This is a genomic window from Streptomyces sp. NPDC047130 (assembly GCF_040643475.1).
Classification (GTDB): Bacteria; Actinomycetota; Actinomycetes; order Streptomycetales; family Streptomycetaceae; genus Streptomyces.
The window spans coordinates 1-55,906 of record NZ_JBEYUK010000018.1 but is presented as its reverse complement, the minus strand read 5'-3'; the positions used below and the strand labels follow the sequence as shown (position 1 = coordinate 55,906).

The window sequence follows — 55,906 nt, the reverse complement described above, 5'->3', positions numbered from 1 at the left end:
GCACGGTGCAGCGCTACTCCAACATCCACTACGTCGTCCTCGGCCTGCTCGTGGAGGCGGTCACCGGCGACGCCTTCGCCCACCAGGCCGAGGTGCGGGTCTTCCGTCCGCTGGGGATGCGGGACAGCTCCTTCCCGGTGAACGGCGACCCGCGCATCCACGGCCCGCACAACCGGGGTTACGAGCGGATCGACGGCCGCCTCACGGACGTCACCGAGTGGAACATGACGGACCGTTTCGCGGCCGGTGACCTGATCTCGTCGACGGCCGACCTGGAGACGCTGATGGTCTCGCTGTTCCGGGGCGAGCTGGTGCCCCGGCCCTACCTGGACCAGATGTTCGAGATCCCCGACGTCAGGAACGAGGAGGGGGAGGAGGCGACGATCGGGCTCGGCCTGGAGCGCTTCGCCGTCGGCGGGCGGGAGATCTGGGGCAAGACCGGCTCCCGCCCCGGCTACCACACCGTGGTGGCGGCCACCCGCGACCTCTCCCGCACCGTCGTCTACTCGGTGAACTCCACCGACGCGCGCGGCGACGGCAACGCCATCGCCCAGCGCTTCGCCTTCCCCGCCTTCAACCGCTGACCGCGACGGGACCGGCCGCCGCCACGCCCTTCCCGGCCTCGGCGGTCAGGGCCTCCAGCCGCTTGATCCGGCGGCGCAGGATCAGCAGCGGGATCACTCCGAACACCCCGAAGGACATGTCGATCAGCATCCAGAAGACCGGGATGCCCCGGATCGGCCCGCAGATCAGCGCCAGCGGGACGATGCCGGCGCAGGCGATCATCCCGAACTCGATCACCCAGATGTTGCGGACCGGGTCCCGGTAGGGCCCCCAGAAGGCCACCGCGATCACCAGGTGCGCGAAGGCCAGCCAGTCCGTCCCGTACAGCAGGAACGGATACTCGGCGTCCGCCTCGTCCAGGCCGCGGCGGACCCGGGTGATCCACTCCGTCAGCCCGTCGGGCGCGGGGAGCACGGACAACGCCTGCTCCGCCCAGCGCAGTTCGTGGACCAGGGGGAAGGCGGTGACCCCGCTCAGCACCAGGCACACGACGAAGAACAGCAACCAGCACCGAATGCCCCGCAGCAGGGCAGCTCTGTCGCTCACGGGAGCAGCGTACGCCATTCTTGAACGTGTTCAAATACAACCGCCGCGCGGGCCCGGCCGGTCGGGCCGGGGGAACGCGACGGGGCCCCGGGCGGTCTCCACCGCCCGGGGCCCCGTCGTCACGCGTCGAGTCGTCAGCCCTCGAGCGAGGTCATGACGTGCTTGACGCGGGTGTAGTCCTCGAAGCCGTAGCCGGACAGGTCCTTGCCGTAGCCGGACTTCTTGAAGCCGCCGTGGGGCATCTCGGCGACCAGCGGGATGTGGGTGTTGATCCAGACGCAGCCGAAGTCGAGGGTCTTGGACATCCGCATGGCGCGCGCGTGGTCACGGGTCCACACCGAGGAGGCCAGCGCGAAGTCGACGCCGTTGGCGTACTCGACGGCCTGGGCCTCGTCGGTGAAGGACTGCACGGTGATGACCGGGCCGAAGACCTCGTTCTGGATGATCTCGTCGTCCTGCTTGAGGCCGGAGACCACGGTCGGGGCGTAGAAGTAGCCCTTGTCGCCCACCCGGTGACCGCCGGCCTCGACCTTGGCGTGGGCCGGGAGGCGGTCGATGAACCCGGAGACCTGGGCGAGCTGGTTGGCGTTGTTCAGCGGGCCGTAGAGCACGTCCTCGTCGTCCGGCCGGCCGGTCTTCGTCTCGGCGGCGGTCTTGGCGAGGGCGGCGACGAACTCGTCGTGGACCGATTCGTGGACCAGTACGCGGGTGGCCGCCGTGCAGTCCTGGCCGGCGTTGAAGTAGCCGGCCTCGGCGATGGAGGAGACGGCCTTCTCGATGTCCACGTCCTCGAAGACCACGACCGGCGCCTTGCCGCCGAGCTCGAGGTGGACCCGCTTCAGGTCCTTGGCCGCGGAGCCCGCGACCTGCATGCCGGCGCGGACGGAGCCGGTGATGGAGGCCATCGCGGGGGTGGGGTGCTCGACCATCATCCGACCGGTCTCGCGGTCGCCGCAGACGACGTTGAAGACGCCCTTGGGCAGGACCTCGCCGAGGATCTCGGCGAGCAGCACGGTGGACTCCGGCGTGGTGTCGGACGGCTTGAGGACGACCGTGTTGCCCGCGGCGATGGCCGGGGCGAACTTCCAGACGGCCATCATCATCGGGTAGTTCCACGGGGCGACCTGCGCGCACACGCCGACCGGCTCGCGGCGGACGATGGAGGTCAGGCCCTCCATGTACTCGCCGGCCGAGCGCCCCTCCAGCATCCGGGCCGCGCCCGCGAAGAAGCGGATCTGGTCGACCATCGGCGGGATCTCCTCGGTCCGGGTGAGCCCGACCGGCTTGCCGGTGTTCCGCACCTCGGCCGCGATGAGGTCCTCGGCGCGCGCCTCGACGGCGTCGGCGATCTTCAGGAGGGCCCGCTGGCGCTCGGCGGGCGTGGCGTCGCGCCAGGCGGGGAAGGCCGCCGCGGCGGCCGCCATGGCCGCGTCGACGTCGGTCTGCCCGGACAGCGGGGCGGTGGCGTAGGGGTCGCCCGTCGTCGGGTCGACCACCTCGGTGGTCCGTCCGTCGGCGGCGTCCCGGAACTCACCGTCGATGTAGTTGCGCAGACGACGCAGTTCGGTGCTCACTGCCGGCCTCCTGATCAGTGCGGGGGTTGTCCCGTGCGGAACGTCTCGTAGGTCGAGACATCCACCCTAGTCGGGACCCCCGCGTTTCCGACACCCCCAACCCGGCGATTTCTGCGAAATCCGCAGCGAATGACGCCCTAGACGACGGATTTCATCGCTTCGCTCTTGCCCCGCGACCGATCTGTCGTGCAGAGTGGCAGCGTGGCCAGTCGAAACGCAGACACCGGCGGTGGCACACCGCACCTGGACTCCGTGTCCCTCGCGATCATCGAGCAGCTCCAGGAGGACGGCCGTCGGCCGTACGCCGCCATCGGCAAGGCGGTCGGCCTCTCGGAGGCGGCGGTGCGCCAGCGGGTGCAGAAGCTGCTGGAGCAGGGCGTGATGCAGATCGTCGCGGTGACGGACCCGCTGACCGTGGGGTTCCGCCGGCAGGCCATGGTCGGCGTCCACGTGGAGGGCGACACCGAGGCGGTGGCCGACGCGATCTCCGCCATGGACGAGGCGGAGTACGTCGTGATGACCGCCGGCTCCTTCGACCTGATAGTGGAGATCGTCTGCGAGGACGACGACCACATGCTCGAGGTGATCAACCGGCGGATCCGCGCCGTGCCGGGAGTGCGCTCGACCGAGAGTTTCGTCTACCTCAAGCTCAAGAAACAGACCTACATGTGGGGAACCCGATAGCCGTGAACAGCCAGGATCCCAGCAGCAAGGACCGAAGCAAGGCCGCGTACGACCACCTGTGGATGCACTTCACCCGCATGTCGTCGTACGAGAACGCCCCCGTTCCGACCATCGTGCGCGGCGAGGGCGTCCACATCTTCGACGACACCGGCAAGCGGTACCTGGACGGACTGGCGGGCCTGTTCGTGGTCCAGGCGGGCCACGGCCGCGCCGAGCTGGCCGAGACGGCTGCCCGCCAGGCCCGGGAGCTCGCGTTCTTCCCGGTCTGGTCCTACGCCCACCCCCAGGCGGTCGAGCTGGCCGAGCGGCTGGCGCACCACGCCCCGGGCGACCTCAACAAGGTCTTCTTCACCACCGGCGGCGGCGAGGCGGTGGAGACCGCCTGGAAGCTGGCCAAGCAGTACTTCAAGCTGACCGGCAAGCCCACCAAGCACAAGGTGATCTCCCGCGCCACCGCCTACCACGGCACCCCGCAGGGCGCGCTCTCCATCACCGGACTGCCCGCGCTGAAGGCCCCGTTCGAGCCGCTGGTGCCGGGCGCCCACAAGGTGTCCAACACCAACATCTACCGGGCCCCGCTCCACGGCGACGACCCGGAGGCCTTCGGCCGCTGGGCCGCCGACCAGATCGAGCAGCAGATCCTCTTCGAGGGCCCCGACACGGTCGCCGCGGTCTTCCTGGAGCCGGTGCAGAACGCGGGCGGCTGCTTCCCGCCGCCGCCGGGCTACTTCCAGCGCGTCCGGGAGATCTGCGACCAGTACGACGTGCTGCTCGTCTCCGACGAGGTCATCTGCGCCTTCGGCCGCCTGGGCACCATGTTCGGCTGCGAGAAGTTCGGCTACCAGCCGGACATGATCACCTGCGCCAAGGGCATGACCTCGGGCTACTCCCCGATAGGAGCCTGCATCGTCTCCGACCGCCTCGCCGAGCCGTTCTACCGGGGCGACAACGTCTTCCTGCACGGCTACACCTTCGGCGGCCACCCGGTCTCCGCGGCGGTGGCCAACGCCAACCTGGACATCTTCGAGTCGGAGAAGCTCAACCAGCACGTGCTGGACCAGGAGGGCGCCTTTCTGAGCACCCTGCAGAAGCTGCACGACCTGCCGATCGTCGGCGACGTCCGCGGCAACGGGTTCTTCTACGGCATCGAGCTGGTCAAGGACAAGAACACCAAGGAGACCTTCGACGCGGAGGAGACGGAGCGGGTGCTCTACGGCTTCGTCTCGAAGAAGCTCTTCGAGAACGGCCTGTACTGCCGGGCCGACGACCGCGGCGACCCGGTCGTCCAGCTCGCCCCGCCGCTGATCGCCGACCAGACCACCTTCGACGAGATCGAGCAGATCCTCCGCGCGACCCTCACCGAGGCCTGGACCAAGCTCTGACCCCACCCCGCCCCACCGCTCCGCCCCGCCCCCTCACGGCACCCGCCCGTGAGGGGGCGGACGCGTGCGGGCGGACGGTGACGACGGCGGCGGTGGTCACGACGGCGGCGGTCACGACGGCGACGGTCACGACGGCGACGGTCAGGGCGGCGACGATCAGGACGGCGACGGTCACAACGGCGACGGTCAGGCGTATGAGCTGACCGTGTGACAAAACCTCTGCCGACCGGGGCCGGACGGGTGAGACACGGGCCCTCGGAGCCCCGGCCTCGCGCGGCCGGGGCCGGGTTCTCCCTAGCGTGCGCAGTGACCGATCGGGTCGGCCTTCGTTCCCCCGGACGGGGGACACGCAGGATGAAAACGCGATCTGAACCGAGGTGACGCCCGTGGAGGCCCCGCCGGACAACGACGTGCTCTGGGCCCGAGCCCTGCACTTCACGCATCGCGACCGTACCCCCGGGCTGAACGGCGTATCGCTGGGCGTCCGGGACGGCGAGATCCTCGCCGTCGGCGGCCCGCGCGGCAGCGGCAAGACGACCCTGCTGCGCTGCCTGTCGGGCATGCTGGCACCGACCCGGGGAGAGGTCTGGTTCAACAGCACCCCCGTGCACACGATGGGCCCGCTGGCCCGCGAACGCCTGCGCCGCGAGCGCTTCACCTGGGTCGACCCCGAACCGGGTCTGGTCCCGGAGCTGAACGTCTGGGAGAACGCCGCCCTGCCCCTGATGCTGCGCGGCACCGGCCGCCGCAAGGCCAGGGAGCGGGCCCTGGACTGGCTGGAACGCCTCGACGTCGGCGCGCTGGCCCGCAGGAACCCGTTGGAGCTCAACCAGGCCCAGCGCCAGCGGGTGGCCATCGCCCGCGCCCTCGCCCCCTCCCCCACCGTGCTCTTCGCCGACGAGCCGACCGCCCCGCTGCACCGCGCCGACCGGGTGCACGTCCTGCGAACCCTGATGACCGCGGCCCGCTCCCACGACATCACCGTGGTGCTGGCCACCGGCGACCTCGAGGCCGCCGCCCTGGCCGACCGCGTCGTCCACCTCCTCGACGGACGGCGTGTCAGCAACGCGCAGCTGCCCCCGGCTGCCGGCACGGAGGGGCGCGCCTCGTGCTCGCTCTCCGTCTAGGCCGCCGCTCCGGGGCCGCCGTCCAGCTCCGCCGCCTGATGGTCGCGGCGGCCTCCGGCGGCACCGGATTCCTGCTGCTGTCCTCGCTCGGCCAGGCCCTGGCCCACCCGGAGGCCCCGGGCGCCGCCTCCGTGCGGCTCGCCTGGTGCGCCGCGCCGGTGGCCGCCACCGTCCACCTGGCGGTGGCGGTGGCCCGCACCGACCCCGGCACCCGGCCGCGGCCGGGACTGTCGGCGATCGGGCTCGGCCCGGGCCGCATGATGGTCCTCTCGGTCACCACCACCGCGCTGAGCTGCGCCCTCGGCTCGATGCTGGCGCTGCTGTTCTTCCTGCACCTGCGCGGCGACCTCACCGGGATGCCGTTCGACGGGGACGCGGGCGCCCTCCTCGCGGCCGGCCGGCCGCTCCCGTTGCCGGCCACCCTGACGCTGCTCGCCCTGGTCCCGCTGCTCGCCTCCGCGGCGACCGCGCTGTCGCTGCGGCCCCGTGAGGAGGGCGGCCTGCGCGGCGCGGCCCGCCGCCGGATCGCCGGGGCGCGCCGCCCCGCCCCCGCCCCCGCGGCGGACGACGACGTCCCCGCGGCGGCCATGGAGGCCCCTGCGTCGGCTCCGGCCGCCCCTCCGGCCGCCCCTGCCGTCACCGCCGCCGCCGACGCCGAGGCCGCCCCGCCGCGGCTCACGGCAAGCCCCGACGGGCTGCCCTGGGGAGTGGCCGTGCTGGTCGCCGGGATCGGCGTGGCGGGCTACGCCAACCGCGCAGGTGTCGCCCTCACCCCCGACCTGTCGCTGGTGCCCGCCGGCCTGCTGGCCGGATGGGCGCTGGCCGCGCTGGGGCTGGCGCTGATCGGGCCGGGCCTCACCCACCTGTGCGGCAGGCTGCTCCAGGCCGCCCGCCCCGGCGCGGTCCGCCTGCTGGCCGGCCGGGTGCTGATGGCCGAGGCGTCCCGCGTCGGGCGTCCGCTGGGCGTGGTCGCGGCGGTCGCGGCGCTGGCCTACGCGCTGGTGCTCCGCTACGACCTGGGGGGACCGGTCCTCGGCCCGCTGGGAGGGCTGGGCGCGGTCCTGGTGGCCGGCTGCACGGCGGCCACCCTGGTGACGGCCGCGATCGAGGTGCGGCAGCTGCGCGCCGACACCATGCTCGCCCTGCTCCGGGTGGGCGCCCCGGCCACCACGCTCCGGGCCTGCGCGGCCCTGCGCGCGGGCGTCCTGCTCGCCGTCTTCGGTCCGCTCACCGTCCTGGTGGCGGAACTGGCCTCGCTGACCCCCGGCGGCTGACCCCGAGCGGCCGCCCGGCCGGAAACGCGCACAAGAGGGCGCCGGACTCGCGATGAGTCCGGCGCCCTCGCGCGGTCTTCCCTACGTCCGCAGCGGATACCTCCGCACCACTTACCGAGGAAGGCCCCCATGTACCAGCAGATGATCTTCGTGAACCTGCCCGTCCGTGACATCGACGCGTCGAAGAAGTTCTTCACGGAGCTCGGCTACACCATCAACCCGCAGTTCTCCGACTCGACGACCGGCTCGGTGGTGATCTCCGAACAGATCGTCGTGATGCTGCTCGCGCACGAGAAGTACGCGGAGTTCACCAAGAAGGAGATCGCCGACTCCACCCGGACCAGCGAGGTGCTGATCGCGCTGAGCGCCGAGAGCCGTCAGAAGGTCGACGAGCTGGTCGACCGGGCGCTCTCCCTCGGTGCGACGGAGCCGCGCGAGAAGCAGGACCTCGGCTTCATGTACGGCCGGGCCTTCGAGGACCTCGACGGCCACACCTTCGAGGTCGTGTGGATGGACCCGGCGGCCGTCGAGGGCTGACCGGGCCGGGGCGGTCAGCTCCACCGCGTGCGTTCCAGCCGGAGGTCCAGCAGCGCGCGGTCGCCCAGCACCTCCAGCGAGCCGGAGTCCGGGGCCGCCCGCCGGTGGAGGGCGAGCATCACCTCGGCCAGCGGCCCGCGCAGGGCCACGTCGGCCCCGGCGTGCGCCCTGCTCCACACGACGCCCTCGTCGGCGAGCTCGATCAGCCATGCGGCGTCGAGCCCGGTGGGGGCGTCGGTGGCGTGCAGGTGGAGGGTGCGGCCGCCGGCCCGCAGCGCGGCGATGTCCTGGACCTCGGGGTTCCGCTGGGCGAAGCGGACGATCCCGAGCCACTCCTCGATCGTGTCGGCGGCCACCTCGGGCACCACCTCGTAGGGCCGCCCGGTGGCCAGGGCCGCGTCGGCACGGTGGACGGCGAGCTCGTTGCACACCCGGCGGGCCCAGAAGCCGGCGGTGCGGTCCGTGAACCAGGACCACACCGGCGTGTCCGGCTCCGCCCCGCGCAGCGCGTCGGTCAGCAGCCGGCCGGACCCGTCGAGCCACGCGCCCAGCTCACCGGCGTCGCCCTGCTCCCGGGGGCCGCGCAGGAGGGGGATCCGTTCGTCCGGGACGTCCGCGTCGGCCCGGTGGGCGACCAGGAAGGCGGACCAGCGCAGCGCCCCGCCCACGTGCCGCACCAGCTCCTCCAGCGTCCAGTCCGGGCAGGTCGGAACCGGCGCGGCCAGGTCCGCGCCGGAGGTCACCAGCGACCTCAACTGCTCGACCTGCTGGTCCACATGGGCGATGCGGCGGGCGTACGCGGTGGCGGTCATGCCCAGCACCCTAGGGTGCCGCGGGCCGGTCCAGCACCACGATTTCGTCCGGGTCGAAGGAGACGCCGACCCGGTCCCCGGGCGCGGGCGCGTCCCGCAGCGGGCACACGGCCTCCAGTTCGGGCGCGCCGTCGCCGGGGCGCAGCCGCAGGGAGACCTGGGCGCCCTGGAAGGTGCGGGCGGTGACCGTGCAGGCGGGCCCGCCCCCGGTCACCGGCGCCGCCCGGACGCCCGACGGCCGGATCAGCACCGTGCGTTCGCCCTGGCCGGAGCCCTCCGGAACCGGCACCTTGCCCCACGGGGTGTCCGCGACCGTGCCGGTGACCCTCGCCCCGGCGACGTTCTCGAAGCCGAGGAACCTCGCCACGAACGCGTCCACGGGCCGCTGCCAGACCTCCAGCGGCGTGCCGGACTGCGCGACCCGCCCGTCCCGCATCACCACCACCCGGTCGGCCAGCGCGAACGCCTCCCCCTGGTCGTGCGTGACGGCCAGCACCGTGGTCCCCAGCCGGCCGAAGAGCTCGCGGAGTTCGACGACCAGCCGCTCGCGCAGGGTGCGGTCGAGCTGGCCCAGCGGCTCGTCGAGCATCAGGAGCCGGGGACGGGGGGCCAGCGCGCGGGCCAGCGCGACCCGCTGCTGCTCGCCGCCGGACAGCGTGGCGACGGCCCGCCGCCCGGCGCCGGGCATGCCGACCAGCTCCAGCAACTCCCCCACCCGCTCGGCCTGTTCCGCGCGTCCCGCGCCGTGCATCCGCAGCCCGAAGGCGACGTTGCCGGCCACGTCGCGCTGCGGGAAGAGCTGGTGGTCCTGGAACATCAGGCCCACGCCGCGCCGGTGCGCGGGCACCCGTGCCTGGTCCCGGCCCTCCAGCAGCACCCGTCCGGCGTCCACCGGCTGCAGGCCGGCGACGGCCCGCAGCAGGGTGGACTTCCCGCTGCCGCTGGGGCCCAGCACGCAGACGATCTCGTGCTCGGCGACCGCCAGGTCCACCGCGTCCAGGGCGGCCCGGCCGCCGAACCGGACGGTGGCGCCCTCCAGGGTGAGCAGCATCGTCAGAACTCTCCCGTCCGGTCGCCGCGCAGCCGCTCCAGGGCGAGCAGGGCCGCCGCGCACACCACCATCAAGATCACCGAAAGGGCCATGGCCTGGCCGTAGTTGAGGTCGCCGGGCCGGCCGACCAGCTTGGCGACGGCCACCGGCAGGGTCGGGTTGTCGGGCCGCGCGATGAACACCGTCGCCCCGAACTCGCCGAGGGACACCGCGAAGGCGAACCCGGCGGCGATCAGCAGCGCCCGCCGCACCAGGGGAAGGTCCACCTCGCGCCACACCCGCCACGGCGAGGCACCCAGCACGGCGGCGGCCTCCCGCAGCCGGTGGTCGACCGCGCGCAGCACGGGCAGCATGGTCCGCACCACGAACGGCACGCCGACCAGTGCCTGCGCCAGCGGGACCAGGATCCAGGTGGCGCGCAGGTCCAGCGGCGGTTCGTCGAGGGCGATCAGGAAGCCGAAGCCGACGGTGACCGCGGAGACGCCCAGCGGCAGCATGAGCAGCGCGTCGAAGCCGCGCATCCACCGTCCCGCGTCCCGCCGGGCGAGGGCGGCGGCCGCGAGGGAGCCGATCAGCACCGCGATCGCGGTGGCCGCCACCGCGTACTCCAGCGAGTTCGCCACGGCCTCGATCGGCGGGACCAGGAACGCACCGCCGTCGGACTCGGTCAGCGCCCGGTAGTAGCCGGACCCGGCCGCCAGGGACCGCTGCACCAGCACCGCCGGCGGCAGCACGATCAGCACCGCGGTCACCAGCAGCACCCCGGCGAGCAGCAGCCGCTGCCCGGCCCCGCGGGGCGGGCGGGCGGTGGTGGCGGGGTCGACGAGCCGCAGCGCGGCCTCCCGCCGGCGCACCGTCCAGGCGTGCACGGCGAGCACGCCGCCCACCGCGGCGAACTGGACCAGGCTGAGCACCGCGGCCGTGGACAGGTCCAGCAGGTCGGCGGTCCTGCGGTAGATCTCCGTCTCCAGCGTGGAGACGCCGGGCCCGCCGAGGACCTGCACGATGCCGAAGGAGGTGAAGGTGAAGAGGAAGATCATCACTGCGGCGGCGGCCACCGCGGGCCCGAGGGCCGGCAGGGTCACCGTGCGCCAGGCCGTGAACCGGGAGGCCCCGAGCATCCGGGCGGCCTCCTCCTGCCCCGGGTCCAGCTGGGCCCACAGCCCGCCGACGGTGCGGACCACCACCGCGAAGTTCACGAAGACGTGGGCGAGCAGGATCGCCCACACCGTGCCGTCCAGCCGGAGGCCCCACCAGGTGTCGGTGAGCCCGCCGCGCCCGATCACGGCGAGGAAGGCGGTGCCGGCCACCACCGTCGGCAGCACGAACGGCACGGTGACGACCGCCCGCAGCAGCTCCCGTCCGGGGAAGCGCAGCCGGGCGAACACGTAGGCGGCGGGCAGCGCGATCACCAGGGTGAGCGCCGTGGAGGCCAGCGCCTGCCAGAGCGTGAACCAGAGGACCTCGCGGACCTCCGGCCGCCCCAGCACCCCCGCGGCCTCCCCGATCCGCCACGCCCCGTCCTCGCCACGCAGTCCGCGCAGGACGATGGCGACGACGGGGTGGGCGAAGAAGACCGCGAAGAACGCGACGGGCACGGCCATCAGGCCGAGCCGCGCCGCGCCGCTCCGCAGCCGGGTGCCGGTGCCGGTGCTGGTGCCGGTGCTGGTCACCGCACGACGAGGGAGGTCCACCGGTCGATCCACTCGTCACGGTTGGCGGCGATCTTCTCGGGCGCCAGGGTCCTCGGGTCCTCGGCGACGGCGCCGTGCTCGGTGAACGCCTCCGGCAGCGCGGCGTCGGACCGGACCGGGTTGACGAACATGTTGAGCGGCAGGTCCTCCTGGAAGGTCTTGGAGACCAGGAAGTCCAGCAGCGCCTTGCCGCCCTCGGGGTTCGCGGCGTTCTTCAGCAGGCCCGCGTACTCGATCTGGCGGAAGCAGGTCCCGGTGGCCACGCCGGTCGGCGCCTCCTCGGGCTGCGGGTCGGCGTAGATCACCTCCACCGGCGGGGAGGACGCGTAGGAGACGACCAGCGGCCGGTCGCCGCCCGCCTGCTTGCCGCCGGCGGAGCCGGAGAACTCCTCGTTGTACGCCTGCTCCCAGCCGCTGACCACCTTCACGCCGTTGGCCCGGAGCTTCTTCCAGTAGTCCTGCCAGCCGTCGTCCCCGTACTCGGCGGCGGTGCCCAGTAGGAAGCCCAGGCCTGGGGAGGACGTGCCGGCGTTCTCGGTGACCAGCAGGTTCCTGTACGCGGGCTCGACCAGGTCGTCGAAGCTGTTCGGCGGCTCGAGGCCCTCCTTCTCGAAGTACGCCTTGTCGTAGTTCACGCAGACGTCGCCGGTGGTGACCGGCGTGGCCGCGTCGCCCTCGACCCGGAACCCCTCGCCGATCCGCGCCGCCTCCTCGGCCTCGTACGGGTCGAAGAGCTGGTTGTCGAGGGCGCGGGAGAGCAGCGTGTTGTCCACGCCGAAGAGGACGTCGCCCTGCGGGTGGTCCTTGGTGAGCACGGCCTTGTTGAGGGCCTGCCCGGCGTCGCCGTCCTCCAGGACCTTGAGCTTGTACCCGGAGGTCTTCTCGAACTCGGCGATCACCTCCTTGGAGGCGGCCCACGAGTCGTGGCTGATCAGGGTCACGGTCTTCCCGCCGGACTCCTGCACGTCGTCCCCGGAGCCGCCGGAGCCGCCGCACGCGGCGAGGGCGAGGACGAGAACGGCCGCCGTCGCGGCGGCGGACTTCCTGCGCATGTACACGGTTTTCCTCCTGGGTGACCAGGAAGAGACGCGGCCCTGCCCGGGAACGGCGGACCGTTCCCGGGCAGGGCGCAACAGCTCGAGGTGCCCGAACTCCCTACCCAGAATGACCTGGGCGAGGTTCAGAGGGTCTGCGGTCGGTACCGCACTCTCAGCGCTGTGGCGCTCCCCTGTCGGATAATCGCTATTCGGATGTGTGGTGTGGCCAGATTACCGCTCGGTGGCGGCGAGCTGACCACAGGCCCCGTCGATCTCCTGACCGCGCGTGTCACGCACCGTGACCGGCACGCCGTGCGCGGCGATCGCCTCGACGAACGCCTTCTCGTCCTCGGGCCGCGAGGCGGTCCATTTGGAGCCCGGCGTCGGGTTCAGCGGGATCAGGTTGACGTGCGCGGGCCGGCCCTTGAGCAGGCGGCCCAGCCGGTCGCCGCGCCAGGCCTGGTCGTTGATGTCGCGGATCAGCGCGTACTCGATGGACAGCCGGCGCCCGGACCTCGCGGCGTACTCCCAGCCTGCGTCCAGCACCTCCCGCACCTTCCAGCGCGTGTTCACCGGGACCAGCGTGTCGCGCAGCTCGTCGTCGGGGGCGTGCAGCGAGATCGCCAGGCGGCACTTGAAGCCCTCGTCGGCGAACCGGTTGATGGCGGGCACCAGGCCGACCGTGGACACGGTGATGCCGCGCTGCGACAGGCCGAGGCCGTCGGGCTCCGGGTCGGTGAGCCGGCGGATGGCGCCGACCACCCGGTTGTAGTTGGCGAGCGGCTCGCCCATGCCCATGAACACGATGTTGCTGAGCCGCGCCGGGCCGCCGGGGATCTCCCCGTCGCGCAGCGCGCGCATGCCGTCGACGATCTGGTGCACGATCTCCGCCGTCGACAGGTTCCGGTCCAGTCCGGCCTGGCCGGTGGCGCAGAACGGGCAGTTCATGCCGCACCCGGCCTGCGAGCTGATGCACATCGTCACCCGGTCCGGGTAGCGCATCAGCACCGACTCGACGAGCGTGCCGTCGAACATCTTCCAGAGCGTCTTGCGGGTGGCGCCCTCGTCCGTGGACAGGTGCCGCAGCGGGGTCATCAGCTCCGGGAGCAGCGCCTCCCGCAGCTTGTCCCGCGAGGCGGCGGGGATGTCCGTCCACTGCTCCGGGTCGTGCGCGTACCGCGCGAAGTAGTGCGTCGAGAGCTGCTTGGCGCGGAACGGCTTCTCGCCGACCGCGGCCACCGCTTCCTTGCGCTCGGCGGGCGTGAGGTCGGCGAGGTGCCGCGGCGGCTTCTTGGCTCCGCGCGGGGCGACGAAAGTGAGTTCTCCGGGCTTAGGCATGGCTGTACCAGTGTCGCAGATCCGCGGCGGTGCCCCCGGAGCCGTACGACGGCCCCGGGGCCCGGTCAGTGGCCCGGGGCCGCCATCGCGTCGCGGAGGGCGGCGACCTCCGCCTCGATGTCCGCGAAGTGCCGGGTGGCCCCGCGCTCCGGCGTCGGGTGGTATCCGCCCTGCTCGAGCGCGGTCAGGCGCTCGGTGAGGCGGGTCAGCTCCGCCTCGTGACGGAACCCGCTCGCGCCCCCGCGCCGCAGGGCTTCGAGGTCCCGGCGGGCCGCATCCAGCGCCGCGTGAATTCGCCCACGCACCGGGCGCAGCTTCTCCGGCAGGTCCTCCAGCTTCCCCCGCAGCCCCTGGAGGGAGGCCAGCAGCGCCTCCGCCTCCCCGAGGAGTTCGCGCAGCGCGGCCATCCCCTCGTCGAACTCGCCCTGCAGGGCCGCCATCTCCCGCCCGTCCACCCGCCGGTCGGCGGACGCGGCGCGGGCCATGTCCTGGAACGTCCGGTGCCGGCGCCTGCCCTCGTCCTCGGCGCGGTCGAAGGTGCGCTTCGCCTCGTCGAGGAGGGTCTCGACGGTGCCGCGGGGGATCCCGTCACCGCGGCCGAGCAGCCCTTCGACCCGTTCGACCTCGTCGTCCAGCCTGTCCAGCAGGCCGTCGACGTTCCGCCGCTCCTCGCCCAGCTCGTCGACCATCGCCTGAACGGTCCGGAGACCCTCCTTGCGCCGCCCCCACATACGCGTCCACCCCTCCCGAAAGCGTGCACGATCATCGCGATCATACGTTCGAGAGGGGTGGGGCGCGGGTCTTCCGCCGGGGGGTCAGCTGCCGACGAAGATCTCCAGCAGCAGCCACACCACCGGGGCGGTGGGGAGCAGGGAGTCCAGGCGGTCCATGATGCCGCCGTGGCCCGGCAGCAGCGCGCCCATGTCCTTGATGCCGAGGTCCCGCTTGATCATCGACTCGCCGAGGTCGCCCAGCGTCGCGCTGACCGCGACGGCCAGACCCAGCAGCAGGCCCTGCCACCAGGCGCCGCCGTCCAGCAGCAGCGTCATGCACAGCACGCCGGCGGCCATGGAGAAGCCCATGGCGCCCAGCAGGCCCTCGCGGGTCTTGCCGGGGCTGATCCGCGGCGCCAGCTTGTGGGTGCCGAACCGCCAGCCCACGGCGTAGGCGCCGGTGTCGCTGACGATCGTCAGCAGGATGAACGTCAGCACCCGCTGCGGGCCGTCGTCCGCGGTCAGCATCAGGGAGACGAACGTCGCCAGGAACGGCACGTAGAACGTGGCGAACAGGCCGGCCGTGACGTCCCGCAGGTAGTTCTGCGGCGGCGAGGCCATCCGCCACACCAGCACCGCGAGTGCGGTGAAGGCCGTGGCCAGCCAGGCGCCCTGGGTCCCGGCCGCGTAACCGGCGACCACCATCGCCCCGCCGCCGACGACCAGCGGCACCAGCGGCGCCTTGATCCCCTTGCGTTCCGACAGGCGCGAGGTCAGCTCCCACAGGCCGACGCCCACGGCCGCCACCACGACGCCGACGAACACGGCCTTCACCACGAAGAGCGCGACCAGGACCACCACGCCCAGCCCGACGCCGACCCCTATCGCCGCGCCGAGGTCGCGTCCCGCGCTCTTCTTCTTCCGCTGCCGCGGTTCCTCGGGCCCGTGCGGGGCGGCCGGGGGCGGCTGGGAGGCGTCGGACATGGGCTCCTGCGGCTTCTCGCTGACGACGGGCATGGGGCGGGTGTGCTGAACGGCGTCGCCCTGGGGCACGAATGCCCCGGGCTGCACGGGCACATGCCCCGCCGGCGCGTGCGGAGCGGACACGACGCCCCCCTGGGCGGACGCGCCGTACGGCTGCCCGTAGGCGCCGTGCGGCCCGGGGACCGCACGGGCGTCCTGCGCCACCGGCGCCGCGTACGCCTCACGCGGCGCGTGTGCCGCATGCGCATCGTACGCCGGACCCGTCGGAACAGCTCCCTGGACGGGGCCGCCGGGCGTTCCATACCTCTGCTCGTGCTCGGACGGCCACCCGTGTCCTGCCTGCGGCGGCGCCCCCCAGGAAGAGTCGTTCATCAGACTTCGAGCAGCTCCGCTTCCTTGTGCTTGAGCAGCTCGTCGACCTGGGCGACGTACTTGGCGGTGGTGTCGTCCAGCTCCTTCTCGGCGCGGCGGCCCTCGTCCTCGCCGACCTCGCCGTCCTTCACCAGCTTGTCGATGGCGTCCTTGGCCTTGCGACGCACCGAACGGATCGAGACCTTGGCGTCCTCACCCTTGGTCTTGGCGACCTTGATGTAGTCGCGACGGCGCTCCTCGGTGAGCTCGGGGAACGTCACGCGGATGATGTTGCCGTCGTTGCTCGGGTTGACGCCCAGGTCGGAGTCGCGGATCGCCTGCTCGATGTTGCGCAGAGCGCTCTTGTCGAACGGGGTCACCACGGCCATGCGCGGCTCCGGCACGGAGAACGAGGCCAGCTGGTTGATCGGCGTCAGCGCGCCGTAGTAGTCGGCCACGATCTTGTTGAACATCGCCGGGTGCGCACGGCCGGTGCGGATCGCGGCGAAGTCCTCCTTGGCGACCACGACGGCCTTCTCCATCTTCTCCTCGGCCTCGAGGAGGGTCTCTTCGATCACCACTTGCTCCTGCGTGTCTTGAAGTAGGCCCGTCCGCCGATCCTGTCCTGCGCCGGCGGGCGGTTGCGTCGCGTCTTCTTCCTGCACGGTTCCGGACCGGCAGGACATTGTCCATCCCCCGGCCAGGTCGTCGCCCGGCCGGGGCACGGGTCGCCCACCCGGCGCAGGCCGGGTGAGCTGGTTCGCCGGTCAGTCCCGGCGGCCCGGGTCGCCCACGAGCGTGCCGATCTTCTCACCCTTGACGGCCCTGGCGATATTGCCCTCCGCCAGGAGTTCGAAGACGAGGATCGGCAGGTCGTTGTCGCGGCAGAGCGTGATGGCGGTCATGTCGGCGACCTTGAGGTCGCGGGTGATGACCTCGCCGTAGCCCAGCGAGTCGAACTTGACCGCGGTCGGGTTGGTGCGGGGGTCGGAGTCGTAGACCCCGTCGACGCCGTTCTTGCCCATCAGCAGGGCCTCGGCGTCGATCTCCAGGGCGCGCTGGGCGGCGGTGGTGTCGGTGGAGAAGTACGGCATGCCCATACCGGCGCCGAAGATGACCACGCGGCCCTTCTCCAGGTGGCGCACGGCCCGCAGCGGGATGTAGGGCTCGGCGACCTGGCCCATGGTGATGGCGGTCTGCACGCGCGAGTCGATGCCCTCCTTCTCCAGGAAGTCCTGGAGGGCGAGGCAGTTCATCACCGTGCCGAGCATGCCCATGTAGTCGGAGCGGGCGCGGTCCATGCCGCGCTGCTGCAGTTCCGCGCCGCGGAAGAAGTTGCCGCCGCCGATGACGACGGCGATCTCCGCTCCGTCACGGACCACGGCGGCGATCTCGCGCGCGATGGCATGCACCACGTCCGGGTCGACGCCGAGTCCGCCGCCGCCGGCGAACGCCTCGCCGGACAGCTTCAGCAGATACCGGCCGCGTACTTTGCCGTCGTCGCTCTTCTCGGCCTTCGTGGTCATGGGGAGTCTCACTTCGTTTGCAGTGCACACACACGAAGAAGGCCATTGCCGGTGGGGTGTCGTTCGCATCCCATGCGGCAATGGCCTCCCTCGTCAGATCTGTTGTCGCCCGCCGCGCGCGAGTGCGCGGCGGCGTACCCGGACGACTGCTTCCGACCTTAGCGGTCGATCGCGCCGATCACGGTACTGACTCAGATGCCGACCTTGATGCGCGCGAAGCGCTTCAGGGTGACACCGGCCTCGTCCAGAACCTTCTGGACGGACTTCTTGTTGTCCAGCGCGTACGGCTGGCCCAGCAGGGTGGCGTCCTTGAAGAAGCCGTTGACCCGACCCTCGACGATCTTGGCGATCGCGGCCTCGGGCTTGCCCTCGGCGCGGGTGGTCTCCTCGGCGATGCGACGCTCCTTCTCGACGACGTCGGCCGGGACGTCCTCCTTGGAGAGCCACTGCGGCGCGAACGCGGCGATGTGCTGGGCGATGCCCTTCGCGACCTCGGCGTTCTCCTTGTCGAGCTCGACGAGGACACCGATCTGCGGGGGCAGGTCCGGCATGGTGCGGTGCATGTACGCCAGGACGTAGCCGTCCTTGAACTGGGCGAAGCGGTCCAGGACGATCTTCTCGCCCAGGTTCGCGTTGGCCTCGTCCACGAACGCCTGGACGGTCTTGCCGGCCTCGATCTCGGAGGCGAGCAGGGCGTCGATGTCGGCCGGGGAGGTCTTCACGACGTGCTCGGCGATGGCGTTGGCCACGGCCTGGAACTTCTCGCCCTTGGCGACGAAGTCCGTCTCGCACTTCAGCTCGACGATGACGCCGGCGGAGTTGTCGTCGGCGATGATCTCGACGACGGCGCCGTTCTCGGCGGAACGGCCCTCGCGCTTGGCGACGCCCTTCTGACCCTTGATGCGGAGCGCCTCGACAGCCGCGTCGACGTCGCCGTTGGCCTCGTCCAGGGCCTTCTTGCAGTCCATCATGCCGGCGCCGGTGAGCTCGCGGAGCTTCTTGACGTCGGCGGCGGTGTAGTTCGCCATGTCTGTGCTTCTCTTCTCGGAGTGCTCGGAGTGCGAATTGAAGATCTACGGGCCCGTACCGCCGGTCTGCGACGACCGGCACGGCGGGCGGCGCGGTGGGCGCCGCCCGCCGTGTGGTCACACGATCAGCCGTACGGGCATCGCCGCCCCGGACCTCGCGGTCCGGGGACCGGGCGTCAGGCCTGCTCGCCCTCGGCGGGCTTCTCGGCCTCGGCGGCGGGCGCCTCCTCGGCCGCGGGGGCCTCGGCGGCGGGGGCCTCGGCCGGCTTCTCGGCCTCGGCGTCGGTCTTCTTGTCGCCCTCGAGCAGGTCGCGCTCCCACTCGGCGAGCGGCTCGCCGGCGGCCTTCTCGCCCTTGCTCTCGGCGCTGCCGGAGCGGGCCATCAGGCCCTCCGCCACGGCGTCGGCGATCACGCGGGTGAGCAGGGTGACGGAGCGGATCGCGTCGTCGTTGCCCGGGATCTTGTAGTCGACCTCGTCGGGGTCGCAGTTGGTGTCGAGGATGGCGACGACCGGGATGTTGAGCTTCCGGGCCTCGCCGACCGCGATGTGCTCCTTCTTGGTGTCCACGATCCAGACGGCGCTGGGCACCTTCTGCATCTCGCGGATACCGCCGAGGGTCTTCTCCAGCTTGGCCTTCTCGCGGGAGAGGACCAGGAGCTCCTTCTTGGTCAGACCGGACGCGGCGACGTCCTCGAAGTCGATCTGCTCGAGCTCCTTGAGGCGCTGCAGACGCTTGTAGACGGTCGAGAAGTTGGTGAGCATGCCGCCCAGCCAGCGCTGGTTGACGTAGGGCATGCCAACGCGGGTGGCCTGCTCGGCGATGGCCTCCTGCGCCTGCTTCTTCGTGCCGACGAACATGACCGTGCCGCCGTGGGCGACGGTCTCCTTGACGAACTCGTAGGCGCGGTCGATGTACGACAGCGACTGGAGCAGGTCGATGATGTAGATGCCGTTGCGCTCGGTGAAGATGAAGCGCTTCATCTTCGGGTTCCAGCGACGGGTCTGGTGACCGAAGTGGACGCCGCTCTCCAGCAGCTCCCGCATCGTGACGACGGCCATGGCCGTTCTCCTTGAGGTTCTCGGTTGTGCCGCGGGTACCGGACGGTTCCCGCGCCTGACGCCCGCGTACGACGCCCAGCCATGAAGGACCGAGGGGCGCCGACCCGGACCGCCGGCTCGCGCCGGGGTCCTCATCGAGGCGTGCGAAGTCGACCCGGTGACCCGGATCGCCTCAGAAAGTGTACGGGACCGCCGGGGCCCCGAGTGACGCCGCCGTCCACAACCGGCGAGTAGTCCACAGGCCCGCGCGCCTTCCGCCCGGATTCGGCACGGTTCGGGCATGCGAGAGAACCGACGGAACACGACCGGCCGCCCCCTTGCGCGGAAGAGCGCGCGGGCCCTTCGGGCCGGTGCGCGGGGCACGACCGGAGGGGCCACCGGGGCCACCGCACGGCCTGGCGCACGGCCCGCCGGACGGCCTGCCGGACGGGCCGCCGGACGGGCCACCGCCCGCACCGGGCGGGCGACCGGCTGGACGCTGTTCGCGCTGGCCGGGGCGCTGCTGGGGGCGGCCGCCGCCCCTGGGCCCGGCGGCCTTGGGGCTGGTGCCCCTGGGCCCGGCGGCCTTGGGGCTGGTACCCCTGGGCCCGGCGCCCCTGGTGCCGGGGCCCATCGCCCGGGCGCCTCGCCGTCCGCCGCGGAACCGGTGCCCGGTGCCACGGCGCCGGCGGAGGTGCCGCGGATCGCGCGGGGGTGGCCCACGGGGGTGCGGCCGACGGTGCTGCGGGGGTGGGAGCCGCCGGCCTCGGTGTACGGCCCCGGTCACCGGGGGGTGGATCTGGCCGCCGCCGTGGGGACGGAGGTACGGTCCGTCGCCGCGGGGCGGGTGTCGTTCGCGGGGCGGGTCGCGGGCCGTGGGGTGGTCTCGGTGGAGCTCTCCGGCACGGGGGAGCCGCCGTTGCGGACCACGTTCCAGTCACTGGACCCCGTGGTCCGCAAGGGCGACGCGGTGTCCGCCGGGGCGGCCCTGGGCTCCCTGCTCGCCGACGCCCACTGCGGCCCGGTCGCCTGTCTCCACTGGGGTCTGCGCCGGGGCGCGACCTATCTCGACCCCCTCACGCTGCTCCCACCGTGGCTCCTCGCCCCGTCCCCGCCCCGCCTCCTGCCGGTCCCTCCGGGCCTGCCGCTGCCGCAGGCCTGGCCGTGACGGTCCCGCCTTGCGGCCCTTGCCGCAGGTCAGGGCCCCCTGGTCCCCGGTGACGCATGGGGCGGTGCGGTCGCGGGGGTAAGGCGTCGTGGTCGGCCGCGGGGGTCGGCCGCGGATGTCAGGCGTCGCGGTCGGGGGTGGTCCCGAGCACACCGTGGAGGGCCATGCGGACCGCGGCGTCGGTGATCTCGGCGGGGTCCTCGGCGGCGCCGAGCTCGAGCCGCCGGACCGCCCCGTCGACCACGCCCTGCAGCAGCATCGCCGCCAGCCCCGGCCGCTCGTGCCCCAGCTCGCGCAACGCGTTGCCGAGCATCGTGACCAGTTCCCCGTGCGCGGCGCGGATCTTCTCCCGCGCCCCCTGGTCCAGCTCGCCCGCGGAGATGGCCACGACCGCACGGTGGCGCCGGTCCCCCACCAGCGCCAGCTGCCGCCGCACGTACGCCTCGACCTTCGCGGCCGGCCCGTCGGCGGCCGCCATCGCCGCCTCGACCTCGGCGGCCCAGACCGGGAAGTCGACGGCGCAGAGTTCCTCGACCACGGCCGCGCGCGAGCGGAAGTACTCGTACACGGACGAGCGCGCGAGCCCTGTGCGTTCGGCGAGTGCGGGGAAGGTCAGCGCCTCCGTACCGCCCTCGGACAGCAGGGACCGCGCAGCGTCCAGCAGTGCGGCTCGCTGCATCGACCGGTGCTCGGCCACGGAGGCCGCTCGAATCCTTGGCACATCACCACTCTACGGAGGGACACGCGGAAACGTACCTCCGCCTGCCGCCCCGGTTGTCAGCGCCCGAAACTGGCCAGTTTGGCTCGCAGCTGCAGCACCGACTTGGTGTGGATCTGACTGACCCGGCTCTCCGTCACCCCGAGCACGTTGCCGATCTCGGCGAGGGTCAGGCCCTCGAAGTAGTAGAGCGTGACCACCGTCTTTTCCCGGTCCGGCAGCATGTTGATGGCCCGCGCCAGCAGCCGCCGCAGCTCGCGGTCCTCGGCCACCTCGACGGGGTCGTCGGCGGCGGTGTCCTCCAGGGTCTCCATCAGGCTCATCCGGCCTCCGCCCTCACCGCCCCCGTGCAGCACCTCCTCCAGGGCGACCACGTTGGCCAGCGACAGCTGGCTGAAGACGGCGTGGAGTTCCTCGACGGTGACGCCCATCTCCTCGGCCACCTCGGCCTCGGTCGGGGTCCGTCTCAGCCGCGCCTCCAGGGTGGCGTAGGCGCGCTCGACGTTGCGCGCCTTCTGCCGCACGGAGCGCGGGATCCAGTCCAGCGCGCGCAACTCGTCGATCATCGCCCCGCGGATCCGGGTGATCGCGTAGGTCTCGAACTTGATCTCGCGTTCGATGTCGAACTTCTCGATGGCGTCGATCAGCCCGAAGACGCCCGAGGAGACGAAGTCGGCCTGCTCGACGTTGGACGGCAGCCCCACGCTCACCCGGCCGGCGACGTACTTGACCAGGGGCGAGTAGTGCAGGATGAGCTGTTCCCGCAGCCGCTCGTCCCCGGTCGCCTTGTAGGTCCGCCACAGCTCGTCGACGGTCGAGGGAGCGGGAGGCCGCACGCTGCCCCGGGCCGCGGGGGTGACCGCCGCCGCCCGGTCGGGCCCGGAGGTGTGCTGGGGCATTCGTCGCCTTGTGCCGTTCTGCCGTGGTACCGGTCTCGCGCTCCGGCGCAACCGGAGCGCCGGGGATCCTCGTGAGCGTAGCGCGACTGGAGCATCGCAGTCCGTGAAGGACGAATCGGCACGCATCCGCAGATACGTTCCTCCGTCGTCCGCCCGGCCGTGGACCCGAGCCACGGTCGTCACCCCGAGTGACCACCCGGAAGGCCCAACTCCGGGTCTACACAAGGGCGTCGGGACCACCCGGACGGCCGAGCGGACTTTCACGGCGGCCCCGCGCCGGCCCGTGCCGATATCACCGCATGACGCGTCAACTGCCATCCGTCGCCGTGTCGTTCGACATGGCCGAGGGAGCGCAGTTCGTAGAGCCGGGCGACCGCGTCGTCCTGCGTGGTCGCCGCCTCCCGCGCGATCTCCGCGACGTGGACGACTCCGCGGGCCGGCAGCGCGTCCAGCACCCGGCGGGCGCCGGCCCCGAGCAGGTCCCTCGGCAGCAGCGGGCCCTGCGGAACCTCTTTCAGCTCTCCCATCGCCCCCACCAGCTCGACGATCTCCGCGGCGTCGGTGACCAGCACCGCCTCCTCCCTGAGCAGTTGGTGGACCCCGGTGGACAGCCCACTGGTGACCGGCCCGGGGACGCCCATCACGAAGCGTCCGAGCCGGCGGGCGGCCCTCGCCGTGGCCAGGGACCCGCTGCGCCTGGCGGCCTCGACGACGACCGTGCCGCGGGTCAGCGCGGCGATCACCCGGTTGCGGAGCACGAAGCGGGACGGCGTGGGGTGGTCGCCGGGAGGCAACTCGCCGACCACCAGGCCCTGTTCCGCGATCCTGCCGATCAGCCGGGCGTGTCCGCGCGGGTAGGGCCGGTCGACCCCGCACGCCAGCACGGCGACCGTGGCCCCGCCCGCCCCCAGCGCACCCCGGTGCGCTGCCCCGTCGATCCCGTACGCCCCGCCGGAGACCACCACCCAGCCCCGCTCGGCGAGCTCGGCGGACAGGGCGGCCGAGACATGGGCTCCGTACTCGGTGCAGGCCCGCGCGCCGACCACGGCCACCGACCGCAGCGCCCACATCCGCAGGCCGGGGCGACCGCGGATCCACAGGCCCAGCGGCCGGGCGTCACCCAGGTCGTCGAGCTGGGTGGGCCACTCGGCGTCGCCGGGCACCACGAACCGCGCTCCGGCGTCCGCCGCGGCGGCCAGGTCCCGCGCCGGGTCGGCGGCCGCGGCCCGCGCGCACAACCCCGCCCAGCGCCTGGCGCCCGCCCCGGGGAGCGGCCGGTCCGGGTCCCGCAGCCGCCGGACCACGCCGACCGGGCCCATCTCTCGCACCCACCGGCCGCCCGTCTCGTCCCCCGGCTCCAGCACCCGGGTGAGCCAGGTACGCGCCCACCGCTCCTCGGGCCCCGGCGGCCCTTCCACCGGTGCCGGGGCCGGCGCCTCCCGAACAGCGGCTTCACCGGCCGCACCGGCCCCGGCTGCGGCTCCGACTGCGCCTGCGGACCCGACCCCGGTTGCGACTGCGGCCCCGGCTCCGGCTGCGGCTGCGGCTGCGGCTGCGGCCTCCGCCCCCGCCTCCGCCGCGGCTGCCACTCCGCCTTCCGGCGCGGCCGCGATTGCTGCTCCCGCCCCCGCTTCCTCCGCCGCCCCCGCCAGGTCGAGCTGCTCTCCCGCGCCGGACTCCGCCCGCGCCGCCTCTCCGTTCACACCAGCTCCCCAATCGTCGTGGCCGCCCCCAGCGGGAAGCCGGTGCGCAGTTCGAGGGCGAAAGCGACGTCCTGGGCGTCGGGGCGGTCGTGGCCGACCAGGTCCGCCACCGTCCAGGCCACCCGGAGCACCCGGTCCAGTCCCCGCGCGGTGAGCGTGCCGCGTTCCAGGAGGCGTTCGGCACGGTCGACGGCGCCCGGGGCGGCCCGCCATCGGCCGCGCAGCTCGCGGCCCGGCACCTCGCCGTTGGTCCGCCACGGCGTGCCGGCCAGCCGGGCCGCCGTGCGCTCCCGGGCGGCCCGGACACGGGCGGCGACGGTCGCCGAGGCCTCTCCGCCCCGGCCGCGCGCGGTCAGCTCGGAGCGTTTCACCGGCCCGACCTCCACCCGCAGGTCGACCCGGTCCAGCAGCGGCCCGGAGAGCCGCGCCTGGTAGCGCCGCACGGCGTGCGGCGGGCATTCGCACGCCTCGTCGGTGCGCGAAAACCGGCCGCACGGGCACGGATTGGCGGCCAGCACCATCAGGCACTTCGCCGGAAAGCGCACCACGCCCTCGCTCCGCGCGATCACCACGTGCCCGGACTCCAACGGCTGCCGCAGCGCGTCCAGCGCCGTCCGGCTGAATTCGGGCGCCTCGTCCAGGAAGAGGACACCACGGTGGGCCAGCGAGACGGCGCCGGGCCGGGCCGTGCCCTTGCCGCCTCCGACCAGGGCCTGCATGGTGGCCGAGTGGTGCGGGGCGCAGTAGGGCGGCCGGTCGATCAGCGGCCGCCCCGGCGGCAGCAGTCCGGCCACCGAGTGGACGGCGGTGACCTCCAAGGACTCCTGCCGGTCCAGCGGCGGCAGCAGCGTGGGCAGGCGTTCGGCCAGCATGGTCTTGCCGGTGCCCGGGGGCCCGGAGAGGAACAGGTGGTGTCCTCCGGCGGCGGCCACTTCCAGGGCTGCCCGGGCCCGCAGCCCGCCGGCCACGTCGGCCAGGTCGTGGCCCTGGTCCGCGAAGCCGCCGCCGGGCACTCCCACGGCCGCCGCGGCGCCCGGCAGCCGCAGCCCGGCCAGCATCGGGTCGGGCCGGCCCACCGCGAGCGGCTCCTCCTCGGGCACCGGCGAGTCGGTCAGCACCGCGATCAACTGCCGCAGACTGCGGACGCCCAGCACGGACACCCCGGGTACCAGGGACGCCTCGGGTGCCGCGCATTCGGGCACCACGACCTGCTGGTACCCGGCCTCGGCGGCGGCGAGCACCACCGGCAGGACGCCCCGAACGGGTCTGACCCGCCCGTCGAGCCCCAGCTCGCCGATCATCACCAGCTCGGCCAGCACCTGCGGGTCGATCACCTCGGCCGCTCCGAGGACCGCGCACGCCACGGCCAGGTCGAAGCCGCTGCCCGCCTTGGGCACCGACGCCGGGCTCAGGCCCACGGTGAGCTTCTTCTGCGGCCACGGCGCCCCGGAGTTGACCACCGCGGCCCGCACCCGGTCACGGCTCTCGGTCAGGCTCTTGTCCGGCAGCCCGACCAGGGTGAACGCGGCGACGCCGGGCTCCAGGTCGGCCTGCACCTCGACGACCACGCCCTCGGCGCCGACGAGGGCGACCGAGCAGGTACGCGCGAAGCCCATCTCAGGCCACCCCCCGCACGTGCTCCACCCGGGGGGCGCCGCGGCGCGGAAGCAGCACGCCGACCAGGTCGATGCGGACCCCGCCCGGCGGAGCGCCGCCGTGTTCCTGCACCCAGCGTTCGGCCAGGCCGCGCAGCCGGGCGGCCTTCGCGGGCGTCACCGCGGCCATGGGGTGCTCGAAGGCGGCCTGTCCGTCCACCGGGGCCCGGCGGGTCTTCACCTCGCAGACCACCACCGCGTCGCCGTCCCGGGCGACGATGTCGATCTCGCCCGTCCGGCCGCCCCGCCAGTTGCGGTCCAGCACCGTCATTCCGGCCTCGGTCAGCCGCCGGGCTGCCAACTCCTCGCCCCACGCACCGAGCGCGCCCCGCGCCCCGACGGCGCGGACCCCACCCGCACGGGCCCCGACGGCGCCCCCCTCGTTCGCGGCCGCCTCGGCCACGCGCGTCCCGCCGCCGCGGGCCGCGCCCGCCGCCCGGGCCGCCGCGCGCCGTCCCGTCGCGGTGTCCGCCGTCGGGTCCGTCGCAGGGTCCGTCATCGGGCCCGTCGTCGGGCCCGTCATCGCGTCCGTCGTCGGGTCCGTCGCGGGGACCGTTCGTCCTACGTCTTCTCGTGCGCCCATACGGCACCACCTCCGGAGCCCACGATGGGCCCGGCCCGGAAGCGGTGTGGATCTTGGTGGAGGGACCCGTTGAACACGCGCGAAGCCCCACCCTTTCGGGTGAGGCTTCGCAGCGGCTCGCGCCGGTTGTCCACAGGTCAGCTGCCCGGGAGCTCCAGATCGGTCTTGTTGAGCTCCTCGATGTTCACGTCCTTGAATGTGAGAACGCGTACCTTCTTGACGAAGCGGGCCGGCCGGTACATGTCCCACACCCAGGCGTCGGCCATGGTGACCTCGAAGAAGACCTCGCCCTGGACGGAGTGCACCTGCATGTCGTAGTCGTTGGTGAGGTAGAACCGCCGCTCGGTCTCGATCACGTAGGTGAACAGCCCGACGACGTCTCGGTACTCCCGGTAGAGCTTCAGCTCCATCTCGGTCTCGTACTTCTCGAGGTCCTCGGCGCTCATGGCATGTTCCCCTTCAGCCGTGCGGTCCCACCATTGTGCGTCAGTCCCACGAGCCCCTAGGCGATTTCCGGCTCAAGGGTCTCCGGCCCGGCGGGGGATCTTCGTCGAGCAGCCTGCGCGGCGGCCCGGCGAGTCCCGTGGGATACACCGTCTCATGTGACCGCCCGAGTTCCCCACAGGTCCACCACCGCGCTCGCACGAAAGTCGCGTCGCCGAGGACGGTCGGCAAGGTATCGGCCCTGACCAGTGCGGTACCGCTCGCCGCGGCTCCCGGCCGGTCAGCCGGCGGCGCCCGCGCCCCGGCGCCGGGCCAGCGCCCCCGCCACCGGTCCGTAGGCGGCTCCGGCGAAGATCATCACCGCTCCGGCCACCGCCATGGCCGTCTGAAGGGGCAGGGGTCCCTGCGGGGAGGGCTCGTCGCCCAGCGCGCGGAAGCCGGGGGCGGGCTCGATCATGCCGTCCATGGGCCACACCACCGCGTCCACGCGGCCCTTCACGGCCTTCCGGGACACCGTGCCGGCGGCCTTCTCGGCGAGGTGTGCGGTGGAGTCCAGGGAGCCCGTGCGGTCGTCACCGAGCAGGAACAGCCGTCCTTCGGGCACGGTGACCTCCGAGAACGAGGCCGTCGCGGCGAACGGGTCGTCGCCCACGTACGGCTCGTCGATCCGCTCGCCGTTCACCGTGAGCCCGCCCCCGGCACAGCAGGCGACGGTGTCGCCGCCGACCGCGACCACGCGCTTGATCAGCGGGGCGTCCGCCCAGTTCTCCTGCTCGAACACCACCACGTCACCGCGGCGCACCTCGGAACCGTCCACCCGCTCGGCCAGCACCCGGTCGCCGGCGGCGATGGTGGGGTGCATCGAGGCGGTGGGCACGGTGAACGGCATGTAGACCAGCGCCGCCCAGCCGAAGCCGCCGAGGAACAGGACGGTGCCCAGGGCGACCACCAGGCCCGAGAGCCGCTGCCCCAGCCGTCCGCCCGCGGGAGCACCGCTTCCGGCGCCTCCGCCGCGCCTCGCCACGGCCGTGTCGGTACCGCTCGTACCGCTCTCGCTGCTCATGGCCCCGCACCCTACCCGTCGGTACGCGGCTCGGGCACCCCCCGGCGAACAGCCCCGCGACGGCCACGGCCCGCCGCTCCGGGGCCGGAGGGGCGGGCCGTTCACGTCCGTCGACGAGTCCCAGGCGGTCCGGGCGGAAACCGGCGGCACGGGCACGGGCACGTGCACGGCCCCGGGCACGGGCACCGACGCGGACACCTGGCACCGACGCGGACACGGGCGCGGGCGCAGCGGGCCGCGCGGCCCGCTGTGCGGCGGCGCTACTTGTCGAGCGCCGGCTGGTCGAAGGTGTCCGGCACCGGCAGCGTGCCCCAGCGGTCGATCGGCCAGGCCTTCACCACGGCCCGCCCCACGACGTCCTCCACCGGGACCATGCCGTTGTGGGCGTCGTCCTGGTTGTAGCGGGAGTCCTTGCTGTTCTGGCGGTGGTCGCCCATCACCCACAGGTAGCCCTCGGGCACCTTGACCTTGAACTGGCCGGCGTCGTCGTTGCTGCAGGGGGTGTTGCCCGGGAAGACGTACGGCTCGTCGAGGGCGACGCCGTTGACGATCAGGGGCCCGTTGCCCCGGCACTCGACGGTGTCCCCGCCGACGCCGACGACGCGCTTGATGAGGTCCCGCTCCTCGGCGGAAGGCATCAGGCCGACCCAGGTGAGGACCTGCTGGAAGGCGTTGGGCTGCTCCACCGGCTGGCCGGCCAGCCAGTTGTCCGGGTCGTGGAAGACGACCACCTCACCGCGCTCCGGCTCCGAGCCGAACCACGGGGTCAGCTTGTCCACCAGCACCCGGTCGCCGCGCTGCAGCGTGTTCTGCATGGAGTCCGAGGGGATGGAGAACGCCTGCAGCAGGAACGTCTTGATCAGCAGCGCCAGCACCAGCGCGATCACGATCAGCAGCGGGAGTTCCTTCCAGAACGACCGCATCTGCTGGTTCGAGCCGCCGCGCCGTGCGCGCCTGCCCTCGCCCTCGCTGTGGGCGTCCGCCGGACCGCCCGGTCCCTCGGGGTCGCTGCCGGGCGTCACGCCCTCGCTCCGGTCCTGCGGGTCGGGTTCCGGGGAACGCCTCCGCCACCCGTCGCCGCCACCGGAACGTGCGCCAACCGCCGCATCCCCCACACCGAACTCCTCACTCCGTACCGCCGCCCGCCCGCTGCCCGGCGCGGGCCCACCACTCCCTTAACGAGCGGGAGTTCCCCAGGGCTCGGTGGTCGCCGGAATCCGTTGGTCCGTCTCGCCCGGCCTGCCGGCCCTCGGGTGCTGCCACCCTATGCGAGCCGGGCCCCGGGCCGCCTACCCCCCGTCGGAGGGTCCGACGGACGCGAAGGTCTCCGGCCTGGTCAGCCGCGTCCAGTGCCCGATCGGCCAGGCCACCGCAACGGCCCGGCCCACGACCAGGTCCTCGGAGACGGCGCCGCCGTGGGGCCCGTCCAGGTGGACCCGGGAGTCCGCGGAGTGCGAGCGGTGGTCGCCCATCACCCACAGGCTGCCCTCCGGCACCGTCACCTCGAAATGCTTCACGGAGGGCTCGTCGCCCGGGAACAGGTAGTCCTCGTGGAGGGGCGTGCCGTTCACCGTCATCCTGCCGGTGTCGTCGCAGCAGACCACCCGGTCGCCGCCGACGCCGACCACGCGCTTGATCAGATCCTGCTCGTCGGCCGAGGGCATCACGCCCACGAAGGCCAGGCCCTCCTTGATCCGGCGGGTCACCGCGGACTCGCCGGTGATCTCGGCGACCTCCTCGGCACGCAGCCAGCCGCCGGGGTCGCGGAACACCACCACGTCGCCCCGCTCCGGCTTCGCGCCGAACCACGGGGTGAGCTTGTCCACGATCACCCGGTCGCCGATCCGGATGGTCTGCTCCATGGAACCGGAGGGGATCACGAAGGCCTGGAACAGGAAGGTCTTGAGCAGCAGCGCGATCGCCAGCGCCACGCCGCCCAGCAGGGGTATCTCCTTGAGCACCGCCCGCCGTCGGCGGCGCTGCACCTTGCGGCGCAGCCGGCGGCGCTCCGCGCGCCCCAGCGGAGGTGTCGCCTCCGCTCCCCCGCCGCCCCCTTGCGGGCGTCCGCGCCTACCCATGGGCCCCGTCCGGCGCGGGGACGCCGGTGTAGGCGCCCGAGGGTTCGATCCCCGTCCACCGCCCGGCCGGCCAGACGATCCAGTCGGCCCGCCCGGTGACGTCCTCCACGGAGACCATGCCGCCGCCCGGCGAGCCCAGGTGGTCCCGGGAGTCGCTGGAGGCGGCCCGGTGGTCGCCCAGCACGAACAGCCTGCCGTCCGGCACCACCACGTCGAACCGCACCGCCGACGCCGCGTCGCCGCCGAGGAACGCGGACTCGTCCACCGCCCGCCCGTTGATCCGCAGGCGCCCGTCCCGGTCGCAGCACACCACGCGGTCGCCGCCCACGCCCACCACCCGCTTGACGAAGTGGCCGTCGCCGAAGCCCTCGGCGTCCTGGAAGACCACCACGTCCCCGCGGGCGGGTCCGTCGCCGAGGCGGTAGGCCAGCTTGTTGACCAGAACCCGGTCGCCGGTCCGCAGGCCGGGCTCCATGGAGGTGCTGGGGATGGTGAACGGCTGTGCCACGAACAGGGTCATCAGCAGCAGGAAGACCAGGCAGGACCCCGCCGTGAGGGTGAGGCTGCCGCCCGGCAGCCAGTCCCGGAGCCGGCCCCCACCGCCCTCGCCCTCGCTCTCGACGCCGCCGTCGCCCTCGCCCGCGCTCTCGCTGCCGCCGTCGCCGTCGCCGTCGCCCTCGCTCTCGACGCCGCTCGCGTCACCCGCGTCGGCGTCACCGTCCGCCGCCGCGAGCGCGCCGTCCCCGCCCTCCTCCGGCGTGGCGTCCTGGTCGCGCCGGGCGTCCCCGGGAACAGCGAAGCGCGACCGCGCCTCCCCGGACCGCGGCCGAGGGGAATCCTCGGGCACGTGCGGGGAGGAGCGGTCGCGCTCCAGGTGCTGTGCTTCGGTGTCCATAGGGGGCAGATGCTATCCGGCCCCCGGGACGACACCCGCGCGAGATCAGTTCTCGCGCTTCTCCTTGATCTTCGCGGCCTTGCCGCGCAGCTCACGGAGGTAGTACAGCTTCGCGCGACGGACGTCACCGCGGGTGACCAGCTCGATCTTCTCGACGATCGGGGTGTGCACCGGGAAGGTGCGCTCGACGCCGACGGAGAACGAGACCTTGCGGACCGTGAAGGTCTCGCGGACACCGGCGCCCTGGCGGCGGATGACGACGCCCTTGAACTGCTGCACACGAGAGCGGTTGCCCTCGATGACGCGGACGTGGACGTTGACGGTGTCACCCGGGCGGAAGGCCGGGATGTCGCTGCGCAGCGACGCGGCGTCGACGGAGTCGAGCAGGTGAGACATTTCGTCTGCTTTCTTCGCTGATGCCACAGGTCACCAACGGGAGCTAGGTTTCATCGGAAGACGTCGTCGTGACCGGAACGCCGCGCCGTGTCCCCCTGTGGCAGGGGCGCACGCCGGGCCACGCACAACAGCCGCCTATTCTTCCACGTCTTCGACGCGGCGCCAAAACCGCCCGTACGGCAGACCCTGGGGGTCGGGCGCCCAGCCCAGGATGGAGAGCATCTCCCGGTCCTTCTTGTCGAAGGCCTCGGGGCGGGTGCGTTCGATCAGGTCGGGCCGGTGCGTGGTGGTGCGGCGCAGCGCCTCGTCGCGGCGCCAGCGGGCGATCTTCCCGTGGTGGCCGCTGAGCAGCACGTCGGGGATGCCGCGGCCGCGCCACTCGGGCGGCTTGGTGTGGACCGGGCCCTCCAGCAGGTTGGCCATGGCGCCCGGGGCGAAGGAGTCGTCGCGGTGCGACTCGGCGTTGCCCAGCACGCCGGGCAGCAGCCGGGCCACGGCCTCGGTGATCACCAGCACCGCGGCCTCGCCGCCGGCCAGCACGTAGTCGCCGATGGAGACCTCGTACACGGGCACGCGGGTGGCGTACTCGTCGATCACCCGGCGGTCGATGCCCTCGTAGCGGGCGGGGGTGAAGATCAGCCAGGGCCGCTCGGACAGCTCCACGGCCACTTCCTGGGTGAACGGCCGGCCGCTGGGCGTGGGCACGACCAGCACCGGGCCGGAGGCCCCGGCCTCGTAGCCGTCGCCGACGATCTGGTCCAGTGCCTCGCCCCACGGCTCGGTCTTCATGACCATGCCCGGACCGCCGCCGTAGGGGGTGTCGTCGACGGTGTTGTGGCGGTCGTAGGTCCAGTCCCGCAGGTCGTGGACGCCGACCTGGAGCCGTCCGCGGGCCCGGGCCTTGCCGACCAGGGAGACGTTCAGCGGTTCCAGGTACTCCGGGAAGATGGTGACGACGTCGAGACGCATCAGGCCTCGTCCCGCTTCCGCTCCTCGGCGGACTCCCCGCCCGCCTCCGCGTCCCGGGCGGAGGCGACCTCGGCCCGGTCGTCGATCAGGCCGGGCGGCGGGTCGATGACCGCCCGCTGCTCCTCCAGGTCGATCTCCACCACGATCTCCTGCACGAACGGCACGTAGACCTCGCTGCCGTCCTCACGCTCGACCACGAACAGGTCCTGGGAGGGCAGGTGGGAGATCTCGGTGATCCGCCCCACCGCCTCGCCGTCCACGGTCACCACGTCCAGGTCCATGAGCTGGTGGTCGTAGTACTCGTCCTCCTCCTCCGGCAGTTCGTCGGGGTCGACGTCCGCGATGAGGAGGATGTTGCGCAGGGCCTCGGCGCCGGTGCGGTCCCGCACGCCCTCGAAGCGCAGCAGCAGCCGGCCGCTGTGCACCCGGCCCGTCTCGATGGTCAGGGGACCGGCCGAGGCCGGGTCGGTGGCCAGGACGGCGCCGGGCGCGAGCCGCAGCTCCGGCTCGTCGGTACGTACCTCGACGGTGACCTCGCCCTTGATGCCGTGGGCGCGGCCGATCCGTGCGACTACCAGCTGCACTGTGCTTGCTCTCCTGGATCGGGACTACGGGTGAAGGACTGCGGGTGACGGACCGCGGGCGGGTCCGCGCACCCGGACCGCGGGCCGGGACCGGGGATCCGGACCGCCGGCCCGCAACGACGGGCGGCAACGACGTCGGGCCGGGGAAGGCCCCGAAGGCCTTCCCCGGCCCGAGCCGGTGTTGCGTGTGTCAGCGGACGTCGTCCACGTCGACCAGGTCGACACGGACGCCGCGACCGCCGATGGCGCCCACGACGGTACGCAGGGCGCGTGCGGTGCGGCCGTTGCGGCCGATCACCTTGCCGAGGTCGTCCGGGTGGACCCGGACCTCGAGCACGCGACCGCGACGCAGGTCACGGGAGGCGACCTGCACATCGTCAGGGTTGTCGACGATGCCCTTCACGAGGTGCTCGAGAGCCTCCTCGAGCATGCTCAGGCCTCGGTCGACTCAGCCGGAGCGGACTCGGCGGCGGCCTCGTCCTTCTTCTCGGCCTTCTTCTTCTGGGTGATGGCCTCGCCCTTGCCCTCGTCGTCGCCACCGAGAGCCTCGAAGGACGGACGCGCGGGCTTCTCGGCACGCTGCAGCAGCGGCGCCGGGGCGGGCTCGCCCTTGAACTTCTGCCAGTCGCCGGTCTTCTTGAGGATGGCGAGAACCGGCTCGGTCGGCTGGGCGCCGACGGACAGCCAGTAGGCGACACGCTCGGCGTCGACCTCCATCACCGACGGGTTGTACGTCGGGTGGTACTTGCCGATCTCCTCGATCGCACGGCCGTCACGGCGGGTGCGGCTGTCGGCGACGACGATGCGGTAGTGAGGCGAACGGATCTTGCCCAGACGCTTCAGCTTGATCTTGACTGCCACGGGAGTGGAATCTCCTGGATTTGACGTGGTGGGCGCGACGGAAAGCCGCGTGGGGTTGCGGCACCGAGTGCCCGATGGACGCGTCAGCCGGAGGAGAGAGGGGTCCTGTGCGACTGTCGAGTACAGCTGGCCATTCTGCCACACGACCGGGCCTGGCTCCGAATGGGGGCATACGAGGCCCGCACGGGTCCGGCGTCCACGATGCGCCGGCTCCGCGCGGGCCCCGCGCGCGCCTCAGCTCGCCGCGGCCAGCGGCTCGGGCTCGGGGATCCGGAAGGGCTTGCCGCAGCCCCCGCACACGATGGGCGCCTGCGCCAGGACGGAGGGGACCACGCGCACGTTCCGGCCGCAGTCGCAGACGGCCTTGACCCGCACACCTCCCCCCGAGGATCCGTGCCGTGCCGCGGGACCCCGGAAGGTGCCGGCCGTGTCCGACGCCACGGCCGCGTTGTGCGCCTTCAGGGCACGCTGCAGTCGCTCGATCGTGGGCCGGTACCGGCGCTTCGCCTCGGGCTTGAGCGTGACCAGGGAGAAGCCGCTGCTGGGATGCGGCTCCTCCGAGTGGTCGAGCCCGAGCTCCTCGGCGATCGCCAGGAACCTGCGGTTGTGGTAGCGGCCGGCCCGCGAGGTGTCGCGGATCCCGCGGGCGGCGGCGATGCCATGGACTGCCTCATGGAGGAGTCGCTCGAAGGAGAGTTCGTGTCCGCAGGCGGACGACGACTCCCCGATCAGGGATTCGGGCGCGGCCAAGTCCGGCAGCTCGGGATGGTGCCGTTGAATGTCGGCCCATGCCTGCGCCAGCTCGGCGGCGAGAACAGGTGGTGTCGTGCTCACGTAATGACAACGACGCCGGAGCCCTCTGTGTTCCTATTCCGGGGCATCTCAAATAATTTGCACGTACCCGTCAGTTAACCCTGATGCGTCCGGACGAGGACGGGTGCGCTGATCTGCGCAGAAGCCTGACGTCTCACCACAAGGCGGTACGTAGCCACCTGTACGCACCGGGCGGTACCGGCGCACGAACGGTCCCCGTGCGCCCCCGCGCGCGCACCATCTTGGCGCGATTCCGACGTGACGGGAGGTTACTACCCGTACTGCCGGAGCCTGCCGCCGGGTCCCGGTTCGCGAGCCCCCGGCGGCCGTCCTGGGCTTTCACCGGCGGCACGGCGAGCACTCCCCGTCCTTACCGACGCGCCACGGCCGCCTCCGGTTGCCCCGCGGGTTACCGGTATGTGAAATCTCGCCGTATACGCCCGCATCCGGCATTGCGGTGTCCACATGCCCTGGACGCCACGGCCTCGGAGCAGTTACCTGGCATACGGGGGGAAGCCGGGGCACACCACGGGGGCGCGGCGCACACGACGGCCACGCACGCACGGCCGGACAGACAGGCGGCAACCTTTCGGCGACAGGGGCGCTACATGACATCCACTCTCGTACGACGTCACCCTCCCCATGCGGCCCGGACCACGGGCGCCGACCCGAGGTCCCGGGCCCGGGACTGGTCCGAGATCCAGGAACGCATGCTGGTCCCTCTCTACGAGGCCGTCCACGAGCGGCTGGGCGTGGGGCCCGGCACCCGGCTGCTGGGGCTGGGTTGCGGCTCCGGCCTGGCGCTGCTGATGGCCGCGGGCCGCGGCGCCGACGTCACCGGCGTGGAATCCGACTCACCCGAACGGCTCAACCTGGCGCGGGAACGGCTGACGGCCGACGGCGGGAGCTCCGCCGCCGGGCCCGGCGCACGGCTGACGGACCGCGCCGACCGCGCGCCGGCCCGTGCGGACGCGTACACGGTGGTGACCGCGCTGGAGCCGATCGGCTGCCGTACCGGCGACGCCGACGCGCTGCTGGCCCGGCTGCGCGAGGCGGCCCCGCTCGCCGAACGGGGCGCGGCGGTGGTCCTGACGGGCTGGGGGCCGCCGGAGCGGTGCGCGACCACCGGAGTGCTGCGGGCCGCGGCGCGGGCGGCGGAGGCCTCCCCCGCGCCGGGGAGCTGGCGGGCGACCGGTCGGGACGACCTGGAGGAGGTGGCGCGGCGGGCCGGTCTGGTCCCGGACGGCTCCGGCCGGGTGTCCTGCCCGTTCGGCTACGCCGGGGTCGACAGCGCGGTGCGCGGGCTGTGGTCCACCGGCCTGTTCGACGCGGCCGCCGCCACCGACCGCACCCAGGTCGACAAGGAACTCCGCGAGGCCCTGCACCCCTACCGCAGGCCGGACGGCACGGTCTGGATGCCGAACGTCTTCCGCTACCTGGTGGCCCGCACCCGGTAGTCCGCGAGAACCCGGACCCGGGAACACGCGACCGGGAACACGGGCCCGAGAACACAGCCCCGGGAACACGGCTCAGGGAGCACCGACCCGGGAACACGGAGGCCGGGCGGTCCCGTGAGGGATCCGCCCGGCCTCCGCCACCGGTTCGCGGCAGGTCAGCCCATGAACTTCTTGAACTCGTCCGGGAGCTCGAAGTCCTTGGCGCCCTGCTGCGGCAGGCCGAAGGCGTTGCCGCCCTGCGCCGCGGCCTCGCGGCGCTGGGCCTCCTCCAGCTCCTGCTGCTTGCGCTTCATCGGGTTGCCGGAGCGCTGCTTGCCCTTGGCCTTCTTCTGCTGCTTCTTCTGCCGGCCGGCGCCGGGGCCGCCCATGCCCGGCATCCCCGGCATGCCCGGGACGCCGCCGCCCTGGGCCATCCGGGACATCATCTTGCGGGCCTCGAGGAACCGCTCGATCAGGTTCTTCACCGCGCTGACCTCGACGCCGGAGCCCTTGGCGATACGGGCGCGGCGGGAGCCGTTGATGATCAGCGGGTCGTTGCGCTCGCCGGGCGTCATCGACTTGATGATCGCCGCGGTCCGGTCGACGTCGCGCTCGTCCAGGTTGTTGATCTGGTCCTTGATCTGGCCCATGCCCGGCAGCATGCCGAGGAGCTTGGAGATCGACCCCATCTTCCTGACCTGCTCCATCTGGGACAGGAAGTCGTCGAGGGTGAACTCCTGGCCCTTCTTGGAGGCCAGCTTGGAGGCCATCTTCTCGGCCTCGGCCTGGTCGAAGGTCTTCTCCGCCTGCTCGATCAGGGTGAGCAGGTCACCCATGTCGAGGATGCGGGAGGCCATCCGGTCCGGGTGGAAGGCGTCGAAGTCGTCCAGCTTCTCGCCGTTCGACGCGAACATGATCGGCTTGCCGGTGATCGACGCGATCGACAGGGCCGCGCCACCGCGGGCGTCGCCGTCCAGCTTGGAGAGCACGACGCCGTCGAAGCCGACGCCGTCGCGGAATGCCTCGGCGGTGTTGACCGCGTCCTGACCGATCATCGCGTCGACGACGAAGAGGATCTCGTCCGGGCTCACGGCGTCCCGGATGTCGGCGGCCTGCTGCATCATCTCGGCGTCGATGCCGAGGCGGCCGGCGGTGTCCACGATGACGATGTCGTGCACCTTGGCGCGCGCGAAGTCGATGGAGTCCTCGGCGACCTTCACCGGGTCGCCGACGCCGTTGCCCGGCTCCGGTGCGTAGACCGCGACGCCGGCGCGCTCGGCCACCACGCTGAGCTGGTTCACGGCGTTGGGGCGCTGGAGGTCGGCGGCGACGAGGAGCGGGGAGTGGCCCTGGTCCTTCAGCCACTTGCCGAGCTTGCCGGCGAGGGTGGTCTTGCCGGCGCCCTGGAGACCGGCGAGCATGATCACGGTCGGCGGGGTCTTGGCGAACCGCAGGCGGCGGGTCTCACCGCCGAGGATGGTCACCAGTTCGTCGTTGACGATCTTGATGACCTGCTGGGCGGGGTTCAGCGCCTTCGAGACCTCGGCGCCGGTGGCGCGCTCCTTGACGCTCTTGATGAAGGAGCGCACGACCGGGAGGGCGACGTCCGCCTCGAGGAGCGCGATGCGGATCTCGCGTGCCGTGGCGTCGATGTCCGCCTCGGAGAGCCGGCCTTTCCCGCGGAGGTTTTTGAAAGTCGCGCTGAGGCGGTCGGAGAGGGTATCGAACACGGCGCTCGTCGGTCCTCGGTGTCGGGGGCGGATGAATGTGGTGTCCAGGGTATCCGCCCCGAACCCGTACCGGTCCCTGCCGGTGCCTCCCACCCGCGCACGGTCGTCACGCGGTTCGGCGCGCGCCGGGCTCAGGCGGTGCGGAGGGCCGTCTCCAGGTGGCGGGCCACGGTGGTGGCGGCCTCGGGCGCGAGGGGGGCGCCCTTGGTGTCGGTGACGTAGAAGCTGTCGACGACGTTGGCGCCGAGCGTGCTGACGTGCGCGCTCCTCACCCGCACCTCCGCCGCCTCCAGCGCCCGCCCGATCCGGTGCAGCAGTCCCGGCGCGTCGTGCGCCCGGACCTCGATCACCGTCGCGTGCCGGGACGCCGCCGCCGCGACCGTCACCTGTGGCGGCGCCGGTACCGCACCGCGCCTGCGCGGGTAGGCCGCGTCCCGCTCGGCGAGCCGCGCCGCGATGTCCAGCGAGCCGTCCAGCGCCCGTACCAGGTCGGCCCGCAGCCGGGCGGCCTGCGGCAGCGAGCCGTACTCGGCGGCCACCCGCCAGTCCAGCAGCAGCACGGACGCCCCCGCCGCGACGTCCGGCAGTTCCAGCGTCCGCAGTTCCGCGGTGCGCACGGTCAGCCGGTGCAGGGCGAGCACCCCGGTGACCGCAGGCAGCACCCCGCCGCGGTCCGGCACCGCGATCCGCAGCTCCACCCCCAGCGGTTCGGGCTGCTCGGCGTCCTCCGCGGCGGCGTCGCGCCCCGCGCCCTCCTCGCCGTCCGCACCGGTCCCGCCGGTCTCGGCCTGGGCCCGCAGGGTCAGCACCGGGCCGTCCGTGACGACCGCCTCGACCGCGAGCCGTTCCTGCTCGGCGGTGGGCGCGGCGTCCTCCGGCTCGGCGGGCGTGCCGCCGGCCAGCGCAGCGGAGACCCGCCCGACCAGGTCGGCGACGAGCGAGGCCCGCCAGGACGACCAGGCGGCCGGACCGGTGGCCAGCGCGTCGGCCTCGGTGAGGGCGTGCAGCAGTTCCAGCGTGTTCTGCGAGCCGACCGCGTCGGCGACGAGCTGGATGGTGGCCGGGTCGTCGAGGTCGCGCCGGGTGGCGGTCTCGACGAGCAGCAGGTGGTGCCGGACCAGGGTGGCCAGCACGGCGACGTCCTGCCGGTCGAACCCGATCCGGGCGGCGACGTCCCGCGCGATGGTCTCGCCGGCCACCGAGTGGTCGCCGGGCCAGCCCTTGCCGAGGTCATGGAGCAGCGCGGCGACCAGCAGCAGGTCGGGCCGGCCGACCCGGCGGATGTTCCGGGAGGCGCGGACCGCGGTCTCGATCAGGTGGCGGTCGACGGTCCAGACGTGGACGGCGTTGCGCTGCGGCCGGCAGCGGACGCGTTCCCAGTCGGGCAGCAGCCGGGTGATCAGTCCTTCGGCCTCCAGCGCGTCCCAGACGCCGACGGTGGCGGGCCCGGAGCCGAGCAGGGTGACGAGTTGTTCACGGGCCTCGGCGGGCCAGGGCACCGGCATGGGCGCCGTGTCGGCGGCGAGACGGCGCACCGCGTGCCGGGACAGCGGCAGGCCCGCCTCGGCGGCGGCCGCGGCGGCGCGCAGCGGCAGGACGGGGTCGCGGTCGGGGCGGGCGGCACGGGCGAGGCCGACCTCGCCGTCCTGTTCCACCACGCCCTCGGCGAGCGGGCTGCGCTCGGGTGCGGGCCGGCCGCCGCCCAGCAGGGCGCGCAGCCTCGGGCGGGTGGAGCGGGCCCGCAGCACCCGGCCGACCTCGCGCCAGGTGACGTCGCCCGCGTAGGAGATGACGCGGGCGGCCTCGTAGACCTGGCGCAGCAGGATGTCTGCGTCGAGGAGGCCGAGGCGGTCGGCGACCTGGTCCTGTTCCTGGAGGGAGAGGCGGTCGGTGGCGCGCCCGGTGGTCAGGTGGAGGGCGTCGCGGACGTCGAGGAGGGTGCGGCGGGCGGCGTCGAGGCCCTCGCGGGGGGCGTCGGCCAGCCAGGAGGCGGCGACGGCGCGCAGCGCGGTGGCGTCGCGGAGGCCTCCGTGGGCCTCCTTGAGGTCGGGTTCGAGGAGGAACCGGAGTTCGCCGGAGCGCGCGGCCCGCTCGGCGCAGAGCTCGCGGAGTTCGGGGAGGCGCCGGGGGGCCTGGTTGCGCCAGTCGGCGAGGACGGTGGTGCGCAGGCCGGTGGTGAGGGTGAGGTCGCCGGCCAGGTGGCGGGCGTCGAGGAGGCCGAGCTGGACCTTGAGGTCGTCGGCGGCGGTGCGGCGCGCCTCGGCCGGGGTGCGGACCGAGTGGTCGAGGGCGATGCCGAGGTCCCAGACCGGGTACCAGAGCCGGTCGGCGACGGCGGCGACGGCGGACGGGTCGGAGCCGTCGTGCAGGAGGAGCAGGTCGAGGTCGCTCCGGGGGGAGAGTTCCCCGCGGCCGTAGCCGCCGACGGCGACCAGGGCGATGCCCCGGGCGGTGGGCGCGGCGGCGGCGAACAGGCCGGCCAGCCACCGGTCGGTGAGGCCGGCGAGCGCCTTGCGGCGCGACGGCCCGGACCGGGCCTCCTCCTGGAGGAGGCCCAGCCGGGCCGCCGCGTAGCCGCCGGGTCCCGAGTTCTCGGTCTCTTCACGCGTGTCCGTGCTCGTCACCCGGCGACTCCTGTTCCTCTGCCTGCTGTTTCGGCGTCCGCTACAGGGCGTCCGGCCCGCGCTCACCGGTGCGGACCCGGACGGCGGTGTCGACGGGCACCGCCCACACCTTGCCGTCACCGATCTTGCCGGTGCGGGCCGCGCTGACCACGACCTCGACGAGCTCGTCGGCGTCCGCGTCGTCCACCAGGACCTCGATGCGGATCTTGGGGACCAGGTCGACGGTGTACTCGGCGCCCCGGTAGACCTCGGTGTGGCCGCGCTGCCGGCCGTAGCCGCTGGCCTCGGTCACGGTCAGGCCGTGCACTCCGAAGGCCTGGAGCGCTTCCTTGATCTCGTCGAGCTTGTGCGGCTTGACGACCGCGGTGATCAGCTTCATGCGTCAACCTTGTTGCTCTCGGCGCGGGCGGGGGCGGTGGGCTTGGCGGAGCTGCTGCCGCCGACGCCGCTGAAGTCGTAGGCGGTCTCGGCGTGCTCGGCCTGGTCGATGCCGGAGATCTCCTCATCCTCGTCGACCCGCATGCCCATGGTCTTGTGGACGATCAGGGCGAGGACCGCGGAGGCGACGAGCGAGTAGGCGAGGACACCGAAGACACCGGCCGCCTGCTTCCAGAGCTGGTCCAGGCCGCCGCCGTAGAAGAGGCCGGCCACGTCGGACTGGCCCTCGCCGGTGGCGAAGAAGCCGATCAGCAGCGAGCCGACGATACCGCCGACCAGGTGGACGCCGACCACGTCGAGGGAGTCGTCGTAGTTCAGCTTGTACTTCAGGCCGACCGCCATGGCGCAGAGCAGACCGGCGATGACGCCTATCGCGATGGCGCCGAGCGGGGAGACCGCGCCGCCCGCCGGGGTGATGGCGACCAGGCCGGCGACCGCGCCGGAGGCGGCGCCCAGGGTGGTGAAGGCGCCGTGGCGGATCTTCTCGTAGATCAGCCAGGCGAGCACGGCGGCGCCGGTGGCGACCTGCGTGTTGACGAACATCAGCGCGCCGACGCCGTCGCTGTTGCCGAGCCAGGAGCCGGCGTTGAAGCCGAACCAGCCGAACCACAGGAGGCCGGCGCCGAGCATGACCAGCGGCATGCTGTGCGGCCGCATCGGGTCCTTCTTGAAGCCCACGCGCTTGCCGATGACCAGGATCACGCCCAGTGCCGCGGCGCCCGCGTTGATGTGGACGGCGGTGCCGCCCGCGAAGTCGATCACGCCGAGCTCGAAGGCCCAGCCGCCGGCGCCCCACACCCAGTGGGCGACCGGGAAGTAGACGACGCTCGCCCACAGGACGACGAAGAGGGCCCAGGCGGTGAACTTCACCCGGTCGGCGAGGGCGCCGCTGATCAGCGCGGGGGTGAGGATGGCGAACATCAGCTGGAAGACGGCGAAGACCAGGGTCGGGATGGTGTACCCGTCCCAGACCTCGACCTTGTCGATCCCGCTGAGGCCGACGTAGTCGGAGTCCCAGCCGATGAGGCTGCCGGTGTCGGTGCCGAAGGCGAGGGAGAAGCCGTAGAGCACCCACAGGACGGTGACGATGCCCAGGCTGATGAAGGACATCATCAGCATGTTGAGGGCGCTCTTGACGCGGACCATGCCTCCGTAGAAGAAGGCCAGCCCCGGGGTCATGAGCATCACCAGGGCGGAACAGATGAGCATGAAGCCTGTGTCGGCGGACGAAATCTCGTCGGCCGCAAAGGTGATGGCTGGTGCCATCGGCGTCTCCTCGTCGGGGTCGCGGCCCGTGCGGGCTACCTGGGCGGATGGGGAGGTGGTGGGCCTGCTTTCGCCACGAGGTTGACGCAGCGCCGTTTCGGCCATGACCCCTGGTTGTTTCGCCCCAGTGACGAAGACGCCCGGCGTGTTACACGTCCATGAACTGATGGACGGCACAACGAACACCGGCCGCGGCGGCCTTCCGACGACCTGGCGGGGGGAGCCGAGTCGGGCAGTTCGGGAGGGCCGGCCGCGGCCGGGGACTGTGTGCGCCGGTCAGACCGCTGCTGCGGCCTCCGGAAGCTCCTCCGCCAGGAGCCGGGTGATGTCCCGGACGGCGGGGAGTTCCTTGTAGTCCCGCGCGGCGGTGTCGACCGTCTTGCGGATACGGGTGTTGACGCGCTCGGAGCGGACCTTCTTGGCCACCTTCATCGCCTGGTCCAGCATGACCGTGCTCTGCTCGGGCTCGCTCTGGAGGAGGTGCACGGTCGCCATGCCGACCAGGTTGAGCGCGTAGGAGCGCTGGTGCTCGGAGTCCTGGGCGAAGAGCTCGACGGCCTTCTTCATCAGCGGCTCGGCCATCGACGCGTAGATGGGGCTGCGGCCCGCGACGTAGGCGAGGTCGCGGAAGGAGTGGGAGTTCTCGCCGTGCAGCTCGGCCTCGGTGAAGAAGCCGATCCAGTCCGGGTCCGGCTCGTCCCAGTCGTCGGCGTCGGCGAAGGTGTCCTCGGCCATCCGGACCGCGCGCTTGCACTTGCCGGGCTGGCCCATGTTGGCGTACGCGCGCCCCTCCATCGCATACAGCATGGCCTGGGTCCGCGGGCCGGCGCAGTCCCGGCTGCCGTACTGGGCGAGGTGGATGAGCTCCAGCGCGTCGTCGGGCCGGCCGAGGTGGATCATCTGCCGGCTCATGGAGGAGAGGATGTACGAGCCGAGCGGCTTGTCCCCGGCCTCCTTGGCCGCGTGCAGCGCCAGGACGAAGTACTTCTGCGCGGTGGGCTGGAGCCCCACGTCGTAGCTCATCCACCCGGCGAGCTCGGCGAGTTCGGCGGCGAAGCCGAAGAGGCGCCGCGCGGTCGGCTCGGGGTGGCTCTCCTGGAGCAGGTCGGTGACCTCGTGAAGCTGGCCGACGACCGCCTTGCGGCGCAGCCCGCCGCCGCACTGGGCGTCCCACTGGCGGAACATCTCGATGGTGGTGGCCAGCTGGTCGAGCTCCGGTCCGGAGAGCCCGCCGCGGCGTCCGCCGGAAGGGCCGGTGGACACGGAGGAGGCGGACGACGGCGGCGGCGCGTCCAGCGGCGAGGACGGGGAGGGCACCAGCCAGCGCTGCATGGGCTCGATCAGGGAGGGGCCGGCGGCGAGCCCGAGCGAGGTGCCGAGGAAGCCCCGGCGGGCCAGCATCAGGTCGCTGCGGGAGAACTCGCCCAGCAGCGCCACCGTCTGCGGCCCGGTCCACGGCAGGTCGACGCCGGCCGCCGAGGGCGCCTGGTGGGCCGTGCGCAGGCCGAGGTCCTCGACGGCCACGACGCAGCCGAAGCGCTCGGAGAACAGCTCGGAGAGGATCCGGGGGATGGGCTCGCGCGGGTTCTCGCCGTCCAGCCAGCGGCGGACCCGGGAGGTGTCGGTGGAGACGTGGTTGGCGCCGAGCTGACGGGCCCGGCGGTTCACCTGCCGGGCGAGCTCGCCCTTGGACCAGCCGCTGCGCACGAACCACGAGTTGAGCAGCTCGTTGGGGCGCTTCTCGGCGTTCGTCCCGCCGTCACCGTTGCCGCTCACTGGAACGCCCCCATCCATCCCTGAAGACCTGCCGGGCTCCTGCCCGGGCCCGGTCGTGTCTGCGAACAGCCCTATCAGAATGCCGCCGGACCGTCCTCCGGTTCGGCGGAATCCCCGGGTTCCAGGTGAGTATCCACCGTCGCGCCTTTCACCGGAAGCCCACCTGTGACTCTCCGTGACCGGGCTGCGGTCGGAAGAATCCTTGGCGGGCCTGGCCGAAAGGTGCTTCCGGCAAGTCCGAGCGGGCATGTGCCACAAGCCTTGCATACTCACCGTAGCCTCACGGTCACCGCTCCAGCCACGCTGGTTCGGGAAACGCCACCTTTCGCCACCCCTTCGGATGAACTCTGGCGCCTCCGGCCGCGATTCACTTGACCAGCAGCGTCGGAAACCTGTCCGGAGGGCCGAATGGGAGCCCGATGCACCGAGGGGGCGCGAAGGGCCGCTCGCACCACCTCGCGCACCACCACGCGCGGTGCGAACCGGGCGAGTCGGGACGAGCGGGCGGGTATCCGCAACTCAGCGTCACGACGAACCCCCGGCACGTAACCAGCCACGCGGCGGACCCGTTGGAGGGGGCATGGGCTTCACGATCGGCGGTATGCGGGAGCGTTCCGGCGCACGGTCCGGAGCGCGCGTCGGCGTGCGCCGACGGGGGCGCTCCTCGGAGGGCACCGCGGTCGCCGAGTTCACCGGCCTCTGGGGCTGGGACGTGGTGCCGGGTGCGCGCGTGGCGCCCGGCGCCCGGGACTGCTCGTGCGGTCGCGCCGACTGCCCGGAGCCCGGCGCCCATCCGCTGGCGTACGCCCCGGAGATCCCCGCCGGATCCACCCTCGACGACGTGACCCGCGCCTGGTCCGACCACCCCGGGGCCGCCGTGATGCTGCCCGTGGGCCGGGCGTTCGACGTGCTGGAGGTGCCGGAGACGGCCGGGCGGCTGGCCGTGGTGCGGCTGGAGCGCATGGGTCTGCCGGTGGGACCGGTGACGGTCACCCCCGAGCGCCGCGCCCAGTTCTTCGTCGCCCCCGGGGCCGCGGACGAACTGCCCTCGCTGCTGTACCGGATGGGGCTGGACGACAGGGGGCCGTCGGGCGCGGAAGGGGCCCGGGCCGCGCGCCGTCCGGCCGGGCTGCGCGCCCTGGGCGCCGGCGCGTACGTGACGGCGCCGCCGTCGGACCGCGGCGGGCGGGGCCCGGTGCGGTGGCTGCGGCAGCCGGCCCTCGACTCCGCCGCCGGGCTCCCGGCCGCTCGCCTCCTGCTCGGCACCCTGGCCTACGCGGCCCACCGCTCCCCCCGCACCTGATCCCCCGGGCCGGCACCCCGCACTCGCCCCCGACCCCCGCACCCGCACCTGGTCCCCCGGCCGGCGCCCGCACCCGCACCCCGACCGCCGCGCCCGCGCCCGCGCCTGACCACTGCCGTCGCGGCACACCGCGCGAGGGCACCCGGCAGGCGCCCCGACCCGTCGCCCGCGCCCGCGAGGCCGACCTGCTCGGCACCGACCCCCCGACACGGCGGACGCCCGCCGTCCCGGGCCTTCCGGGGGGCGGGCGTCTGCCGTACTTCGCTGTCGCGCGGCGGGGTCAGTCGCCGATGAGGGCGTCCACGAACGCCTGCGGCTCGAAGGGCGCGAGGTCGTCGGCCCCCTCGCCCAGGCCGATCAGCTTGACCGGCACGCCCAGTTCCCGCTGGACGGCGATCACGATGCCGCCCTTGGCGGTGCCGTCCAGCTTGGTGAGCACGATGCCGGTGATGTTCACGACCTCGGCGAACACCCGCGCCTGCACCAGGCCGTTCTGACCGGTGGTGGCGTCCAGGACCAGCAGCACCTCGTCCAGCGGCGCCTGCTTCTCGACGACCCGCTTGACCTTGCCCAGCTCGTCCATCAGCCCGGTCTTGGTGTGCAGCCGGCCGGCGGTGTCGATCAGCACGACGTCGGAGCCGATCGCGATGCCCTCCTTGACGGAGTCGAAGGCGACGGAGGCGGGGTCGCCCCCCTCCGGCCCGCGCACCGTGTGGGCGCCGACCCGCTCGCCCCAGGTCTGCAGTTGGTCGGCGGCGGCGGCGCGGAAGGTGTCCGCGGCGCCCAGCACCACGGTCCTGCCGTCGGCGACGAGGACGCGGGCCAGCTTGCCGGTGGTGGTGGTCTTGCCGGTGCCGTTGACGCCGACGACCATGACGACGCCCGGGGTGCCTTCCTTCGCGTCCGTCCTCACGGAGCGGTCGAAGCCGGGGTCGAGGATCTGCACCAGCTCCTCGCGGAGCAGGACGCGCAGTTCCTCGGGGGTGCGGGTGCCGAGCACGCGGACCCGCTCGCGCAGGCGCTCCACGAGCTCCTGGGTGGGCTGCACGCCGACGTCGGCGGTGAGGAGGGTGTCCTCGATCTCCTCCCAGGTGTCCTCGTCGAGGTGCTCGCGGGAGAGCAGGGTCAGCAGGCCCTTGCCCAGCGCGTTCTGCGAGCGGGAGAGGCGGGCGCGCAGCCGGACCAGGCGGCCGGCGGTGGGCTCGGGGACCTCGATCGCCGGGGCGGCGGGTTCCACCGGGACTTCTTCGACCAGGGTGGCGCCGGTCGGCGATCCGGGGAGGTCGACCTCCTCGATCGTGCGGCGTTCCTCGTCCCGTGGGGTCTCGGCCTCCTCGCCGACCGTGGGTTCGGCGGGCGGGGCGGTGATGTCGGGCGCGGACGGTGGCGGCGGGGGCAGCGACTTCTTGCGGCGACCTCCGACGACGAGGCCGGCAAGGGCGACGAGGGCCACCACCGCGATGACTACGGCAAGGATGACGGTGTCCATAACGCGTCCCAGTATCGGCCATGGGGCGCGCCGCGCCCCGGTCCGCGCCCCGGTGGGTTCCGCGCGCGGTGCGTCCGCCCGGGTCGCCCCGGCCGCCGCGGCCGTCCCGCGGTGCGCGCGGGGGCGGCCGCCGGTGTCACCGCAGGCGCTGGCTGATGACCTTCGAGACGCCGTCGCCCTGCATGGAGACGCCGTACAGCGCGTCGGCGACCTCCATCGTCCGCTTCTGGTGCGTGATGACGATCAGCTGGGAGGACTCCTGCAGTTCCTGCATGATCCGGATCAGTCGCTGCAGGTTGGTGTCGTCCAGCGCGGCCTCGACCTCGTCCATCACGTAGAACGGGCTGGGCCGGGCCTTGAAGATGGACACCAGCAGCGCCACGGCCGTCAGTGACCGCTCCCCGCCGGAGAGCAGGCTCAGCCGCTTGACCTTCTTGCCCGGCGGCCGGGCCTCGACCTCCACGCCGGTGGTCAGCATGTTGTCCGGGTCGGTCAGCACCAGCCGGCCCTCGCCCCCGGGGAAGAGGCGGCCGAAGACGCCCTCGAACTCGCGGGCGGTGTCCCGGTAGGCCTCCGTGAACACCTGCTCGACCCGCTCGTCGACCTCCTTGACCACCTGGAGCAGGTCGGCGCGGGTCTTCTTGAGGTCCTCGAGCTGCTCGCTCAGGAACTGGTGGCGTTCCTCCAGGGCGGCGAACTCCTCCAGGGCGAGCGGGTTGACCTTGCCGAGCTGCTGGTAGGCGCGTTCCGCGGCCCGCAGCCGCTTCTCCTGCTCGCCGCGGACGAACGGCCGCGGCAGGTTGCGCGGGTGCTCCGGGTCCTCCGGCAGCTCCTCGCCCTCGGCCGGCGGCGACGGCGGGACGAGCTGGTCCGGCCCGTACTCGGCGACCAGGGCCTCCGGCTCGACGCCGAGCTCCTCCAGTGCCTTGGTCTCCAGCTGTTCGATCCGCAGCCGCTTCTCGGCGCCCAGCACCTCGCCCTGGTGGACGGAGTCGGTGAGCTTGTCCAGCTCGGCCTTGAGGTCCCGTCCCGCGGTGCGGGCGGCGGCGAGCTCCCGCTCCTGGCGGGCCTTGGCGGCCTCGGCGGCCCCCCGCTCGCGGTCCGCGCGCCCCAGGGACACCTCGACGTGGGCGAGGAGCTGCCGCGCGCCCACGGCCACGGCTCCGGCGACGGCGGCCTCGTGGCGCATCCGCGCCTTGCGGCGTTCGGCGCGGGCGCGGGCCTCACGTTCGGCACGGGCGGCGCGGTCGAGGGAGTCGGCGCGGCCGGCCAGCGCCTTGACCCGTTCCTCGTGCGTGCGCAGCTGGAGCCTGGCCTCCATCTCGGTCTGCCGGGCGTTGGCGCCGTCGGCGGCGAGCCGGTCGCGCACCGAGGTGTCCGGCTCCTCCTCGGCCGGCATCTCCTCGGCGACGGCCAGCCGCTCCGCCAGTTCCTCCACGTCGGTGAGCGCCTTCTCCAGCGCCTCCTGGGCGCGGGCGGTGGCGGCCTCGGCGCGTTCGGCCTCCCCGGCGGCTCCGCGGGCCTGGCCGGACAGGCGGCCGAGCTGCTGGGAGACGCCGGACTTCTCGCGGTCGGCGGCGCGGCGGCGTTCTCCCAGCTCCTCGACCAGGGCGGCGCAGGCGGTGCGGCGGGCGGCGGCCAGCCGCTGGGCCTCGGTCAGTTCCGTGCAGCGGAACTCCAGGTCCTGGAGCGCGGCGGCGGCCTCGTCGACGGAGGCCTGGACCTCCAGCAGGCTGGGAGCGGCGGCCGAGCCGCCGTGGGCGTGGTGGGCCGCGAGGAGGTCCCCCTCGGCGGTGACGGCGGTGAGGTCGGGGCGGGCGCGGACCACGTCCTCGGCGTCCTCGAGGGTGTCCACCACCACCACGCCGCGCAGCAGGCGGCGGACGGCGGGCATCAGGTCGTCGGGGCCGTCGACGAGGTCGCCGGCGTGCGGCCAGCGCCCGTGGCGGGGGGCCTCGTCGGGGATCTCGTCGGGGGTCCCGTCCGCCCCGGCGACGATCAGCGCGGCCCGGCCGGCGTCCTGCTTGCGCAGCAGGCGCAGGGCGTCGGCCGCCGCGGCGGGCGAGGCGGCGGCGACCGCGTCGGCGGCGGCGCCGAAGGCCGCGGCGAGGGCCGCCTCGTGGCCGGGGGTGACGCGGAGGAGTTCGGCGGCGGGGCCGAGGAGGCCGGTGAGGGTGTCGCGCGCTTCGAGCAGGGCGCCGGTGCCGTCCTTGCGGCGCAGGCCCAGGGCGAGGGCGTCGTGCCGGGCGCGGGTGGCGGCGCGTTCGCGTTCGGCGGCGGTGAGGGCCTCGCGTGCGGCGGTCAGGGCGGCGTCGGCGTCGGCGAGGGCGGCCTTGGCCTCGTCGTGCTGTCCGGCGAGCTCGGTGTCCTCGGCGTCGAGGCCGTCGACCTCGGCCTTGAGGGCCTCGTACTCCTCCTGGGCGGCGACGGCACGGGCCCGGGCCTCGTCACGGGAGGCGGCGAGGCGGTCGATCTCGGCCTGGGCGGCGGCGGCCCGGGAGCGGGCGGCGCCCACCTGGCCGCTGAGCCGGGCCAGGCCCTCACGGCGGTCGGCGATGGCCCGGGCGACGTCCTTGAGGCGGCGTTCCTCGGCGGCGAGGGAGCGTTCCAGTTCCTCACGGTGGGCGACGGTGTCCTCCAGCGCCCGCTCGGCGGCCTCCAGGGCGGCCTCCAGTTCGGCCTCCTGCTCCCGGACGCGGGCGGCCTCGCGCTCCATCTCCTCCGGGTCGCGGCCCCGGCGTTCCTCCACGGGCGCCGCGGTGGCGCTCTTCACCCGCGCGTCGGCGAGCGAGACGGTGCCCCGGACGCGTTCGGCGAGCCGGGAGAGCTCGTACCAGGTCTGCTGGGCCCGCTGCAGGCGCGGGCTGAGACGGCGGACCTCGTCCTCCAGCAGCGCCTCGCGGCGCAGCGCCTTGCGCAGCTCCTCCTCGGTCGCCTCCTTGCGCTCCTTGAGGGCGGCCTCGTCGGCCACCTCGGCCCGGAGCGCCTGGCGCAGCTTCACCAGGTCGTCGGCTAGCAGCCGGAGCCGGGCGTCGCGCAGGTCGGCCTGGATGACGGCGGCGCGGCGGGCCACGGCGGCCTGGCGGCCGAGCGGCTTGAGCTGGCGGCGGAGCTCGTCGGTGAGGTCCTGGACGCGGGCCAGGTTGGCCTGCATGGCGTCCAGTTTGCGCAGCGCCTTCTCCTTGCGCTTGCGGTGCTTGAGGACGCCGGCCGCCTCCTCGATGAAGGCGCGGCGGCCCATGGGGTCGGCGTGCAGCACGGAGTCGAGCTGGCCCTGGCCGACGATGACGTGCATCTCGCGGCCGATGCCGGAGTCGGAGAGGAGTTCCTGGATGTCCAGCAGGCGGCAGGTGTCGCCGTTGATCTGGTACTCGCTGCCGCCGTTGCGGAACATGATCCGCGCGATGGTGACCTCGGCGTACTCGATGGGGAGGGCGCCGTCGGAGTTGTCGATGGTGAGGGAGACCTCGGCGCGGCCCAGCGGGGGGCGGCCGGTGGTCCCGGCGAAGATGACGTCCTCCATCTTGCCGCCGCGCAGCGACTTCGCGCTGTGCTCGCCCATGACCCAGGTCAGCGCGTCCACCACGTTGGACTTGCCCGAGCCGTTCGGGCCGACGACACAGGTGATCCCCGGCTCGAACCGGAGGGTGGTCGCGGATGCGAACGACTTGAAGCCGCGGAGGGTCAGGGCCTTGAGGTGCACGCCGGTGGACTTTACCGGCCGGTCCCCGTCCGCTCCATGAGCCGACGGCCCGATCCGGTTTCGCGCGGCGGGGCGGCGGGCAGATCAGACTCACGGGATCGACGGCGGGGGCGGAACACGCACGGCTCCGGCGTCGCCGGGGGGGGCCGCGCGCACGACGGACGCGGTGCACGACGGACGCGGTGACAGGCACGCACGTACGGACGCGGTGACAGGACGGCGGCGACCACGCCGGCGAGGTGGCGGGGCCGGGCGAAGGGCGGGAGCGGGAAAGGCGAAAGGGACGCCGGGGGCGTCCCTTGAGGCACCGGCGGGGTGCGGGCTCGGCTGCGGCCCGCGAACGTGCCGGATCAGGTGAGCGCGGGCTCCGCCTGGTGTGCGTCGATGCTCTCCATGCTCTGCATGATCCTGTCGCGAGAAGCGGCAGCCGCCAGTGCGTCCTTCTCGGCCTGGATCCGGACGAGCTCGGATTCCAGGTCCTGGACGCGCTGCTGGAGCCGTCGCATCTCGGCGAGGAGTCGCGGGTCGGAGCCGCCGACGTAACCGAGAAGCGCCTTTGCCATGATGGATGGTCCTCCACACTGAGTGACCGACCGATGCGGTGGTGGGTCGTGAGGGAATTGCACCCGTAGTGCCCGACACTGCGGTTCCAGAGACACCGCGGTCGCAGACCGGTGACTTCGTGCCGCTGTTTCCACATGCCAAACAGCTACGGTGCGCGGGGCTTTCAGAGTCTCACCAAAAAGTTTGACGGTCAACACGATCACGCCCCGTATCGACGGTGTCCTCGCGGCGCTCGGCGCGGATGTCTTCGCGCGGCGTCTCCTGCGGGGCCCGGGGGCGTGCGGCTCATCCTGTCGTGCGGCGACGGCCATGACAAGCCCGTTGCGCCGGTCACCTGGACTTTTCCTCGGCGGGACGCTCGGCCGAGGCCCGGAGGGCGGCCTTCCGGCCCGTGCGGGAGGCGGCGCTCAGCGGATCTCGAAGCCGGTGTAGCCGCCGCGAGGTGTGTCCCAAATCTCGGTCACGCCGTCCACGCGACCCGGCGTGTCCTCCCCCTCCAGCCACTCCAGCAACCGGCGGCACCGGTCGCGCGGACCCTCGGCGACGACCTGCACGCGACCGTCCTGGAGATTGAGAGCAAAACCACTCAGGCCGCCGAGCTCCAGAGCCTTCGCGCGTGTGAACCACCGGAATCCCACGCGCTGTACGTTTCCGCGGACCCAGGCCACCAGTCGTGCATCGTCGTTCATGTGTGCACGCTAACCGAGCAAAAGTCTTACCGGACTCCCACACCCTCTGCGGCAATGCGGTAGCGTCCCCCCTCGACCCAGCAAAGCTCACCCGTTCGGGTGAGTCGCGAGGACCGCAGCACCGAGAAGGGCCAGCAGAGGAATGGGACGCCACCGACGCTCCGCCGCCGGCCGCAAGGGCAAGGGCGGCACCCCCCGCGCCAACGGCGCCACCCCGGGAGTCACCGGCACCGGGGCCGGCCGCGAGGCCGCCCACGACGCCGGACACGACGCGGGGCACGAGCAGTACCGGACGGCGTACGACGCCTACGGCTCGTACGGCTCGCACCCCTACGGCTCCAACAGCCCCTACGGCTACGACTCCGGCGACACGTACGGTGACCACGCCTACGCGCGTAGCGACGCCTACCTCTTCGGCACGGAGGAGCAGCACCAGGGCCCCGCCGCCCACCAGGACGCCCCCACCGCCGCGCTGCCCGTGCACCACCAGGCCTCCGCGGACCGTGCCCCCAGGGCCGCCGCCGGGGCTCCCCGGGCTCCCCGGGCTCCCAGGGCGAGGCGTCCGCGCCGCCCGGTGCGCAACGGGCTGCTGGGCGTCTCCGCGGCCCTGGCCGTCGGCGTGGTCGCCGCCGCGACCGGGCTGGTGCCGGGCCTGGACACCTACCGGCTGGGCGGCGACGGCTCGATCCGCGCGGTCGACGGCCCCGGCAACGCCGAGACCCAGCAGGGCGGCTCCGGCGGCCGGGTCGATCCGGGGGCCTCCTCGGGCGCCCCGGGGACCGAGTCCGCGAAGCCCTCGCGGTCCGCGTCCCCCTCGGCGCCGGAGAAGGACAGGAAGAAGGCCGAGCCCTCCCCCACGCGTACCCCCGAGAAGACCGCCACCCCGGACGAGCCGGCTCCTTCCACCAAGGCGCCCGCCCCGGAGAAGCCCGCGTCCGGCGGCGGTGGCGACCTCTCCCAGGAGGACGCCGCCCGCGCCCAGGTCCTCCAGCTCGTCAACCAGGAACGCGCCGCCGCGGGGTGCAGCCCGGTCAAGGCCGACAGCGGCCTCACCGAGCTGGCCGACGACTTCAGCAGCGCCATGGCCGAGCAGGACTTCTTCGACCACACGGACCCCAGCGGCGCGACCCCCTGGGACCGCGCGGCCGCCGCCGGCGTGAGCAACCTCGGCGGCGAGAACATAGCGCGGGGCCAGGCCGACGCCGCGGCCGTCATGGACGCCTGGATGAAGAGCGACGGCCACCGGGCCAACATCCTGAACTGCGACTTCAAGACCCTCGGCGTCGGCGTCCACTTCGCCTCCGGCGGCCCTTGGTGGACCCAGGACTTCGGTTACTGAGATAGCCGCAGGTCAGAGGTCTAGTTTTCGCCCTGGGCCGTCTCCGGGCCGTCTCCCATAGGTTCCTCTTCCTGGAAGACGTGATCCACGGCGGCCCGGGTCCGGGTCTCGCTGGACGGCATCAGGTGCGTGTAGGTCCGCAGCGTGAAGCCGGGGTCGTGGTGACCCAGGTACTCGCTGAGAGCCTTGCTGCTCTCCCCCGCGTCCAGGAGCACGGAGGCATAGAAGTGCCTCAGGGCGTGCATGCCGTTGGACCGACCGGTCTCCACCCCCGCGGCCCGAAGTGCCGGCCGCCAGACACGATCGTTGAAGCGGTTCCGGTCAAGCGCCAGGCCCGTGGAGCTGGTGAAGAAGAGCGACGCCGTGACCGGAGGTCCGTCGAGCGTCTTCCACGGCAGGGTGACCTGCACAGCCGGGTGCTGCTTCAGGTGCGCAGCCAAAGCGAAGGCCACCGACTCGGGCAGGGGGACATCGCGTTCCTTGCCACCCTTCGGCGGAGCGAACACGGGCCGGTGCAGCTGCAGCAGCTTGACCTGCCGGACCACATGCATCGTCCGGCCGAGGAAGTCCACGTCTTCCACGGCCAGGCCGAAGACCTCCCCCTGCCGCAGCCCGCATCCGGCGGCGACGTTCACCACCGCCTGGTAGCTCTCCGGCAAGGCCGCACGAACAGCCATGACGCGTTCGGCAGTCCAGGGCTTGACCTTGCGGGGCTCGAGCCGAGGAGCCCGCACAGACCGAGCGCTGCACGGGTTCGAGCGAATGATCCGGTCCTCTACCGCAGCCGTGAACACCGTGGAGACGTGCGCAAAGATTCCACGCCGGTATCCGGCTGACAACCCGCGGTCTTCCAGGGTGCGCAACCACATCCGAAGATGCGACGGGGTGAAAGAGCTCATCGGCCGCGTGCCCAGGTAAGGGATCGCGTGGAGCCGCAACCGGCTTTCGACGGACTCTCGCGTCAGAGGGTCCGTGATTTGCGTGGTCATCCACTCCGTGGCGAACTGCTGGAACGTGACCTTGCCAGCGTCCGGACTGACGTAGTCACCCCTCGACATGTCCGCTTCGATGTTGGCGAGCCACTGTTCCGCCTTGCGCTTCTGCTTGTCCGGGAAGCTCTTAGACTTCTCGGAGCCGTCCGGCCCGATGTACCGGGCGCGGTAGCGCAGGCCGATGCCGTAACGCTCGGTCTTCACCCTGACCGGCTTGCCTCCGGCGCCAGGCTCCGTCTTGAACCAGCGGTCTTGAATGTGCCCGGCCATCAGGCAGCCTCCTCCATGAGGGACGCCACCCAGAGGCGCACGTCTTCGGGGTCGAACCGGAGATGCCGGCCAACGCGGAAGCCCCGCGGACCGGTGCCCTTGCGACGCCACTGGTAGACGGTCTCCAGCGGCACGCCGACCAGGTCGGCAAGGTCCATCGGTGTCAGGTAGCGCGACGGAAGCGGACGCTTCATGCGCACACCTCCCAGTCGTCTTGTGCGGTCAGGTCTGCGAGTGCTTGGCGTGCGGTTTCGCGGTTGGTGCGGATCTCGCGGGCGATGGAGGCGGCGAGCCAGGACTCACCGGGGGTGTGGCCCTGCCCGGCGTAGGTCCAGTGGGCGAGGACGAGCGTGGAGCCCTCCGCGTCGTCGCCGGGTTCGGGCAGGCCGCGTTCACGGCGTTCCTGCCGGGCGCGGTAGTCGGCGCGGGTCTGACGCAGGGCACCGAGGGTGGTGGAGTAGCGGCGGGACTTGGTGGAGAAGTGACCGCGGAAGCCGAGCATGTGAGCCCAGCGAGCCAGCAGCCGCTCCGGGTAGGCCGCGTCCAGTGCCCAGCACGCTTCGATCAGCCGCCGCGTGTGCAGCGGCAGGCCGGTCAGCTTGTCCAACTCCGCCAGCTCCCCAATGCGGCGGTCGACGGTGCCGGTGGTCTCGGCGGCCTTGGTGGCGTACTTGGCCACGTAGGAGGCCACCGCCTCTTCCGTCAGTTCCTCCCTGCCGAGCGCGCCGATGGGCTGCACGTCCACCTGCGATCCCCACCGCAGAGTGCGGGCGGGCTGGTCATCGGCGGCTGGGACCAGGACCACGACGCGGGAAGCCGCGGCACGGATCGCAGCGTCGAGGAGAGCGACCGTGGCCCATGTCGGCGGGGCCGAGTCGGGACCACCGGGGCCGTCGAGGCGAACGACCGCATGGAAGTGCACCGCCCCGCGCTTCTGGAACTCAGCGACCTTGCCGAAGGAGACCCGGCACACCTCCCGCAGTGCGGACTGCGTGATGCCTGCCAGGCGGGCGACCTCCCGGCGCAGGTAGATGGTGAAGCGCCGCCACAGGTCCCCGGCGTGGTTGTTCCACAGCACCGCCGACGCGTAGTCGTACGTCGCCGGGTTCAGGGCCGTGCCCAGCAGGGCGTCACCTTCGGCGTGGGCAGCACCGCAGCGGCAGTGGCCGGAGTCGGGCCGGTTGTGGACCGGACCGAACGACGGAGCCGTAAGCGTGGCGAACACCCGCGGGTACTCGCGCACGTCCGTGGGGACATCCTTGCGTTCGTCGCCAGTGATCCCGGCCCGGATCAGGTGGTAGGTGTCCCCGGCGTACGTCCAGGCGCAGGCAGGGCAGCGGGAGGCCCGCCGGTTGCCGCAGGCGACCCGAAGACGGCCCCCGGGTTCGCCCTGCGTGCTGTACGAGTACAGGACGTCGCCAGTCTTGGCGTCGCGGGTGACGGTCTGGCCGACGAGGTGGATCGGATTGGAGCAGCCGCCGGTGCGGCGGATCTGTTCCTGCCAGCGGTCGAAGCCCGGAGTGTTCACCACCCGCAGCAGGTCGGCCAGGGTGAGCGGGTCGGTGCCCATGGAGGCCGCGGTGCTGGCCACGGCCTCCGGAGGGACGGGGAAGCGGGCCGTCATGCGAACACCCGCACCGGGGTCGGCATGTGCCCGCTGGGGTTGTGCGCGGCGCAGCTCTCCAGGGCGACCGATGTGGGCTCGTCAGGGTCGTAGCAGACCTCGAACCAGCCCGTACCGGCACACCGGCAGGCGCCCTCAACCTGCGGGCGGTTGCCGCGCTTGATGGCCGCGTCACTCACCTGGAACATGCCCACCGTGAGCGACGCCAGAGACGATGCCCTGCGCAGTCGGGCAGCACTCGGGAACCGCACCTTATGAGCCCGTTCCTGGTCCCTGGTGGCCGTCCCAGCCAGGTCCAGCATCTGGAAGCTGCCGAGGTACGCCGCGGATCGGTAGAGCTCGGACAGGCCCAGCCGCCCAGCTCCCTCAACGATCCATGCCTCGATCTGCGCGTCATCACCGCGCTGGTACGAGTACGCGGTGGGCATGTCCGAGGCGTAGAGGGCGACCGCACGTTCTCCGTTGGACAGGCCCTCGACTAGGCCGTTTCGTTCGGATCAGCGGGCTGACCAGAGGAAGATGCCAGCGATGTGGAGGCCGGCCAGGTAGATGGTCGCGGTCTTCTCGTAGCG

At 72.9% G+C, this 55,906-nt stretch carries 52 protein-coding genes, 2 pseudogenes and 1 riboswitch (1 of these 55 cut by a window edge); of the genes and pseudogenes, 11 read left to right on the top strand and 43 right to left on the bottom strand.

Annotated features, from left to right (window positions below; translation table 11 throughout):
• Positions 1 to 584, top strand: the final stretch of a protein-coding gene (locus ABZ836_RS21300; protein ID WP_361144370.1) for a serine hydrolase domain-containing protein. Its footprint begins 601 nt before the window's first position; only the last 584 of its 1,185 coding nucleotides appear in the window; the start codon falls outside the window, past its left edge; its stop codon occupies positions 582 to 584.
• Here the strand turns inward: ABZ836_RS21300 and ABZ836_RS21295 are convergent.
• On the bottom strand, positions 574 to 1,110 hold the full coding sequence (locus ABZ836_RS21295; RefSeq protein ID WP_356136232.1) for a hypothetical protein: 537 nt from the start codon (positions 1,108 to 1,110) through the stop codon (positions 574 to 576). The two genes, ABZ836_RS21300 and ABZ836_RS21295, sit on opposite strands and share 11 nt — an antisense overlap.
• Before the next feature lie 134 nt (positions 1,111 to 1,244).
• Positions 1,245 to 2,684: a gamma-aminobutyraldehyde dehydrogenase gene (locus ABZ836_RS21290; protein WP_356136230.1), complete on the bottom strand. Its 1,440-nt coding sequence runs from the start codon at positions 2,682 to 2,684 to the stop codon at positions 1,245 to 1,247.
• A 186-nt stretch (positions 2,685 to 2,870) separates the two neighbouring features.
• Here ABZ836_RS21290 and ABZ836_RS21285 point away from each other — a divergent pair, with 186 nt between their 5' ends.
• The 6 genes from ABZ836_RS21285 (at position 2,871) to ABZ836_RS21260 (ending at position 7,688) form a co-directional block, all read left to right on the top strand.
• Positions 2,871 to 3,368, top strand: a complete 498-nt coding sequence (locus ABZ836_RS21285) for an Lrp/AsnC family transcriptional regulator (RefSeq protein WP_356136228.1) — start codon at positions 2,871 to 2,873, stop codon at positions 3,366 to 3,368.
• On the top strand, positions 3,353 to 4,750 hold the full coding sequence (locus ABZ836_RS21280) for an aspartate aminotransferase family protein (RefSeq protein ID WP_361144365.1): 1,398 nt from the start codon (positions 3,353 to 3,355) through the stop codon (positions 4,748 to 4,750). The genes ABZ836_RS21285 and ABZ836_RS21280 overlap by 16 nt, the downstream gene beginning before the upstream one ends.
• Before the next feature lie 64 nt (positions 4,751 to 4,814).
• Complete coding sequence (locus ABZ836_RS21275) at positions 4,815 to 4,961, top strand: hypothetical protein (RefSeq protein ID WP_361144362.1); 147 nt, start codon at positions 4,815 to 4,817, stop codon at positions 4,959 to 4,961.
• A gap of 175 nt (positions 4,962 to 5,136) precedes the next feature.
• The gene (locus tag ABZ836_RS21270) at positions 5,137 to 5,877 is read left to right on the top strand and encodes an ATP-binding cassette domain-containing protein (protein WP_356136222.1); all 741 of its coding nucleotides are present in this window, start codon (positions 5,137 to 5,139) and stop codon (positions 5,875 to 5,877) included.
• Positions 5,859 to 7,151, top strand: coding sequence for a hypothetical protein (locus ABZ836_RS21265; RefSeq protein WP_361144359.1), 1,293 nt, complete (start codon positions 5,859 to 5,861; stop codon positions 7,149 to 7,151). The genes ABZ836_RS21270 and ABZ836_RS21265 overlap by 19 nt, the downstream gene beginning before the upstream one ends.
• A gap of 129 nt (positions 7,152 to 7,280) precedes the next feature.
• Complete coding sequence (locus ABZ836_RS21260; RefSeq protein ID WP_356136219.1) at positions 7,281 to 7,688, top strand: VOC family protein; 408 nt, start codon at positions 7,281 to 7,283, stop codon at positions 7,686 to 7,688.
• Between the two features lie 14 nt (positions 7,689 to 7,702).
• Here the strand turns inward: ABZ836_RS21260 and ABZ836_RS21255 are convergent, their stop codons facing one another.
• The 11 genes from ABZ836_RS21255 to rpsB form a co-directional block, all read right to left on the bottom strand.
• On the bottom strand, positions 7,703 to 8,500 hold the full coding sequence (locus ABZ836_RS21255; protein ID WP_361144356.1) for a maleylpyruvate isomerase family mycothiol-dependent enzyme: 798 nt from the start codon (positions 8,498 to 8,500) through the stop codon (positions 7,703 to 7,705).
• A gap of 10 nt (positions 8,501 to 8,510) precedes the next feature.
• Positions 8,511 to 9,551, bottom strand: coding sequence for an ABC transporter ATP-binding protein (locus ABZ836_RS21250; protein WP_361144353.1), 1,041 nt, complete (start codon positions 9,549 to 9,551; stop codon positions 8,511 to 8,513).
• Between the two features lie 2 nt (positions 9,552 to 9,553).
• Positions 9,554 to 11,155: an iron ABC transporter permease gene (locus ABZ836_RS21245; protein WP_356136327.1), complete on the bottom strand. Its 1,602-nt coding sequence runs from the start codon at positions 11,153 to 11,155 to the stop codon at positions 9,554 to 9,556.
• Between the two features lie 65 nt (positions 11,156 to 11,220).
• A complete protein-coding gene (locus ABZ836_RS21240) occupies positions 11,221 to 12,297 on the bottom strand; it encodes a thiamine ABC transporter substrate-binding protein (protein ID WP_361144351.1) in 1,077 nt (358 codons plus the stop codon).
• An 82-nt stretch (positions 12,298 to 12,379) separates the two neighbouring features.
• Positions 12,380 to 12,485, bottom strand: a riboswitch (TPP riboswitch).
• A gap of 28 nt (positions 12,486 to 12,513) precedes the next feature.
• Positions 12,514 to 13,620, bottom strand: coding sequence for a 23S rRNA (adenine(2503)-C(2))-methyltransferase RlmN (gene rlmN, locus ABZ836_RS21235; RefSeq protein ID WP_356136212.1), 1,107 nt, complete (start codon positions 13,618 to 13,620; stop codon positions 12,514 to 12,516).
• 65 nt (positions 13,621 to 13,685) lie between these two features.
• Positions 13,686 to 14,309 carry a hypothetical protein gene (locus ABZ836_RS21230; RefSeq protein ID WP_361144348.1) on the bottom strand — a complete coding sequence of 208 codons (624 nt, stop codon included), beginning with the start codon at positions 14,307 to 14,309 and terminating at the stop codon, positions 13,686 to 13,688.
• 126 nt (positions 14,310 to 14,435) lie between these two features.
• A complete protein-coding gene (locus tag ABZ836_RS21225; protein WP_356136182.1) occupies positions 14,436 to 15,689 on the bottom strand; it encodes a phosphatidate cytidylyltransferase in 1,254 nt (417 codons plus the stop codon).
• Positions 15,689 to 16,246, bottom strand: a complete 558-nt coding sequence (gene frr, locus ABZ836_RS21220; RefSeq protein ID WP_166020979.1) for a ribosome recycling factor — start codon at positions 16,244 to 16,246, stop codon at positions 15,689 to 15,691. The genes ABZ836_RS21225 and frr overlap by 1 nt, the downstream gene beginning before the upstream one ends.
• A 189-nt stretch (positions 16,247 to 16,435) precedes the next feature.
• Positions 16,436 to 17,194 carry a UMP kinase gene (gene pyrH, locus ABZ836_RS21215; RefSeq protein WP_356136180.1) on the bottom strand — a complete coding sequence of 253 codons (759 nt, stop codon included), beginning with the start codon at positions 17,192 to 17,194 and terminating at the stop codon, positions 16,436 to 16,438.
• 191 nt (positions 17,195 to 17,385) lie between these two features.
• Positions 17,386 to 18,222, bottom strand: a complete 837-nt coding sequence (gene tsf, locus ABZ836_RS21210) for a translation elongation factor Ts (RefSeq protein WP_108954961.1) — start codon at positions 18,220 to 18,222, stop codon at positions 17,386 to 17,388.
• A 176-nt stretch (positions 18,223 to 18,398) separates the two neighbouring features.
• Positions 18,399 to 19,283, bottom strand: a complete 885-nt coding sequence (gene rpsB / locus ABZ836_RS21205; RefSeq protein ID WP_356136179.1) for a 30S ribosomal protein S2 — start codon at positions 19,281 to 19,283, stop codon at positions 18,399 to 18,401.
• A 478-nt stretch (positions 19,284 to 19,761) separates the two neighbouring features.
• Here rpsB and ABZ836_RS21200 point away from each other — a divergent pair, with 478 nt between their 5' ends.
• On the top strand, positions 19,762 to 20,430 hold the full coding sequence (locus ABZ836_RS21200) for a M23 family metallopeptidase (RefSeq protein ID WP_361144469.1): 669 nt from the start codon (positions 19,762 to 19,764) through the stop codon (positions 20,428 to 20,430).
• 118 nt (positions 20,431 to 20,548) lie between these two features.
• Here ABZ836_RS21200 and ABZ836_RS21195 read toward each other — a convergent pair whose 3' ends face one another.
• The 17 genes and pseudogenes from ABZ836_RS21195 to ABZ836_RS21115 all read right to left on the bottom strand — a co-directional run bounded on the left by ABZ836_RS21195 (position 20,549) and on the right by ABZ836_RS21115 (position 34,112).
• Positions 20,549 to 21,127 carry a helix-turn-helix domain-containing protein gene (locus ABZ836_RS21195; protein WP_361144343.1) on the bottom strand — a complete coding sequence of 193 codons (579 nt, stop codon included), beginning with the start codon at positions 21,125 to 21,127 and terminating at the stop codon, positions 20,549 to 20,551.
• 80 nt (positions 21,128 to 21,207) lie between these two features.
• Positions 21,208 to 22,047: an RNA polymerase sigma factor WhiG gene (whiG, locus tag ABZ836_RS21190; RefSeq protein ID WP_356136176.1), complete on the bottom strand. Its 840-nt coding sequence runs from the start codon at positions 22,045 to 22,047 to the stop codon at positions 21,208 to 21,210.
• A 260-nt stretch (positions 22,048 to 22,307) separates the two neighbouring features.
• A complete protein-coding gene (gene dprA / locus ABZ836_RS21185) occupies positions 22,308 to 23,465 on the bottom strand; it encodes a DNA-processing protein DprA (protein ID WP_361144339.1) in 1,158 nt (385 codons plus the stop codon).
• A 281-nt stretch (positions 23,466 to 23,746) separates the two neighbouring features.
• Positions 23,747 to 25,366 (bottom strand): ATP-binding protein, encoded by a 1,620-nt coding sequence (locus ABZ836_RS21180; protein WP_356136173.1) that lies wholly within the window; start codon positions 25,364 to 25,366, stop codon positions 23,747 to 23,749.
• 1 nt (position 25,367) lies between these two features.
• A complete protein-coding gene (locus ABZ836_RS21175; RefSeq protein WP_361144466.1) occupies positions 25,368 to 25,808 on the bottom strand; it encodes a YraN family protein in 441 nt (146 codons plus the stop codon).
• Between the two features lie 317 nt (positions 25,809 to 26,125).
• Positions 26,126 to 26,434, bottom strand: a complete 309-nt coding sequence (locus tag ABZ836_RS21170) for a DUF2469 domain-containing protein (RefSeq protein ID WP_356136171.1) — start codon at positions 26,432 to 26,434, stop codon at positions 26,126 to 26,128.
• A 56-nt stretch (positions 26,435 to 26,490) separates the two neighbouring features.
• Positions 26,491 to 26,627 (bottom strand): annotated as a pseudogene (locus ABZ836_RS21165) (DNA mismatch repair protein MutT); the annotation flags it as partial.
• Positions 26,628 to 26,712: 85 nt separating this feature from the next.
• A complete protein-coding gene (lepB, locus tag ABZ836_RS21160; protein ID WP_361144335.1) occupies positions 26,713 to 27,495 on the bottom strand; it encodes a signal peptidase I in 783 nt (260 codons plus the stop codon).
• Between the two features lie 260 nt (positions 27,496 to 27,755).
• Entirely contained in the window at positions 27,756 to 28,610 is an 855-nt protein-coding gene (gene lepB / locus ABZ836_RS21155) for a signal peptidase I (protein WP_356136167.1), read from the bottom strand.
• Positions 28,561 to 29,573 (bottom strand): annotated as a pseudogene (gene lepB, locus ABZ836_RS21150) (signal peptidase I); the annotation flags it as partial. The gene lepB (ABZ836_RS21155) and the pseudogene lepB (ABZ836_RS21150), both read right to left, overlap by 50 nt.
• On the bottom strand, positions 29,566 to 30,468 hold the full coding sequence (gene lepB, locus ABZ836_RS21145; RefSeq protein WP_361144332.1) for a signal peptidase I: 903 nt from the start codon (positions 30,466 to 30,468) through the stop codon (positions 29,566 to 29,568). The gene lepB (ABZ836_RS21145) and the pseudogene lepB (ABZ836_RS21150), both read right to left, overlap by 8 nt.
• A gap of 45 nt (positions 30,469 to 30,513) precedes the next feature.
• The gene (gene rplS, locus ABZ836_RS21140) at positions 30,514 to 30,864 is read right to left on the bottom strand and encodes a 50S ribosomal protein L19 (RefSeq protein ID WP_123763339.1); all 351 of its coding nucleotides are present in this window, start codon (positions 30,862 to 30,864) and stop codon (positions 30,514 to 30,516) included.
• 135 nt (positions 30,865 to 30,999) lie between these two features.
• Positions 31,000 to 31,833 carry a tRNA (guanosine(37)-N1)-methyltransferase TrmD gene (gene trmD / locus ABZ836_RS21135; protein ID WP_361144329.1) on the bottom strand — a complete coding sequence of 278 codons (834 nt, stop codon included), beginning with the start codon at positions 31,831 to 31,833 and terminating at the stop codon, positions 31,000 to 31,002.
• On the bottom strand, positions 31,833 to 32,417 hold the full coding sequence (gene rimM, locus ABZ836_RS21130; RefSeq protein WP_356136161.1) for a ribosome maturation factor RimM: 585 nt from the start codon (positions 32,415 to 32,417) through the stop codon (positions 31,833 to 31,835). Before rimM ends, trmD begins: the two co-directional genes overlap by 1 nt.
• A gap of 190 nt (positions 32,418 to 32,607) precedes the next feature.
• Positions 32,608 to 32,847: an RNA-binding protein gene (locus ABZ836_RS21125; RefSeq protein ID WP_108954184.1), complete on the bottom strand. Its 240-nt coding sequence runs from the start codon at positions 32,845 to 32,847 to the stop codon at positions 32,608 to 32,610.
• 2 nt (positions 32,848 to 32,849) lie between these two features.
• Entirely contained in the window at positions 32,850 to 33,278 is a 429-nt protein-coding gene (gene rpsP / locus ABZ836_RS21120; RefSeq protein ID WP_151775467.1) for a 30S ribosomal protein S16, read from the bottom strand.
• A 234-nt stretch (positions 33,279 to 33,512) separates the two neighbouring features.
• Positions 33,513 to 34,112 (bottom strand): hypothetical protein, encoded by a 600-nt coding sequence (locus ABZ836_RS21115; protein WP_108954186.1) that lies wholly within the window; start codon positions 34,110 to 34,112, stop codon positions 33,513 to 33,515.
• A gap of 587 nt (positions 34,113 to 34,699) precedes the next feature.
• On the opposite strand from ABZ836_RS21115, the gene ABZ836_RS21110 reads away from it, so the two are divergent.
• On the top strand, positions 34,700 to 35,548 hold the full coding sequence (locus ABZ836_RS21110) for an SAM-dependent methyltransferase (protein ID WP_356136158.1): 849 nt from the start codon (positions 34,700 to 34,702) through the stop codon (positions 35,546 to 35,548).
• A 155-nt stretch (positions 35,549 to 35,703) separates the two neighbouring features.
• Here ABZ836_RS21110 and ffh read toward each other — a convergent pair whose 3' ends face one another.
• The 5 genes from ffh to ABZ836_RS21085 all read right to left on the bottom strand — a co-directional run bounded on the left by ffh (position 35,704) and on the right by ABZ836_RS21085 (position 43,361).
• Positions 35,704 to 37,257, bottom strand: coding sequence for a signal recognition particle protein (gene ffh / locus ABZ836_RS21105; protein WP_356136156.1), 1,554 nt, complete (start codon positions 37,255 to 37,257; stop codon positions 35,704 to 35,706).
• Positions 37,258 to 37,388: 131 nt separating this feature from the next.
• Positions 37,389 to 39,881, bottom strand: a complete 2,493-nt coding sequence (locus ABZ836_RS21100; protein ID WP_361144323.1) for a [protein-PII] uridylyltransferase — start codon at positions 39,879 to 39,881, stop codon at positions 37,389 to 37,391.
• 40 nt (positions 39,882 to 39,921) lie between these two features.
• On the bottom strand, positions 39,922 to 40,260 hold the full coding sequence (locus tag ABZ836_RS21095; protein ID WP_356136152.1) for a P-II family nitrogen regulator: 339 nt from the start codon (positions 40,258 to 40,260) through the stop codon (positions 39,922 to 39,924).
• A complete protein-coding gene (locus tag ABZ836_RS21090) occupies positions 40,257 to 41,585 on the bottom strand; it encodes an ammonium transporter (RefSeq protein ID WP_356136150.1) in 1,329 nt (442 codons plus the stop codon). The genes ABZ836_RS21095 and ABZ836_RS21090 overlap by 4 nt, the downstream gene beginning before the upstream one ends.
• A gap of 276 nt (positions 41,586 to 41,861) precedes the next feature.
• A complete protein-coding gene (locus ABZ836_RS21085; protein ID WP_356136149.1) occupies positions 41,862 to 43,361 on the bottom strand; it encodes a hypothetical protein in 1,500 nt (499 codons plus the stop codon).
• Positions 43,362 to 43,941: 580 nt separating this feature from the next.
• Here ABZ836_RS21085 and ABZ836_RS21080 point away from each other — a divergent pair.
• Entirely contained in the window at positions 43,942 to 44,664 is a 723-nt protein-coding gene (locus ABZ836_RS21080) for a bifunctional DNA primase/polymerase (RefSeq protein WP_361144320.1), read from the top strand.
• A gap of 280 nt (positions 44,665 to 44,944) precedes the next feature.
• Here ABZ836_RS21080 and ftsY read toward each other — a convergent pair whose 3' ends face one another.
• The 4 genes from ftsY to ABZ836_RS21060 all read right to left on the bottom strand — a co-directional run bounded on the left by ftsY (position 44,945) and on the right by ABZ836_RS21060 (position 51,109).
• Positions 44,945 to 46,153, bottom strand: coding sequence for a signal recognition particle-docking protein FtsY (gene ftsY, locus ABZ836_RS21075; protein WP_356137825.1), 1,209 nt, complete (start codon positions 46,151 to 46,153; stop codon positions 44,945 to 44,947).
• A 136-nt stretch (positions 46,154 to 46,289) separates the two neighbouring features.
• Positions 46,290 to 49,856, bottom strand: coding sequence for a chromosome segregation protein SMC (smc, locus tag ABZ836_RS21070; protein WP_361144317.1), 3,567 nt, complete (start codon positions 49,854 to 49,856; stop codon positions 46,290 to 46,292).
• A 350-nt stretch (positions 49,857 to 50,206) separates the two neighbouring features.
• A complete protein-coding gene (locus ABZ836_RS21065) occupies positions 50,207 to 50,419 on the bottom strand; it encodes a hypothetical protein (protein WP_356137821.1) in 213 nt (70 codons plus the stop codon).
• 408 nt (positions 50,420 to 50,827) lie between these two features.
• Entirely contained in the window at positions 50,828 to 51,109 is a 282-nt protein-coding gene (locus tag ABZ836_RS21060) for an acylphosphatase (protein WP_356137819.1), read from the bottom strand.
• Between the two features lie 142 nt (positions 51,110 to 51,251).
• On the opposite strand from ABZ836_RS21060, the gene ABZ836_RS21055 reads away from it, so the two are divergent.
• Positions 51,252 to 52,448, top strand: a complete 1,197-nt coding sequence (locus ABZ836_RS21055; protein WP_361144313.1) for a CAP domain-containing protein — start codon at positions 51,252 to 51,254, stop codon at positions 52,446 to 52,448.
• 20 nt (positions 52,449 to 52,468) lie between these two features.
• Here ABZ836_RS21055 and ABZ836_RS21050 read toward each other — a convergent pair whose 3' ends face one another.
• Genes ABZ836_RS21050 through ABZ836_RS21035 form a run of 4 tightly spaced genes read right to left on the bottom strand, consistent with a single transcriptional unit; the run spans position 52,469 to position 55,762 of the window.
• A complete protein-coding gene (locus ABZ836_RS21050; protein WP_361144310.1) occupies positions 52,469 to 53,710 on the bottom strand; it encodes a tyrosine-type recombinase/integrase in 1,242 nt (413 codons plus the stop codon).
• The gene (locus ABZ836_RS21045) at positions 53,710 to 53,904 is read right to left on the bottom strand and encodes a helix-turn-helix domain-containing protein (RefSeq protein WP_361144307.1); all 195 of its coding nucleotides are present in this window, start codon (positions 53,902 to 53,904) and stop codon (positions 53,710 to 53,712) included. Before ABZ836_RS21045 ends, ABZ836_RS21050 begins: the two co-directional genes overlap by 1 nt.
• The gene (repSA, locus tag ABZ836_RS21040; protein WP_361144304.1) at positions 53,901 to 55,334 is read right to left on the bottom strand and encodes a replication initiator protein RepSA; all 1,434 of its coding nucleotides are present in this window, start codon (positions 55,332 to 55,334) and stop codon (positions 53,901 to 53,903) included. Before repSA ends, ABZ836_RS21045 begins: the two co-directional genes overlap by 4 nt.
• Positions 55,331 to 55,762, bottom strand: coding sequence for a hypothetical protein (locus ABZ836_RS21035; protein ID WP_361144301.1), 432 nt, complete (start codon positions 55,760 to 55,762; stop codon positions 55,331 to 55,333). Before ABZ836_RS21035 ends, repSA begins: the two co-directional genes overlap by 4 nt.
• Positions 55,763 to 55,906 lie beyond the last annotated feature (144 nt).

Bases quoted from the DNA above. Each gene is read 5' to 3' on its own strand.
- rpsB (WP_356136179.1), bottom strand. From the start codon at position 19,283: ATGGCCGTCGTCACGATGCGGGAGCTGCTGGAGAGCGGCGTCCACTTC.
- ABZ836_RS21225 (WP_356136182.1), bottom strand. From the start codon at position 15,689: ATGAACGACTCTTCCTGGGGGGCGCCGCCGCAGGCAGGACACGGGTGG.
- rplS (WP_123763339.1), bottom strand. From the start codon at position 30,864: ATGTCTCACCTGCTCGACTCCGTCGACGCCGCGTCGCTGCGCAGCGAC.
- ABZ836_RS21230 (WP_361144348.1), bottom strand. From the start codon at position 14,309: ATGGTCGACGAGCTGGGCGAGGAGCGGCGGAACGTCGACGGCCTGCTG.
- ABZ836_RS21055 (WP_361144313.1), top strand. From the start codon at position 51,252: ATGGGACGCCACCGACGCTCCGCCGCCGGCCGCAAGGGCAAGGGCGGC.
- repSA (WP_361144304.1), bottom strand. From the start codon at position 55,334: ATGACGGCCCGCTTCCCCGTCCCTCCGGAGGCCGTGGCCAGCACCGCG.
- ABZ836_RS21050 (WP_361144310.1), bottom strand. From the start codon at position 53,710: ATGGCCGGGCACATTCAAGACCGCTGGTTCAAGACGGAGCCTGGCGCC.
- ABZ836_RS21250 (WP_361144353.1), bottom strand. From the start codon at position 9,551: ATGCTGCTCACCCTGGAGGGCGCCACCGTCCGGTTCGGCGGCCGGGCC.
- trmD (WP_361144329.1), bottom strand. From the start codon at position 31,833: ATGCGTCTCGACGTCGTCACCATCTTCCCGGAGTACCTGGAACCGCTG.
- lepB (WP_361144335.1), bottom strand. From the start codon at position 27,495: ATGAGCAGCGAGAGCGGTACGAGCGGTACCGACACGGCCGTGGCGAGG.
- ABZ836_RS21110 (WP_356136158.1), top strand. From the start codon at position 34,700: ATGACATCCACTCTCGTACGACGTCACCCTCCCCATGCGGCCCGGACC.
- ABZ836_RS21170 (WP_356136171.1), bottom strand. From the start codon at position 26,434: ATGAGCGCCGAGGACCTCGAGAAGTACGAGACCGAGATGGAGCTGAAG.
- ABZ836_RS21255 (WP_361144356.1), bottom strand. From the start codon at position 8,500: ATGACCGCCACCGCGTACGCCCGCCGCATCGCCCATGTGGACCAGCAG.
- ABZ836_RS21260 (WP_356136219.1), top strand. From the start codon at position 7,281: ATGTACCAGCAGATGATCTTCGTGAACCTGCCCGTCCGTGACATCGAC.
- ABZ836_RS21035 (WP_361144301.1), bottom strand. From the start codon at position 55,762: ATGCCCACCGCGTACTCGTACCAGCGCGGTGATGACGCGCAGATCGAG.
- rlmN (WP_356136212.1), bottom strand. From the start codon at position 13,620: ATGCCTAAGCCCGGAGAACTCACTTTCGTCGCCCCGCGCGGAGCCAAG.
- ftsY (WP_356137825.1), bottom strand. From the start codon at position 46,153: ATGGACACCGTCATCCTTGCCGTAGTCATCGCGGTGGTGGCCCTCGTC.
- ABZ836_RS21090 (WP_356136150.1), bottom strand. From the start codon at position 41,585: ATGGCACCAGCCATCACCTTTGCGGCCGACGAGATTTCGTCCGCCGAC.
- lepB (WP_361144332.1), bottom strand. From the start codon at position 30,468: ATGGACACCGAAGCACAGCACCTGGAGCGCGACCGCTCCTCCCCGCAC.
- ABZ836_RS21245 (WP_356136327.1), bottom strand. From the start codon at position 11,155: ATGGCCGTGCCCGTCGCGTTCTTCGCGGTCTTCTTCGCCCACCCCGTC.
- ABZ836_RS21095 (WP_356136152.1), bottom strand. From the start codon at position 40,260: ATGAAGCTGATCACCGCGGTCGTCAAGCCGCACAAGCTCGACGAGATC.
- tsf (WP_108954961.1), bottom strand. From the start codon at position 18,222: ATGGCGAACTACACCGCCGCCGACGTCAAGAAGCTCCGCGAGCTCACC.
- ABZ836_RS21080 (WP_361144320.1), top strand. From the start codon at position 43,942: ATGGGCTTCACGATCGGCGGTATGCGGGAGCGTTCCGGCGCACGGTCC.
- ABZ836_RS21060 (WP_356137819.1), bottom strand. From the start codon at position 51,109: ATGAACGACGATGCACGACTGGTGGCCTGGGTCCGCGGAAACGTACAG.
- ABZ836_RS21180 (WP_356136173.1), bottom strand. From the start codon at position 25,366: ATGGGCTTCGCGCGTACCTGCTCGGTCGCCCTCGTCGGCGCCGAGGGC.
- pyrH (WP_356136180.1), bottom strand. From the start codon at position 17,194: ATGACCACGAAGGCCGAGAAGAGCGACGACGGCAAAGTACGCGGCCGG.
- ABZ836_RS21045 (WP_361144307.1), bottom strand. From the start codon at position 53,904: ATGAAGCGTCCGCTTCCGTCGCGCTACCTGACACCGATGGACCTTGCC.
- ABZ836_RS21240 (WP_361144351.1), bottom strand. From the start codon at position 12,297: ATGCGCAGGAAGTCCGCCGCCGCGACGGCGGCCGTTCTCGTCCTCGCC.
- whiG (WP_356136176.1), bottom strand. From the start codon at position 22,047: ATGCCCCAGCACACCTCCGGGCCCGACCGGGCGGCGGCGGTCACCCCC.
- ABZ836_RS21125 (WP_108954184.1), bottom strand. From the start codon at position 32,847: ATGCTCGAGGAGGCTCTCGAGCACCTCGTGAAGGGCATCGTCGACAAC.
- ABZ836_RS21065 (WP_356137821.1), bottom strand. From the start codon at position 50,419: ATGGCAAAGGCGCTTCTCGGTTACGTCGGCGGCTCCGACCCGCGACTC.